The organism is Sandarakinorhabdus sp., assembly GCF_040398665.1.
Taxonomy (GTDB): domain Bacteria; phylum Pseudomonadota; class Alphaproteobacteria; order Sphingomonadales; family Sphingomonadaceae; genus Sandarakinorhabdus.
This window is the reverse complement of sequence record NZ_JBBATQ010000004.1, coordinates 1-57,671: the sequence shown is the minus strand read 5'-3', so window position 1 is coordinate 57,671 and position 57,671 is coordinate 1. Positions and strand designations below refer to the sequence as shown.

The following is a 57,671-nucleotide window of genomic DNA, read 5'->3' as shown; positions in this document are numbered from 1 at the left end:
ACGGGCGCGAATGCGCTGTTTTGCCGGGCCATTTGGGCGTGCAGCATCAACAGCCAGGCCCAGCCATAGGGCCGTTCGAAGCCGCCGGATTCGGCCCGCGTGAGATAGGCGCGTTCGGCCGCCACGTTTTCGGCGGTGAAGGTCGCGGCCGCCAGCGCGCGTGTGTCTGCGGCGCGCGCATGGTCCGGAAACCGCGCCAGCAGCCGCATCAGCAGCCACCAGCCATGCACGCAACTGTGCCAATCAAAGCTGCCGAAGAAGATCGGGTGGAGTTCGCGGGGGCTGCGCGCGTCGGCGTCGCTGGCAAGTACATGATCGAGCTTGTGCGGATATTCGCGAGTCACATGGCCCAGCGCGATACCGGACATGCGGGCAGCCTGATCAGAACTCAGGATCATTTGAACGCAAACCCCCAGATCATGGCGGTATTGAACAGCCACATGGCCACCGCTGTCGGCCACTGTGCCTTTATGACTGCGTATCGATCCGAAAGTTCCAGCAGGGCGGCCGGCACGATGTTGAAATTGGCGGCCATCGGGCTGAGCAAGGTGCCGCAGAACCCGGCCAGCATGCCGACCGCGCCCACCACCACCGGATTGCCGCCCATGGCCGCCACCAGCACCGGCAGGCCGATGCCGCCCATCATCACCGGAAAGGCAGCAAAGGCATTGCCCATCAACATGGTGAATAGCGCCATGCCGCCGGTGAAGGCCAGCACGGCGGCGAGGCGACTGCCTTCGGGAATGGCCAATGGTGCCAGCGCGCCGACAATATCCCCAACACCGGCCACGGCAAACACTGCGCCCAGGCTGGCCAGCAACTGCGGCAGGATCATCGCCCAGCCGACGCCTTCGGCCAGCCGCCGGCCTTCCTGCACGGCGGCGCTGGCCGGCGGGCGGAACCAGATCAGCAGCACCGCAGTGGCGATGACGGCGCCCAACCCCAGGCTGATCAGCGTCACCTGTTTGGGATCAACCAGGCCGCCGAGGCGCGGCAGCAGAAAGGTGCCGCCCAAGGCCACGCCCGGCACGATCAGCGCCGGCAGGAACAGCCGGTTGCCCCAGCGCGCGGTTTGCCGCTGGCGTTCGGGCTCCGTGCTGGTGGCCGGACGCCCCTTGCCAGGCGCGCCGGACAGCGCCAGCGCCACCAAGGCCAGCACAGCCAAGCCATTGCCGAAATCGCCGAACCGGTCGCCGACAAGAAATTCCGCCGCGATTCCGCCCCAGAAGGCTGCCGCCCGCCAGCGCCGCGGATGCTGCCGATCGAGCAGGGTCGCCGCCGCCCAGCCGGCGAACACCAGGCCGGTCAGCGTGTAGAGTTCGGGCAAACCGATCATTTCAGCCGCCACAACCGGAACCCGTGCACCAGGAAGGCCGCGATCGCGGTGGGGATCGCCCATACCGACAATTCCAGCGGCTGCACGATGATGCCAGCGCCTTCCAGAAAGCCCTTGATCAGCAGGATCGATGCGATGGCGAGGAAGATATCCTCGCCGAAGAACAGCCCGACATTGTCGGTGGCCGCGGCCATCGCCTTGATCTTTTCGCGGGATTCCTTGGTGATGGCAGGGTCATCCCGTATGGCGGCGGCTTCGACCATCGGGGCGATCAGCGGCCGTACGGTCTGCGGATGGCCGGCGACATGGGTAAGGCCCAGCGCTGCCGTGATCTGGCGCAGCGCCATGTAAAACAACAGGATGCGCGACGCCGTGGCCGCGCGCGTGCGGGCGATCAGGCTGCGCGCCTGTTCCTGCAGGCCGGCGCGTTCCATCAGGCCGATCACCGGCAGCACCAGCCAGGGCACCGAGACATAGCGGTTCTGGTGAAAGGCCTTGCCGAGCGCGGCGATCACTTCGGAGACGCCGAGGCCGGCGCCGAGCCCGCTGCCGAACGCTGCGGCGACGACCACGGCCAGCGGATTGGCGCGCAAGGCAAATCCGATGACGACGATGGCAATGCCGGCCAGCGGCCAGAAATTGGTCGCGTCCGTCACGCCTTTGGCAGCCGAAAGCCTGCACTGGCCCGCGCCACGGCCACGCCGTCGGCCAGCACCATGGCGTGGGTGACGACGGTGTGGCCGTGAATCGAAACATGATCGGTTTCAAAGGTCAGCCAGGCGCCAAGGGCGGCCTTGCCGAAATAATCGATCGACAGGCTGGTGGTCACCGGGCTGGCCGGTGGGCTGGCGTGCAGCGCGGCCGACAGGCCCATGGCATTATCGGCCAGTGCCGCAATTACGCCGCCGTGCAGCAGCCCGCGCCCGTTGCAATGACATGTGGCCACATGGAGCCCGAGGATGAAGGCCGTGGGCGTGATGCGCGCGAAGATCGGGGCCCAGGCATCGGTGACAGGGCTTGACCGCAAGTGGGGCGAAAAGCCGTCCGGAATATCGGGTTGGTTCATGGGATCGCTCCATATCCACCGCCGAAACCACCACCGCCGGGCGTTTCGATGACGATGCAATCGCCCGGCTGCAGTTCGGCACGGGCGCAGGCGGCAAGCTGCTCGATACGGTCATCGCTGCGTTCCACGTGCGCTGCGCCGGGCAGGGCATCATCGCCACCTGCAAGGCCAAACGGACGCGTCAAGCGGCGGCCGGAGAGCAGGGAGGCGGTCATGGCCTCGCGGAACCTTATGCGGCGCACCACGCCGTCGCCGCCCGGCCAGTGACCGGCTCCGCCCGAACCGGGCCGCACGCTGAAATCTTCGACCAGCACCGGAAAGCGGGTTTCGAGCACTTCCGGGTCGGTCAGGCGGCTGTTGGTCATGTGGGTCTGCACGGCGCTGGTGCCGGCAAACCCGTCTCCGGCGCCGGCGCCGCCGCAAATTGTCTCGTAATATTGGTGGTTTGCATTGCCGAAGGTGAAATTGTTCATGGTGCCCTGGCTGGCCGCCAGCACCCCCAGTGCACCGAACAATGCATCGGTGATGATCTGGCTGGTTTCGACATTGCCCGCCACCACGGCGGCCGGCGCGGTGGGGCGCAGCATGGTGCCTTCCGGCACGATCAGGGTGAGCGGGCGCATGCAGCCATCGTTCATCGGCAGGTCGCTGCCCGCCAGACAGCGGAACACATACAGCACCGCGGCCTGCGCCACCGAGAAGGGCGCATTGAAATTGTCCGGCAATTGCAAGGATGTGCCGGTGAAATCGATGGTGGCGCTGCGGGCGGCGTGATCGATGCGCACCGCCAGATTGATCTGCGCGCCATTGTCCATGGCCACGGTCATCGCGCCGTCGCGCAAGCGCGAAATGGCGTCGCGAACCGCGGCCTCGGCATTGTCCTGCACATGGCCCATGAAGGCGCCGACGGTCGCGCTGCCTTCCAGGCGGCACAACTGGGCCAAGGCTTGTCCACCGCGCGCACAAGCGGCGGCCTGCGCCTTCAGATCGCCAATGCAGCGCGCCGGGTTGCGCGCCGGCCACGGGCCGCTGGCCAGCAGGGCGAGCATCTGGTCCTCAAGGAAATTGCCTTCATCGATCAGCAGGATATTGTCGATCAACACGCCTTCTTCGCTGATCGTGCGGCTGTCGGGCGGCATTGATCCGGGGGTGATGCCGCCGATGTCGGCCTGATGCCCGCGTGCGGCGACCCAGAAGCAGAGCGCCCCGTCAACGAACACTGGCGCAACCACGGTCACATCCGGCAAATGCGTGCCGCCGGCGAACGGGTTGTTCAGCACGAACACATCGCCCGGCCGGATGCCGCGCGTGTGCCCGGCCCATTTCGCCATCACGGTGCGCACACTGTCTCCCATCGAACCCAGATGCACCGGCATGTGCGGGGCGTTGGCGACGAGATGGCCTTGGCCGTCAAAGATGGCGCAGGAAAAATCCAGCCGTTCCTTGATGTTGACCGACCAGGCGGTGGTTTTGAGCGCTTCGCCCATGTCTTCGGCGATGGCCATGAAACGGTTGGCGAAGAGTTCGAGTTTGATGGGGTCTACGGGGGCCGGGGTTGGCGACCCCTCTCCCGGCTCGCCTGGCGGCGGGTCGCCCTCTCCCTGCCCAGAAGCATTGGGGGGAGAGGGGAATTTGGTGAGCACCAGGTTCAGCGCTGCGTCCACTTCGGCCTGCCAGCCCGGTTCGACCAGCGTGGTGCCCGCATCATCGAGGATGCAGGCCGGGCCGGCGATGCGCCAGCCGATCGGCAGGTTGGCGCGCGCGTAAAAGCCTGTGTTGCGCCATTCCCCGCCCAGAAACACCGGCCGCGTGGCGAGGTGCGGGGCGCCCTTGCCGACTGTTGCGGCCATGTTCGGCACCAGCGGCGTTTCGCCCACCGCTTCGGCGATCAGCGCGTCCACCACCAGATCGGCGCCGGCCACCACAAAGCCGAAGCGCCGGGTTTGCGCGGCGGCAAATTCATGCGCCAGCACGTCCGGCGCCGCCAGGGGCAGGGCGATGCCGCTGTCGCTGCCGGCATAGCGGATGCGCGCCCGCACCTGCACATCGGCCACGATTTCGCCCTGTTCGGCCAGCGCGGCGCGCGCCTGCTGCGCCAGCGCCGCCGCCGGGCCAGCAAGATCCAGATCGGGCACCAGTGGCAGATTGAGCGTGCGTTCGCGCACCACCCGGCATTCCGCCAGCCCGATACCGAATGCCGACAGCAGGCCGGCCAGCGGATGGATCAGGATGCGCGTCATCCCCAGTTGATCGGCGATGGCACAGGCATGCTGCCCGCCGGCCCCGCCAAAACACGCCAGCGTGTAGCGCGCCGCATCGTGGCCGCGCGCGATGGAAATCCGCCTGATCGCCTGCGCCATGGTTTCCACCGCGATGGCGCGCGCCCCGGCCGCCAACTGTTCCGCCGGCTGGCAGAGTTCGGCGGCCAGCGCGGCAAAGCCGGCCCGCACCGCATCGGCATCCAGCGGCTGCTGGCCATCATGGCCAAACAGCGCCGGGAACAGATCAGGCTGCAGGATGCCGATCAGCACATTGGCATCGGTGATGGTCAGCGGGCCGCCGCGGCGATAGGCGGCCGGGCCCGGCACCGCACCGGCGCTGTGCGGGCCGACCTTCAAACGGCCTGCTGCATGCGTGATGATCGATCCGCCGCCGGCCGCCACCGTGTCGATCTTCAGCATCGGCACACGCAGCGGCACGCCAGCGATCATCACCTCCTCGGCGCGTTCATACTGGCCATCCCACAGCGACACATCGGTGGAGGTGCCGCCCATATCGAAGCCGATCAGCCGCGTTTCGCCAGCGCTGCGCCCGCTCGCGGCCATGCCGACAATGCCGCCGGCAGGGCCCGACAAGATCGCATCGCGGCCATGGAAATGCCCGGCACGCGCCAGGCCGCCGTTGGATTGCATGAAATCCAGCCTCACCCCCGGCAGCCCGGCAGCGACCCTGTTCACATAATCGCGCAGTGGCGGCGACAGATAGGCATCGACCACGGCGGTGTTGGCGCGCGGCACCAGCCGGATGACCGCGCCGACCTGATGACTGGCGGTAATCTGGGTGAAGCCGATGCTGTGTGCGATGTCCGCCACGCGCGCCTCGTGCGCCGGATGGGCATGGCCATGCAGGCAGGCGATGGCGATGCTGCGATAGCCCGCGTCATAGGCCGTTTGCAGCGCGGTAGTGGTGGCGGCCTCGGCCAATGGCCGCAGCACCGTGCCGTCGGCCGTCATGCGTTCGTCGATCTCGATCACGTCGCTGTACAACGGCTCGGGCTTTTCGATCCGCAGCGCAAAAATCTGCGCACGGGCCTGGTGGCCGATCAGCAGCGCATCGCGGTGGCCGCGGGTGATGGCCAGCACGCATGGCGCGCCCTTGCGTTCGAGCAGGGCGTTGGTCGCCACCGTCGTTCCCATGCGCACGGCGGCAATCGGCGCAACATCAGACCCCCGCAGCCGCGCGATGCCGGCCAGTGCGGCGTCAGCATATTGTTCCGGCGCATGGCTCAGCAGCTTGGCCGTGGCCAAGCCGCCATCGGGTCGCAGCGCCACGATATCGGTGAAGGTGCCGCCGCGATCGATCCAGAATTGCCAGCCTGCCATCGACCCTGTGGTGGCGGGACGGGCAGGGGCGGTCAAGGGGGGCACGCCAGCCCAAGTACAGCTTTCCGCCGCCAATGGCCGGATGGGCCGGCGGAGCGGGCACACAAGTTTTGCTGTCAGGCGACGGAATTCTTTGTCGCTTGCGGCTGTTCGGGCGATGGGGGAGGGTGATGGCGGCAAGGTGGCCGTTGGGGAGACATGGGTTGTTCGAATGGATCGCCAGCTTTGATTGGAATGCGATCCTGCCGTATGTCGGCATCGGCTTTGCGGCGCAGTTGGTCGATGGCGCGCTGGGCATGGCGTTTGGCATCATTTCCTCCACCCTGCTGATCAGCCTGATGGGAGTGCCGCCGGCGCGTGCGTCGGCGGGGGTGCATCTGGTGGAGATTTTCACCACCGGCGCATCGGGGATCAGCCATATCGTGCTGCGCAATGTCGATTGGCGGCTGTTTGCGCGGATCGCGGTGCCGGGGGTGATCGGCGGGGTGGCGGGGGCCTATCTGCTGGCCAGCATCGATGCATCGGCGGCACGTCCGTTCGTGATGACCTATCTGGCGTGCATCGGCGTCTATCTGCTGGTGAAGGCGCTGCGCTATCCGCCGCCGCAGGGCAGCCCGCGCCATGTGGCGCCGCTGGGGCTGATCGGCGGGTTCCTTGATGCTTCGGGTGGCGGCGGCTGGGGGCCGGTGGTCACGTCCAACCTGCTGGTGCAGGGTGCCGAAGTGCGGCGCACGGTCGGCACGGTCAACAGCGCCGAATTTCTGGTGACGCTGGCGATTTCGGCGACCTTCGTTTCCACCATCGGGCTGGAAGCGTTCACCACGGTCACCGCCGGCTTGCTGCTGGGGGGATTGCTGGCGGCACCGCTGGGCGCGCTGGCGGTGCGGGTGATGCCGGTGCGGGGCCTGATGCTGATGGTCGGTGTGGTGTTGACCGCGACGAGTGTGTTCAGCCTGGTGCGCCTGATCAGTTGATGACGTGACCGGAGGTCACGGCGCCATAAATTCCAGGCTGAGCCGGCGGAACAGCGGGGCGTGACGCCGACGAACGCCTGCAACGTGGTGGCAGAATGCGCCTGGTTGGCAAAGCCGCGGCCTGAAGCGATATCGGCCATTGAACGCGCGCAACATGGGCCAAAGCGCGGCTGACTGAATTGCCGATACGATCAGCGTATCAAGGCATTTGCACCGTTTTTGGGTCAGCAAAGGCCTGCAGCGCCGCCAGCAGGTCCAGCGCTTCGCGCGGGGTGATGCTGTCGATATCAATGGCGGCCAGTTGTTCGCGCAAAGGGTCTGCAGCGGCAGCGACAGCGGCGGGGGCGGCGAAGAGGGGGAGGCTGTCCACGCCGGCGGCGATCCCGCCGGTCTGGTCGCGGCGCGCTTCGAGGCGGGACAGCACGGCGCGGGCGCGGGCGAGGACGGGGGCGGGCACACCGGCCAGGCGGGCCACCGACAGGCCATAGCTCTTGTCGGCGCTGCCCGGCACCACCTGGTGCAGGAACACCAGATCGCCGCGCCATTCGCGCACCTTCACTGTCACGCTGGCAAGGCCGGACAGTTTCGCCGTCAGCGGCACCAGTTCATGATAATGGGTGGCAAACAGGCAGCGGCACTGGAGATCATCGTGCACCGATTCCAGCACGGCCCAAGCAATGGCCAGACCATCATAGGTGCTGGTGCCGCGGCCGACTTCGTCCAGGATGACCAGGCTGCGATTGGTCGCCCCCGTCAGGATGGCGGCGGTTTCGACCATCTCGACCATGAAGGTGGAACGGCCTTGCGCCAGATCGTCGGCAGCGCCGACGCGGCTGTAGAGCCGATCGATGATGCCGATATGGGCGGACGCAGCCGGCACATGACTGCCGGCCTGGGCCAGCACGGCGATCAGCGCGTTCTGGCGCAGGAAGGTGGACTTGCCGGCCATGTTGGGGCCGGTCACCAGCCAGACCCGGGCGTCGAACGACAGGTCGCAATCATTGGGCGTGAAGCGCGTGCCCGAGGCGCGCACGGCCAGTTCCACCACCGGGTGACGGCCAGCCTGGATGGCAAAGCCCGTGCTGTGATCGACCGTGGGCCGGCACCAGTTTTCGGACGCCGCCAGTTCGGCCAGGCCTGCGCCGACATCGATGCGCGCGAGCGCGGCCGCGGTTTCCACGATGGCAGACTGCTGGCAGAGGATGGCGTCGCGCAATTCCTCGAGATGCGCGGCTTCGGCGGCCAGTGCATGATCGGCGGCGCTGGCGATGCGGCTGGCCAGATCGCCGAGTTCCGGGCTGCTGAACCTGACCGCGCCCGCCATGGTTTGCCGGTGGATGAAGCCGGAGCTGGGCAGCAGCAGCGGATCGGCACGGGCGGCGGGCACTTCGATATGATAGCCCAGCACATTGTTGTGGCGGATCTTCAACGCCGAGATGCCGGTTTGCGATTTCAGCCGGGTTTCCATGGCGGCCACGGCCGAGCGGCCGTCGCGGGCGGTTTCGCGCAGCGTATCGAGTGCGGCGTCAAAGCCGGGGCGGATGGCACCGGGCAGTTCCAGCGGCGGGTCGTCGGCAAGGGTGCGCGCCAGTTGCTCGACCAGCGCGCCGATCTGGCTGCCCTCTGCCCCGATGCGTGCCAGCGTATCGGCCAGCAGTGCCGGCGGCCCGGCCAGCGATGCGCTGGCGGCGAGCGCGCGCTTCAGCGCCAGGGCGCCGGCAAGGCCTTTGTGCAACTGGCCCAGATCGCGCGGGGACCAGCGGCCGATGGCAATGCGGGCCAGTGCGCGGGCCACGTCGGCCAGGCCCTTCAGCGTGTCGCGGGTGGCGGCGCGGGTGATGGGATCGGCGACGAACCAGCCAAGCAGATCGAGGCGGGCATTGATGGCTGCGGCGTCGGTCAAGGGTGCGGCGATATCCTCGCCCAGTTGCCGCGCGCCGCCTGCGGTGACGGTGCGATCGATGGCGGATTCAAGGCTATGGCGCGCTTGCCCGCGTGCCAGTTCCAGGCTGGCGCGGGTGGCAGCATCGATGGCCATGGTGCTGCCCGGCAATTCGCGGCGTGGCGGCAGGATCAGCGGCGCTGCTTCGCGTGCGGTTTCCTGCACATAGGCCAGCAACGCGCCGGCTGCGGCGAGTTCGGCCTTGGTGAACTGGCCCCAGCCGTCCAGCGTGACGACGCCGAAACGGGATTTCAGCGCGGTTTCGGCGCGGGCGGCGCTGAAATCGGCCGAGGGGCGGGGGGTGCCGATCTGGGCGCTGCCTTCGGGCACCAGGGTTTCGGCGGGGTTCAGGCGCGCAAGTTCGGCCTTCAGATCGGCGAGGCTGCCGGCGCGCATGTGGAAGGCGCCGGTGGAAAGGTCCAGCCAGGCGAGTCCGGCGGATTGGTCTTGGTCATTCCCAGCCCCTCCCGCAAGCGGGAGTGGAGCAGATAGCGCCGCCAGCCAGTTGGCGCGGCGCGGTTCGAGCAGGCCGGCTTCGGTGACGGTGCCCGGCGTGACAATGCGCACGATGGCGCGGGCGACGACGCTCTTGCCGCCGCGCTTCTTGGCCTCGCGCGGGTCTTCGATCTGTTCGGCAATGGCAACACGGTGGCCGGCGCGGATCAGGCGGGCGAGATAATTTTCATGGGCATGGACCGGAACCCCACACATCGGGATCGGCTGGCCAGCGTGCTCGCCGCGTCTGGTCAGCGCGATGTCGAGCGTGGCGGCAGCGGCAGCGGCATCGTCGAAGAACAGTTCATAGAAATCGCCCATGCGGAAAAACAACAGCGCATCGGGCACCTCGGCCTTGATGGCCAGATATTGCGCGATCATCGGGGAGGCTGCGGTCACGGACACAGCGATAGCGCGGGGGGCGGATGCCGTGAAGGGGGCGCTGCGTGCCCGGGCGGCATTTGCGCTTGCCCCTTTGCTGCCACAATCCTATCGCTGGAGTGACGGGGTTTTGAGCAGGCGTGTGCGATGAGCAGCAAGAATGACACAGGCAGCGATCAGGATTTCGGCGACCGCGAGGCGCTGATCTACCACCGCTCTGGCAAGGCCGGGAAGATCGAGATCGTGGCCTGCAAGCCGATGGCGACGCAGCGCGATCTTTCGCTGGCCTATTCGCCCGGGGTTGCCGCCCCGGTGCGCGCCATCGCTGCCGATCCCGATGCCGCCTATGATTATACCATCAAGGGCAATCTGGTCGCGGTGATCTCCAACGGCACCGCCATCCTGGGCCTCGGCAATCTCGGCGCGCTGGCATCGAAGCCGGTGATGGAAGGCAAGGCGGTGCTGTTCAAGCGCTTTGCCGATATCGACAGCATCGATCTGGAAGTCGCCACCGAGGATGTCGACAAGTTCATTGCCTGCGTGGAGCTGCTGGAGCCGTCGTTCGGCGGCATCAACCTTGAGGATATCAAGGCGCCGGAATGCTTCATCATCGAAACCACGCTGAAGGAGCGGATGAATATCCCGGTCTTTCATGATGACCAGCACGGCACCGCCATCGTTGCGGCCGCTGGCCTGATCAACGCCCTGCACCTGACCGGACGCCGGCCGGAAGATGTGAAGATGGTGGTGAACGGCGCCGGGGCGGCGGCGATTGCCTGCACCGAACTCATCAAGCTGTACGGCGTCAAGAATGTGCTGATGTGCGACACGTCGGGCGTGATTTACGTCGGCCGGCAAAAGGGCATGAACCAGTGGAAATCCGCTCATGCCGCCGTCACCGAAGCGCGCAGCCTGGAAGAGGCCATGGTGGGCGCCGACGTGTTTCTGGGCCTGTCGCAAAAAGGCGCAGTGAGCGAAGCGATGGTGGCGGCGATGGCGCCCAACCCGATCATCTTTGCCATGGCCAACCCCGATCCGGAAATCACCCCTGAAGAAGTGCAGAAGGTGCGGCAGGATGCGATCGTGGCAACCGGGCGCAGCGATTATCCCAACCAGGTCAACAATGTATTGTGCTTCCCCTATTTGTTCCGCGGCGCGCTCGATGTGCGGGCGACCGCCATCAACGAGGACATGAAGCTGGCTGCGGCCAACGCCATCGCCAGCCTGGCGCGCATGCCGGTGCCCGATGAAGTGGCGGCGGCCTATGGTGGCAAGGCGCGCACGTTCGGCCCGGAATATATCATCCCGGCGCCATTCGATCCGCGCCTGATCGAACATATCCCCACGGCCGTCGCCAAGGCGGCGATGGCATCGGGCGTCGCCCGCAAGCCGTTCTTTGATGAAGAGGCCTATCGCCAGGAATTGCGCGGGCGGTTGAACCCCACCACGTCGATCCTGCAGGGCGCCATCGAAAACGCGCAAAGCCGGCCAAGGCGCGCGGTGTTTGCCGAAGCCGAACAGGATGTCGTGCTGCGCGCTGCCATCAACTGGCGCAACAGCGGTTACGGCACCCCGGTGCTGGTCGGCCGCGAAGCCCCGGTGCGCGAAGGGCTGGCACGGCTGGGGGTCGAAGATCCCGACAGTTTCGAGATCCACAACAGCGCGATTTCGCCATTGGTGCCAGCGATGGTGGATTATCTGTACGATCGTGTGCAGCGCCGCGGCATGCTGCACCGCGATGTGCAGCGCATGGTCAATCATGAACGCAATGTGTTCGGCGCGCTGCTGGTGGCCATGGGCGAAGCCGATCTGATGCTGACCGGCGTCACCCGCAATTTTGCCACCACCTATCGTCAGGTGCGCCAGGTGATCGATCCGATCCCCGGCCAGCGTCCGTTCGGCATCCACATGCTGGTCGGCAAGCAGCAGACGATCTTCATCGCAGATACCACGGTGACGGAACGGCCGACGGCGCAGACGCTGGCGACCATCGCCATCGAAACTGCGGCCGTCGCGCGCCGGCTGGGCCAGGAACCGCGTGTCGCCTTCCTCAGTTACAGCAATTTCGGCAACCCGCGCGGCGAGTTTGTCGACAATCTGCGCGGCGCCATCGAATTGCTTGACCAGCGCCAGGTCGGCTTCGAATATGAAGGCGAGATGTCGGCAGATGTCGCGCTCAATCCGGCGATGCGGGCGCAATATCCGTTCAGCCGCCTGTCAGGCCCGGCCAATGTGCTGATCATGCCCGGCCTGCACAGCGCCAATATCGCGGCCAAGTTGATCAAGGAAGTCGCGAACCTGCGCGTGGTCGGCCCGATGCTGGTGAACATGTCGAAACCGGTGCAGATCGTGCCGATGAACAGTTCGGCTGGTGATATCGTCACGCTGGGCGTGCTCGCGGCCACCGGCGTGGTGTGTTGAAGCCGCCGATCCTGCTGGTTCACGGCATGTGGTCGACCCCGGCCACATTCTCTCGGCTGCGTCTGGTGCTGGAGGCGGCTGGACACGCCACGCATGCACCGGCGCTGCCCTGGCACGACCGGCCTGCCAGCCTGCCGCCGCCGCCCGATCTGGGCACGCTGTCGATCACCTCTTACGTCGATTATCTCGTCACCGAAGCCGCTGCCTTGGGTCAGCCGCCGGTGATATTGGGCCATTCGATGGGCAGCTTGCTGGCGCAGCTGCTGGCGATGAAGGTGCCGCACGCTGGCCTGGTGCTGCTGTCGCCGGCGGCGGCGGCCAATGCGCAGGCGGCCAGCATCGATCCGCTGCGCACCATGAAGAATGTCGTGACCAAATGGGGCTGGTGGGAAAAGCCGACGCTGTTCGATGACGCCGGCGCGCGATGGGGCTGCTTCAACGGTGTGCCCGAAGCGGTGACGGCGGCGGAAACCGCGGCGCTGGTGTGGGATTCGGGGCGGGTGCTGGCCGAAATCGCGCTGCCACCGCTGTTCGGCAATGTCACGCGGGTGGATTATGCACGGCTGACCCGGCCGGCGCTGGTGGTGGTTGGAGCCAAGGACCGCACCACGCCGCCCGGCATCGCGCGCGCCACGGCGCGGCAATTGCCCGGCCGGGTGGATTATCAGGAAATCGCGCAAGCGCCGCACTGGCTGTTCTGGGGCGAACTGGAGCAACAGGTCGGCGCCATGGTGACGGGGTGGCTGAACACACGCGATTAGCAGCCGCGCTACGCAAGGAAGCGGCGCGGCTGGGCTTTGCCGCGCTGGGCGTGTGCAGCGCTGAAGCAGTGCCGCAGGCCGGGGTGCGGCTGCGCCAATGGCTGGCCGAAGGCTGCCATGGCGAGATGATCTGGATGGAGGGCCGCGCCGACGAACGCGCGTCGCCCAGGGGCCTGTGGCCGGCGGTGGAGCGCGTCATCATGCTCGGCACCAGCTATGCGCCGGCGCTCGATCCGCTGCGGTTGGCGGGGGTGGGCGATACCGGCGTGATCAGCGTCTATGCCTGGAACCGCGATTATCATGATCTGATCAAGAAACGGCTGAAGGCGCTGGCGCGCTGGCTGGTGGCGGAGGCGGGCGGGGACGTGAAGGTCTTCGTCGATACCGCGCCGGTGATGGAGAAACCGCTGGCCGCCGCCGCCGGGCTGGGCTGGCAGGGCAAGCATAGCAATCTTGTGTCGCGCGAACACGGCTCGTGGCTGTTTCTCGGCGCGATCTACACCACGCTCGACCTGCCGGCGGATGCGCCGCATGTTGACCGTTGCGGCAGTTGCACGCGTTGTCAGACAGCGTGCCCGACCGATGCCTTTCCAGCGCCCTATCGGCTCGATGCGCGGCGCTGCCTGGCCTATCTGACCATCGAAAATGCCGGGCCGATCCCGCTGGAATTCCGCGCGCCCATGGCCAACCGCATCTATGGCTGTGACGATTGCCTCAGCGTCTGCCCGTGGAATCGCTTCGCGCAGGCGAGCGAGGAGCCGGCGTTCCTGCCCCGCGCCGAACTGACCGCCCCGAAGCTGGCGGACTTGCTGGCGCTGGATGATGCCGCGTTCCGGGCGCTGTTTTCGGGCAGCGCCATCAAGCGTATCGGCGTGAAGCGCTTCATCCGCAATTGCCTCTATGCGGCAGGTAACAGCGGCGATGTGGCGCTGCTGCCAGCCGTCCATGCGCATCTGGGCAGCGATGATGCGGTTGTGGCAGACGCTGCGGCCTGGGCGACGGCACAATTGGAGGGCACAGCATGAGCATCCCCACAGGCACCGCGCGGCTGGCGGCGCTGCAGATCGGCAGCCGGGCGACCACCGCGGAGACGCTGGACGCGCTGATGGCGCGGCGCAGCGAGCTGATCGACGCCAGGCCCGACGTGCTGGTGCTGCCCGAAGCGCTGCTCGGCGGATACCCTAAGGGCGCGGATTTCGGCGTGCGGCTGGGTTATCGCACGCCGCCGGGGCGTGAGGCCTTCCGAAGCTACTGGGAACAGGCGGTCGAGCTGGATGGCCCGGAGGTGGCGGCGCTGGGGGACCTGGCGGCGCGCATCGGCACGTCCATGGTGGCCGGTGCGATCGTGCGCGAGGGGGCAACGCTGCAATGCACGGCGCTGTATTTCACGCCGGATGGGGCGCTGGCTGGGCATCGCCGCAAACTGATGCCGACGGCCGCCGAACGGCTGATCTGGGGGCAGGGCGGTGCGCAGGATGTGCGCAGCTTCGACAGCCCTGTGGGGCGTATCGGCGCGGTGATCTGCTGGGAAAATTTCATGCCCCGCTTCCGCGCCGCGCTTTATGCGCAGGGCGTGACCTTGTGGGCGGCTCCCACGGTGGATGACCGGCCGCAGTGGGAAGTGGCGATGCGCCATATCGCCCATGAAGGCCGGTGTTTCCTGGTGGGCGCCTGCCAGTGGCTGCCGCCATCGCAAATGGCGCTGGGCGAACCGATCACGCTGATCGACCGGCCGCACGATGCCCCGCTGATTGCCGGCGGCAGCTTGATCGTGTCGCCGATGGGCGAGGTGCTGGCCGGGCCATTGCGCGGTGGCGAGGGGCTGGTCACCGCCGAGGTTGATCTGGCCGATATCGTGCGCGCCCGCTTCGATTTCGACGCGGCCGGCCATTATGCCCGGTCTGATCTGTTTGGGACCGACATGTTCCGGCTGGACGTTTTCGGGCCGGCAGGCTGAAACTGCCGGCAAGAGGAGAAAGCATGACCGATTCCCTGTTCATCGGCCTCTCGGACGAAGACGTGCCACAGGTGCTGGTGCTGAAACGCGCCAACCGTCACGGCTTGATTGCGGGGGCCACCGGCACCGGCAAGACGGTGACACTGCAGGGCCTGGCCGAAGGCTTCAGCCGCGCCGGGGTGCCGGTGTTCCTTGCCGATGTGAAGGGCGATATCGCCGGCATGGCCAAGGCCGGCAGCGAGGCGGCGGGGTGGACCGGCAAGCGCGCGGCCGAGCTGAAGATGAACGATTATGATTATGCCGCCTGCCCGGTGGTGTTCTGGGATTTGTTCGGCAGCCAAGGCCACCCCATCCGCACCACGATTTCCGAAATGGGGCCGCTGCTGCTGGCACGGCTGATGGGGCTGAACGACACGCAGGAAGGCGTGCTGACCATCGCGTTCAAATATGCCGATGAAAACGACATGCTGCTGCTCGATCTGGAGGATCTGCAGGCGATGCTGGCTTGGGTGTCTGACAATGCCAGCGAGCTGTCGAGCAAATACGGCAATGTCACCAAGGCCAGTGTCGGTTCGATCCAGCGCCAGTTGCTGCAACTGGAAACCCAGGGCGGCGCGGCGTTTTTCGGCGAGCCGGCGCTGGAGATCGCCGATTTCATCGCACTGGATGGGCGCGGGCATGGCCGGGTCAACATCCTGGCGGCCGACAAGCTGATGCAGAGCCCACGGCTTTATGCGACATTCCTGCTCTGGTTGCTCTCCGAACTGTTCGAAACACTCCCGGAGATTGGCGACCCCGACAAGCCCAAGCTGGTGTTCTTCTTTGACGAAGCGCATCTGCTGTTCGACGAGGCGCCCGATGCGCTGCTCGACAAGGTGGAGCAGGTGGTGCGGCTGATCCGGTCGAAGGGCGTCGGCGTCTATTTCATCAGCCAGAACCCGATCGATACTCCCGAAAAAGTCGCCGGGCAGTTGGGCAATCGCGTGCAGCATGCGCTGCGGGCGTTCACGCCGCGCGACCAGCGCGCCATCAAATCGGCGAGCGAGACATTCCGGCCCAATCCGCGCCTGGATGTGGCGAGGGTCATCACCGAGATGAAGGTGGGCGAGGCTTTGGTCTCCACCCTGATGCCCGATGGCGCGCCGTCGCCGGTGGAGCGCACCCGGGTCGGCCCGCCACGCAGCCGTGTGGGGCCAATCACGGCCGGCGAGCGCATGGACGTGATCAACGCCTCGCCGTTCGCCGGCAAATATGACGAGGCTGTAGACCGCGAATCCGCCGCCGAACTGCTGGTGATGAAGCGCGAGGACAGCGCGGCGCAGGCGCAAGCCGAAAAGCAGGCAGCGCTGCAAGCCAAGCTGGACGCACAGGCCGAACGGGAAGCGGCGAAGGCCGAGGCGCAGGCGGCCCGGGAAGCCGCGCGGCTGGCCGCGCAGCGCGAGCGGGAAGCGGCTCGACTGGAAACCGCGCGCGCCCGCGCCGCCGCCCGGCCCAGCGCCACCGAAAAGGCCATCGCCGCGGCCACGCGATCAGCCGCCAGCAGCATCGGGCGGCAATTGGCAGGATCGCTGGGCAAGAGCCTGGTGCGCGGGATATTGGGGAGCCTGTTCAAATAGGCGTGTTCCCACCCCCCAACCCCTCTTGGCTGCGGGAGGGGCGCCGTGTGGGCTGGCAGGGCAATTGTGCCCCGATGACCAAACTCCTCCCCTCCCGCTTGCGGGAGGGGCTGGGGATGGGCATGCTGTCGCGACACCTTGGGGAGATTGACATGACCACTACGCGCAAATGGCTGCTGAAATCCCGCCCGCACGGCGCCTTGCAGGACCGTGATTTCGATCTTGTCTCAATGCCCCTGCCCGAAGTTGGCGACGGGCAGTTCCTCGTCAAGCTCAGCCATTTCAGCTTCGATCCCACCCAGCGCGGTTGGTTGGGTGGCGATACCTATCTGCCGGCCGTGCCGATCGGCGGCGTGGTGCGGGCTGGCGGCATCGGCGAGGTGGTCGAAAGCCGCCATCCCAGATTTGCCGTGGGCGATATCGTGCAGGGCACGTTCGGCTGGCAGGAACATGCGCTGAGCGATGGCATGACCGAAACCGGGCCGGTAACGAAATTGCGCGCCGGGATCACGCCGGAACAGGCGCTGGGCGTGTTCGGCGTCACCGGGCTGACCGCCTGGTTCGGCCTGACCGAGATCGGCAAGCCGAATGCCGGTGATACCGTGCTGGTCTCGGGCGCCGCTGGCGCGACCGGCAGCGTGGTGGTGCAGGTGGCCAAAGCGCTGGGCTGCAAGGTGATCGGCATCGCGGGCGGCCCGGAAAAATGCGCCTGGGTGGTGGAACAGGCCGGCGCGGATGCCTGCATCGATTACCGGGCTGGCGGCGTCGGCCGGGCCATCCGCGAACATGCGCCGAAGGGCGTGAACGTGGTTTTCGAAAATGTCGGCGGCGAAATCCTCGATGCCGCGCTGGCCAATCTGGCGCTGAATGCGCGCGTCGTGCTGTGCGGCGGCATTTCCAGTTACAACGATACGGCCGAGGATCGCACGCCGGGCCTGCGCAATTACATGAACCTGACCGTGATGCGCGGGCGCATGGAAGGCTTCATCGTGCTGGATTTCGCCAAACGTTATGGCGAGGGCGTGGCGGCCCTTTCGCAGCTGATGGCCGACGGCAAGCTGAAGACCGCCGAGGATGTGGCCCATGGTTTCGAGAATTGCCCGGCCACGCTGCGGCGTCTGTTCGAAGGCAAGAATTTCGGCAAGCAATTGCTGAAGGTCTAGAAAATCCCCGGCAGCTCGCGCTGTGCCGCGCTTGGCGCGCTGGCCAGCAGCGGCTGCCGGCCCAATGACTGTTCGCGCAAATCGGTGCCGCTGCTGGCGATGGCCGTACAACTGCTGCCGCGCAGCGCGGCGATTGCGGTGCTGATCGACGTTTCAGTCCGGCCGAACGGCTCGTTGAACCGATCGGGCGCAGCGCAGGTGCGGCCCCCGCGGGTTGGCAGCAGCGGCGCCAGGCCGTTGTAATAATCGCCCTGGCGGTTGGCGTTTTCGGTGGCGAAGGCGACGATGCGCAGCCGATCATCGCAGGCGGCGCGATCGACGGCGATCTGGCCGACCGGCTTGCCGGACGTGTTGCCGCCGACCAGGATCAGATTTTCGCGCAGGTAAGGCAGCATGGCATTGGGCACCAGCTCGCTGGCCGAAGCGGAGGCCGATGTGGTGATGAACGCCAACCCGGTCGGCGAAACGGCTTCGGTGGTGAAACGGAACAGGCGGGTGCTGTTGTTCACCGATTTCGATGGCCGGAAGGTGGTGAAGCTGAACACGTCGCTGCCCAGGCGATTGCCGCCGAGCAGATCGCCCATCACTTCGGCGGTGCGCACCAGGCCACCGCTGTTATACCGCACGTCGATCACCACACGGGTGATGCCTTCGGCACGGAAGCGTGCGAACGCGCTGCGCAGCGGGGCCTCGGCGCTGGTGATGAAGGTGCGCAGGTTCACATAGCCGATCTTGTCGCCGCCATCGTCGAACACCAGGCTGCCAAAGCGCGGCGACAGGGGCGGAATATCGAACACGGCGCGGGTGATGGTGACCGTGCGCACGGCGGCATCGCCGCGATTGCGCAATTGCAGCGTGCGGGTGACGCCAGCGGTCGATGGCCCCAGCGCGGTCGAGACAGCAGCGCTGCCGCCGCGCGCGAACAGATCGGTCACCGTTTCCAGCGTGGTGGGGCTGGTGCCGACGGCGATGATCTCGTCGCCGCGGTCGATGCCGGCGGCAAACGCTGGCCCGGTTTCGAAGGCGTCGATGATGTACGTGCGCCGCGCCGCGCTGTCATAGTCCAGGCGGATGCCGAAGGCGGCGGTCTGGCCGGTGGCGTTGAAGGCATTTTCCTCGGCGATGGAGGTGATGTAGGTGAAGCCACGATCCTTGCCGGCCGCGCGCGCTGTGGCGGTGAGCGCATCGATATAGGCCTGCACCGTGCTGAAGGGTGCGGGATCCAGGCTGGCCGGCAGATCGGCCGGGAAGAGATAATTCTCGCGGATCTGCGCTTCGACCCACAATTGCCGTTCGCGCAGGGAACATTGCGATGTTGTGGGGGTGGGTGTGGGTGTTGGCGTTGGCGTTGGCGTTGGGGCGACCGAGCCGCCGCCGCCACAGGCCTGCAGCAACAGGCTGGCAACGATCATGGCCGAAACACCGGACACGCGAGACAGGAATTTCATGGGCCAGTTGTGACGGTGAAGTGGCCGGCTTGTCCAGCGCGCCGCAGAAGAATTTTGCCGCAGCCTGGCGCAGCGGTGGCTAGCGAGGCCTTGACGGGGGCAGGGCGGCCCACCATATCGCCTCCAGCTGCTGGCACTCACTTGAAGAGAGTGCCAGCAGCACCCGGATTTGGGCATCACGCCCGCAAACGAAAAGAGGGAATTATGGCATTTCGTCCGCTCCATGACCGTGTGCTCGTTCGCCGCGTCGAAGCCGAAGCCAAGACCGCTGGCGGCATCATCATCCCCGATAGCGCCAAGGAAAAGCCGCAGGAAGGCGAAGTCGTTTCTGTCGGCACCGGCACCCGCGCCGATGACGGCACCATCACTGCGCTGGAAGTCAAGGCCGGCGACCGCATCCTGTTCGGCAAGTGGTCGGGCACCGAGGTCAAGCTGAATGGCGAAGACCTGCTGATCATGAAGGAAAGCGATATCCTGGGGATCATGGGCTAATCGCCTGACCCGATTTTCGCGACCGAAACCAATTTCAAAGGAAAAAGAACATGGCTGCCAAGGACGTGAAATTTGGCCGTGATGCGCGTGAACGCATCCTGCGCGGCGTTGATATCCTCGCCGATGCGGTGAAGGTGACCCTGGGCCCCAAGGGCCGCAACGTGCTCATCGAAAAGAGCTTCGGCGCACCGCGCATCACCAAGGACGGCGTGACCGTCGCCAAGGAAATCGAACTGAAGGACAAGTTCGAGAACCTCGGCGCCCAGTTGGTGCGTGAAGTCGCCAGCAAGACCAACGACACCGCCGGCGATGGCACCACCACCGCCACCGTGCTGGCCCAGGCCATCGTGCGCGAAGGCCTGAAGTCGGTTGCGGCCGGCATGAACCCGATGGACCTGAAGCGCGGCATCGATCTGGCCGTCGGCAAGGTGGTCGAGGACCTGAAGTCGCGTTCCAAGCCGGTCGCCGGTTCGAGCGAGATTGCCCAGGTCGGCACCATCTCTGCCAATGGCGAAAGCGAAATCGGTGACATGATCGCCAAGGCCATGGAAAAGGTCGGCAAGGAAGGCGTGATCACCGTCGAAGAAGCCAAGGGCATGGACAGCGAGCTGGACGTGGTCGAAGGCATGCAGTTCGACCGTGGCTATCTGAGCCCGTACTTCATCACCAACGCCGAAAAGATGCAGGTGGAACTCGAAAACCCCTACATCCTGATCCACGAAAAGAAGCTTTCCAACCTGCAGGCGCTGCTGCCGGTGCTGGAAGCCGTGGTGCAGTCGGGCCGTCCGCTGCTGATCATTGCTGAAGACGTCGAAGGCGAAGCGCTGGCCACTCTGGTGGTCAACAAGCTGCGTGGCGGCCTGAAGGTCGCTGCCGTCAAGGCGCCGGGCTTCGGTGATCGCCGCAAGGCCATGCTGGAAGACATCGCCACCCTGACCGCCGGTGAGATGATCAGCGAAGACCTGGGCATCAAGCTGGAAAATGTCACGCTGCCGATGCTGGGCAAGGCCAAGCGCGTCACCATCGACAAGGACAACACCACGATCGTCGATGGCGAAGGTTCGGCCGACACCATCAAGGCGCGCGTGGAGCAGATCCGGGCGCAGATCGAAGTCACCACCAGCGATTACGACCGTGAAAAGCTGCAAGAGCGTCTGGCCAAGCTGGCCGGCGGCGTTGCGGTGATCAAGGTCGGTGGCAGCACCGAAGTGGAAGTGAAAGAGCGCAAGGATCGTGTGGACGATGCGCTGCACGCCACCCGCGCGGCCGTCGAAGAAGGCATCGTGCCCGGCGGTGGTACCGCTCTGCTCTATGCCACCAAGGTGCTGGAAGGCCTGAAGGGCGCCAACGACGACCAGACCCGCGGCATCGATATCATCCGCAAGGCGCTCTATGCGCCGGTGCGGCAGATCGCGGCCAACGCTGGCCATGATGGCGCTGTGGTCTCTGGTCGTTTGCTGGATGGCAATGACACCACTATCGGCTTCAACGCCCAGACCGAAGTCTATGAAAACCTGGTTGCGGCCGGCGTGATCGACCCTACCAAGGTCGTGCGCACCGCGCTGCAGGATGCCGCTTCGGTGGCGTCATTGCTGATCACCACGGAAGCGGCGATCAGCGACCTGCCGGCTGACGACAAGCCTTCGCCTGGCGGCGGCGGCATGGGCGGCATGGGCGGCATGGATTTCTGAGATTGAGGCGGCCGTGGATAGTGCGCAGCACTATCCACGGGCTCGCCGAAATCCGGCCAGAACACGAAAAGGGCGGCCCCAACGGGCCGCCCTTTTTGGTTCGTCCTATTGCTGACCCTGTCTAGGCTGGCACTGCGTCGGCGCCGTCCGCTGCCCGCGCCTGCGCAAACCTGCCTTTGTGGACATCGTGAATTTTTGTGAATTATAGGTTAACGAAACGATAAAATTCTTTCGTTACATGTATGGATACGCTAATGCTCTCTTAAGATCAGGAGGGTGATGATGCGCGTGCTGGCTGCTTTGCTGTTGATTGCCGGGGGTTCGGTTCCGGCCGCTGCAATTTCACCGGTGTACAGCCAGTACATGACGGACTGTAACACCGGCAGCAACCAAACCAGCAAGACGGATGGCAAGTTCGGCTGGTCGGTATCCGCCGGTTGCGATTCCTACCAGAATGAAAGCTACGAACGGCCCACCACCCAGTCCTTCGAGGTGATGAACAAGCAGGGCGGCGGCACGTTTTTCGGTGCAAAGGAATATTTCCAGAATCTCGATATCGTCAAAGGCCAGGCCGGCGCAGACAACAATTATCTTTACATCTCCATCAAGCTGAACGGCCTCAACCGTCTTACCGAAAACGGCGTGGCGACCTTCGAATCGCTGGTCTATTGGTATGGCATCATCCTCAGCAAGAATGCCGATGGGGCCAATGGCTGGCTGATGTGGGCCGATCAACCGTCGCTGGCCAATGGCGGCAGCGAAATGTCACCCAATACCAGCTTTACCGCCCTGAAGACCTTTGGCCAGCAGGACACCAATGGCGATGTCGGCGGGTCGGGCATCAACAACGGCCTGTCGATCACCAAGAGCAACAATGCTTCGGCCGCGGTGGGCAATGGCTTTGATCTGGCGCGTATCCAGGATGGCAAGCTGGATGGCGGAACGTCCGTGCTGTTCGCGCGCGTGAACCCGGTTGACCATAGCGAAGTAGAGTTCGCCATCCGATATTCGCTGCTCGGCTTCACGCTGCAGGATGTGCGGGATATCATCAGCGGCGCGTCGGGATATCTCGATATGCGCTCGGCCAAGGGTGGACCGAAAGATCCGCAGAATTTCATGTGGAACGACGAATATACGCTCGCCGAGGCTGGTTCGCCATATCGTTCACAATCGCCCAATGGCACGCAGAACATCTATGAGGTGGACACGCTGCAATTCGCTGACCCGGTGCCGGAGCCGGCGACCTGGCTGAGCATGATCATGGGCTTTGGCGTGGTGGGGGCAGTGGCCCGCCGCCGCCGCGCCATGACGGCCTGACCGATCGGCCTATTTAGCCGCCGCTTCGGCCGCGGCCACATCGGCATTGGCCTTGTCGATCACCGCCTGTTCATTGCCTTGCGGGGTCGCTGCCTCCTTCGAGCAAGCCGCCAGGGTGAGGACGAGGAGAAGCATCAGCGCGCGCATGGGCGCACCCTAACTCAAGCCGGCCGTGCCCGCCACACCGCGGCGGCATTGATCAACCCGAACATCACCATGCCCACCGCCGCCGCCAGATAGACTCGATCGAGCGCCGCGGCCTGGGCGGCAAGCCAGGCCGCGCCGCCGGCGGTGATGCTCAGGCGCACGATGCCGGCCACCAGCGGCCCCTGCATGCGGCCAAAGCCTTGCGCGGCGAAATACAGCATCAGGCCCAGCCCGAAAAAGCCATAGGCGCCGCCGACCATGCGGAACCACAGGCTGCCGGCGGCGTGTACGGCGGGGTCGCTGGTGAACCAGTCCATCCACAGGCCGGGCGCCAGCATCAGGGTGACGCCGATCAGCGCACTGCCGGCAAAGCCGAGGCCGGCCGCCAGCCAGGTTACGCGCCAGGCGCGGCTGTGATGGCCGGCACCCGACGCGGCGCCGACCATGGTGACGACGCCGGTGCCCAGCCCGAACAGCAGCGGCACCAGCAGCGAATCGACGCGCGAAGCCAGGCCATAGCCGGCCAATGGCTGCGCGCCATATTGGCCAACCGATCCGGTGATGGCGACAATGGTCAGGCTGGCCAGCAAGGTGCCGACCGCGGAAACCAGACCAACGCGCAAGATGGCGGCGAACAGGCTGCCATCAATCGGGCGCGGGGCAAGCGCCACCGGGCCGGTGCCGCGCCGCAGCCAGAGCAGCAGCGCGGCCAGTGCGCCGGCATAGAAGATCAGCGTGGCCACCCCGGCACCGGCCACACCCAGTGCCGGCACCGGCCCCCAGCCGAAGATCAGCAGCGGCGACAGCGGCACCAGCACGGCGGCACCCGCGAGATTGATCAGCGCCGGCAATTTGACCTCGCCGGCCCCGCGCAGCGCCGCGCCGATCAGATTGACCAGCCAGACGATGGTGGCACCGCCGAACACCCAGAAGGAAAAATCCAGCGCGTTGGTGAGCGTGGCATCGCGGCCGCCCAGCGCCGCATAGAGCGCCGGCCCGGCCAGTTCAGCGCCGATGGTGAACAGCAGGCCGAAGCCGACCGCGATGAGAATCGCATGCCAGAGCAGCGCATTGGCCTGCGCCTGGTTGCCGGCCCCCTTGGCGCGCGCCACGGCGGCCGCGACGCCGCCGCCGATGCCGCCGTTGCTCATCGTGCCCATCAGCACGAACAGCGGCAGCACCAGCGCAACGCCGGCCACCGCTTCGGTGCCGAGCCGGCTGACCCAATAGGCCTCGAGGATGGACACGAACAGTTGCGCCGCAATCACCAGCAACACCGGCGTGGTGAGCTTGGCCAGCGTCGGCAGGATCGGGCCGTTCAGGATGGCCGCGAACCGCGCATCGGGGCGCGGGGCCGGCGCTGCGGCCGGTTCGGCACTGTCGAGAGATGCGGCATCGGCCATGGCAGGCAACTCCAAGCGTGGGCTTTTGCCAACAGACTATGCCGGCCCCGGTCAACGTAGCGAATGTTGCAACCGGCAAAGCAGCAGCGTGCGTATCGGTCAATGCGGCGCGTTTGGCCGCATGGGTCGTGTCGCCCCCGCTTGGCGCCGCGCGGCTGGCGTGCAACCATTGCGGCATGGGCCTGTATTCCGAAACCATCTTTCCCTGGCTGCTCGATCGCGCGCTGGGCCACCCCAATATCATGGCGCGGCGCCGTGCGCTGGTGGCCGGTGCCAGCGGCGCGGTGCTGGAAATCGGCTTTGGATCGGGCGCGACCCTGGCCTTCTATGATCCAGCGCATGTGGTCAGCCTGACCGTGGTGGAGCCATCGGAGGGCATGAACCGGCGCGCGGCGGCGCATCTCGCCGGCTCGCCGGTGCCGATCACATCGGTGCCGGGTACGGGCGAGCGGTTGCCCTTTGCAGACGCCAGCTTCGACACGGTGGTCTGCTGTCTCACGCTTTGTTCGGTCAGCGATGTCGGCCAGGTGCTGGCCGAGGTGCGGCGTGTGCTGAAACCCGGCGGGCGATTCCTGTTTCTGGAACATGTGCTGTCAGACGATCCGGACCGGCAACGCTGGCAGCATCGGCTGAACCCGATCCAGAAGGTGGTTGGCGTGGGCTGCAACCTCAATCGCCCTTCAGCGCAACTGGTTCGTGATGCGGGCTTCACGCTTGATCCGATGCCGGTGCAGGAAGAGGAACATGGCTTCGGCGCGCTGAAAAAGCTGACCCCGCTGGTGATGGCGGCGGCGATCAGAGCTTAGGCGGCTCGGCAGGCGGCGGGGCGGGCGGTTCGGCCGGCGGTTCAGGCGCCGGCTCGGGTGGCGCGTCGGTATCGGCGAACGGATCTTCATCGGCGGGCAACTGGCCGTCGAACAATTGCAGTCGCCGCCGCTGCAGGAAGGCCGAACGTGCCAGCGCATAATCATCGAGGCTGTCGGCCAACAACTTGTCCACGCCCGTATCGGTCAACGTATTGCGGAAATTGATCACCCGCCCGGCGGCCATGCCGATGCGCACGCTCCATGCCGGGCTCAACGCGGCGTTGCGGGCGAAATCGGCGGGATCGACGAAGAAATCCACCGGCGTGGCGATACCATCGCGCAAGGTGGACGGGCCGAACAGCGGCAGCACCATATACGGCCCGGATTTCACGCCCCAGCGCGCCAGCGTCTGGCCGAAATCCTCGGGCTCGCGCGGGCGACCGAGATCGGTGGCGACATCGGCGATGCCCGCCAGACCCAGCGTGCTGTTGAGGATGAAGCGATCCAGCGTGCGGAACGCCTGCGCCAGCTTGCCTTGCAGCACGGCATTGGCGAAATTGGCGGGCTCGCCATAATTGCCATAGGCATTGGTGACGGCCGTGCGCACCGGCGGTGGCACCATGGCGCGATAGACCTTGGTGGTCGGTCGCAGGACGAAGCGATCGAGGCCCTTGTTGAAATTGTGCACGCGGCGGTTGCTGCGTTCCCAGGGATCGGCTTCGGCGCGCGTCAGATCAGTGCTGCCTGTGCTGGCACAACCGGTCAAAGCCAGGTAAAGCGCAAGAAGGATCGCGCGCGACATCGAAATCGTTTCGCACGAAGCAGCCGCGGCGGCAATCTGCTTGACGGATATAAAGATTGCTTTATGTCCCGTTTTGATGGAACAACTGCTCATCATTCTGCGTGCCATGGGCGACCCCAGCCGGCTGCGCATCCTGCTGCTGGTGCAGGGGATGGAACTGGCCGTCGGCGAAATCGCCCAGGTGTTGCAGCAGAGCCAGCCGCGCGTATCGCGCCATTTGCGCATCCTCGCCGAAGCCGGCTTGATCGATCGGGTGCGCGAGGGCGCGTGGGTGTTCGTGCGGCTGAGCGCGACGGCGACGGCCGCTTCGGTGCTGGCGCTGATCCACACGCTGGCGACGCAAGCCGATGGCAGCGAGGATTTGGGGGCGGCGGATCGCGCCCGATTGGGGCAGGTGCGGGCCGACCGGGCGGCGGCGGTGGATGCATGGTTTGCGGCGCATGCCGGCGAATGGGAACAGGAACGATCGCTGCACACGCGCGAAGCCGGGGTGGAACAGGCGATTCTGGCGGCGCTTGCCGGCGAGCTGGGCGATCTGGTGGATGTCGGCACCGGCACGGGACGCATGATCGAGTTGCTGGGTCGCCAGGCCCGCACGGCGCTGGGACTGGATCGCAATCCCGAAATGCTGCGGCTGGCCCGCAACCGCATCGATGCCAGTGGCCTGGCGTCGGCGCGGGTGCAGGCCGGGGACATGTATGCGCTGCCGCTGCCGGCGGGCGCGTGTGATTCGCTGCTGCTTCACCAGGTGCTGCATTATGCCGACAATCCCGGTGCGGTGATCGCGGAGGCCGCGCGCGTGCTGCGCCCCGGCGGCCGGCTGCTGGTGGTCGATCTGCTGCCGCACGCCCGCGAGGAATTGCGTCAGGAACGCCGGCATGTGCGGCTGGGCTTTGCCGACGATGCGGTCCTGGGCTGGATGCGGGAAGCCGGGTTGACGGGCGAAGTGGCAGCCCGGCTGCCGGGCGAAGACGTCGATCAGCTTGGTGTGGCGTTGTGGTTGGGTGAAAAGGCGAACGCATGAACCTCAGTCGCAATCAGATGGCGGAAGCCTCGCGGGCGCTGAGCGGCCCATTGTTTGCCGGTCTGCCGGGCGATCTGGCGGTCAGCTTTGAATTTTTCCCGCCGAAAACGCCGGCAATGCACGAAGCGCTGTGGCAGGCGGTGGAAACTTTGGTGCCGCTGGGCCCGCGGTTCTTCTCGGTCACCTATGGCGCTGGCGGCACGACGCGGACACGCACCCATGCCACGGTGGCGCGGATTGCCGCCGAGACGCCGGTGCCGGCCGCGGCGCACCTGACCTGCGTGAACGCCACCGCGGCCGAACTCGATGGGATCGCCGACGAATATTGGCATGCCGGTGTGCGCCACATCGTGGCCCTGCGCGGCGATCCGCCCGGCGGCGAAGCCCGCTTCTCGCCTGTGCCCGGCGGTTATGCCAGCGCCGCCGAATTGGTGAAGGCCCTGCGCCGGCGCCACCCGTTTGAAATCTCGGTAAGCTGCTATCCCGAAATGCACCCGGAGGCACCTAGCCCGAGTGCCGATCTGGAGGCGCTGAAGGCCAAGCATGATGCTGGCGCCAGTCGCGCCATCAGCCAGTTCTTCTTTGAACCCGATACCTTCTTCCGGTTCCGCGACCAGGTGGCCGCAGCGGGCCTGGATGTCGAGCTGGTGCCGGGTATCCTGCCGGTGACCAACTTTGCCAATCTGAAGCGCATGGCGGCCAGCTGCAACACCGATGTGCCGGACTGGATGGCGCATCTGTTCGAGGCGTTGGACGACAAGCCGGCGGCGCGGCAGCTGGTGGCGGCGACTGTGGCGGCAGAGCTGGCGCGGCGCCTGTACGCTGGTGGGGTGCGGCATTTCCATTTCTACACGCTCAATCGTGCCGAGCTGAGCTACGCCATCTGTCACATGCTGGGCGTGCGCCCGGCCCGGGAGCTTGTCGCATGAATGCTGCCGAAGCCCTGCGCGCCGCCGCCGCAACCCGCATCCTGATCAAGGATGGCCCCTATGGCACCGCCATCCAAGCGCTTGGCCTCGACGCCGGCGATTATGCCGGCAGCATGGCAAGCAACCATGATCAGAAGGGCAACAACGATCTGCTGAACCTGACCCGGCCCGACGATATCGCCGGCATCTGCAACCAGTATATCGCCGCCGGGGCCGATTTGCTGGCCACCAACAGCTTCAATGCCAACCGCATCAGCCAGGCCGATTATGGGCTGGAGGACCGGGTGCGCGCGCTGAATCTGGCCGCCGCCAAGGTGATCCGCAACTGCGTCGATGCTGCCATCGCCGCCGATGGCAAGCCGCGCTGGGTGGCCGGCAGCCTGGGGCCGACCAACAAGACGCTGTCGCTGTCGCCGCGCGTCTCCGATCCCGGCTATCGAGAGGTGGATTTCGATGGTGTGAAATCCGTGTACCGCGAACAGATTGATGCGTTGATCGAAGGCGGGGTGGATTTCATCCTCATCGAAACCGTGTTCGACACGCTGAATGCCAAGGCCGCCGCCTTTGCCGCTGCGGAGGCCGCCGACGATCTGGGCCGCGACGTGCCGGTGATGCTGTCGATGACGCTGACCGATCTCGCTGGGCGCAACCTGTCCGGGCAGACGGTGGAGGCCTTCTGGCACTCCATCCGCCATGTGAGGCCGGTGGCGGTCGGGCTGAACTGCTCGTTCGGGGCGACCGAATTGCGCGCCCATGTGCAGGCGCTGGCCAAGGTGGCAAACACGCTGATCCTCACCTACCCCAATGCCGGCCTGCCCAACGACATGGGCGCCTATGACGAACAGCCGGAAACGACCGCCGGGCTGATCCGGGGCTGGGCCGACGAGGGTCTGGTGAATATTGTCGGCGGCTGCTGTGGCAACACGCCAGCGCACATCGCCGCCATGGCGCGCGCCGTGGCGGCACTGCCAGCGCGGGTGGTGCCAGTCGAGCGCCCGGCGCTGCGGCTGTCAGGATTGGAGTCGCATGTCTATGCAGCCTGAATCGAACAACGATTCTCCGCCAACAGGAGAGGTCGCGATGTTCATCAACATCGGTGAGCGCACCAATGTCACCGGATCGGCGGCGTTCAAGAAGCTGATCCTGAACGGCGATTACACCGCCGCCGTGGAAGTCGCCCGCCAGCAGGTGGAAAACGGCGCGCAGATCATCGACATCAACATGGACGAAGGCCTGCTCGACAGCCAGGCGGCGATGGTCACCTTCCTCAACCTGATCGCCGCCGAGCCGGACATCGCGCGGGTGCCGGTGATGGTCGACAGCTCGAAATGGAGCGTGATCGAAGCCGGGCTGAAATGCCTCGCCGGCAAGGGCATCGTCAATTCGATCAGCATGAAGGAAGGCGAAGCGCAATTCCTCGAACAGGCGCGGCTGTGCCTGCGCTATGGCGCCGCCGTGGTGGTGATGGCGTTCGATGAACAAGGCCAGGCCGATACGGCTGCGCGCAAGGTGGAAATCTGCGAGCGGGCCTATAAACTGCTGACCGGCATCGGTTTTCCGCCTGAGGACATCATCTTCGATCCCAACATCTTCGCGGTCGCCACCGGCATCGAGGAGCATAATAATTACGGCGTCGATTTCATCGAGGCCTGCACCGCTATCCGCCAGCGCTGCCCGCACGCCCATATTTCCGGCGGCGTGTCCAACCTGTCGTTCAGCTTCCGCGGCAACGAACCGGTGCGCCGGGCCATGCACAGTGTGTTCCTGTATCACGCCATCCAGGCCGGCATGGACATGGGCATCGTCAACGCCGGGCAGCTCGACGTCTATGACGCGATCGATCCGGAATTGCGCGAATTGTGCGAGGATGTGGTGCTCAACCGCCGCGCCGATTCCACCGATCGGCTGCTGGCCGTGGCCGACAAGTTCAAGGGCGGCCCGGCCAGGGCTGCCGATCCGGCCGCGGAATTGTGGCGGCAATGGCCGGTGGAAAAGCGCCTCGAACATGCGCTGGTGAAGGGCATCGATGCCTTTGTGGAGGCCGACACTGAAGAGGCCCGCTTGGTGGCGGCGCGCCCGATCGATGTGATCGAAGGGCCGTTGATGGCCGGCATGAACGTGGTGGGCGATCTGTTCGGCGCCGGCAAGATGTTCCTGCCGCAGGTGGTGAAATCGGCCCGCGTCATGAAGAAGGCGGTTGCCATCCTGCTGCCCTATATCGAGGCGGAAAAGCAGGTCGGCACATCATCGAAGGGCCGCATCATCATGGCCACGGTGAAGGGCGATGTGCACGACATCGGCAAGAATATCGTCGGCGTCGTTCTGCAGTGCAACAATTTCGAGGTGATCGATCTGGGCGTCATGGTGCCCGCGCAGACCATCCTGGCTGCGGCGCGTGAGCATCAGGCCGACATGATCGGGCTTTCGGGGCTGATCACGCCGAGCCTTGACGAGATGGTGCATGTCGCGTCCGAAATGCAGCGTGCCGGCATGACCATGCCGTTGTTGATCGGCGGCGCCACCACCAGCCGCGTGCACACCGCGCTGCGCATCGCGCCGGCGTACACCGGCCCGGTGGTGCATGTGCTCGATGCCAGCCGCGCGGTCGGCGTGGCGGGGACGCTGGTTTCGGATACGCTGAAGGACGGCTTCGTCGACGAGACGGCTGCCGAGTATGAAAGGATCCGCGTCCAGCGCGCTGGCTCCGGCCAATCGGCGCTGGTGCCGCTGGAACAGGCGCGTGCCAATGGTTTTGCCACCGATTTCGACGCGCATCCGCCAGTCAAACCGAACTTCACCGGCGTGACCACCATCGACGATGTCACCGTCGAGATGCTGATCCCCTATATCGACTGGACGCCCTTCTTCCGCGCCTGGGAACTGCACGGCAATTATCCGGCGATCCTCACTGACGCGGTGGTCGGCGAAAGTGCCACCAGCCTGTTCGCCGATGCGCAGGCGATGCTGGCGAAGATCGCTGGCGAGAAATGGCTGCGCCCCAAGGGCGTGGTCGCCATCTGGCCGGCGCGGCGCGACGGCGACGATGTGCTGCTGTTCGGCGATGAGCGCCGCGGCGACGTGCTCGCCCGCCTGCCGTTCCTCCGTCAGCAGATCGCCAAGCGGGATGGCCGCGCCAACATGTGCCTCGCGGATTTCATCCATCCGGAGGCCGACTGGCTCGGCTGTTTCGCGGTGCAAGCCGGCGAAGGCATCGATGTGCAACTGGCCCGCTTCCAGAGCGGCCATGATGATTACAACGATATCCTGCTGAAGGCGTTGGCCGATCGGCTGGCCGAAGCCTTCGCCGAATATCTGCACGAGCGCGTGCGCCGCGAGCTCTGGGGCCATGAACTCGGCAACCGGATGTCGAGCGAGGATCTGATCCGCGAACGCTATGCCGGCATCCGCCCGGCGCCCGGCTATCCGGCCTGCCCGGAACACAGCCTGAAACACCATCTCTTCGATCTGATGGATGTGGAGGCCCGCGCCGGCATCACGCTGACCGACAGTTTCGCCATGCTGCCGACCGCGGCCGTATCCGGCTTCTATTTTGCGCATCCGCAAAGCGCCTATTTCGGCGTGGCGCGGATCGGGCCGGACCAGTTGGCGGATTATGCCCAGCGGCTGGGCGTGAGCCAGGAACGCGCCGAACAGTTGCTGCGGCCAAATCTCGACTAGCCGGCGGGGGTTGGCCCGGCCTATGGGGGCCTTTCCCCGCCCCCATGCTGTTGCCGGATTGATCGCACCCACCGCCTCCTTCCTCGCGCCCGAAACCGGCCTGCTGCCGCAGCGTCGGCGCGTGCCTGTGCTCGCCGTGGTCATCGCGCTGCACGTGCTGCTGATCCTGCTGCTCATGCTGCTCGCGCCGCCGCAGCCCAAGGGCAAGCCCGGCGTGTCGAGCATGGTGGCGGTGAACATCGCCGCGCCCAGCCCGCAGCGCGCAAAGCCGACACCGCGGCAAAGGCAAGTGCGGCCGCCGTCCCCGCGCTCAGCGCCGCAGCCCAAACCGATGGTGACCGCGCCCGATGCCGCGCCGGCGAAATGGAGCTTCGGCGATCCCGAATTGCGCGGCTTTGACATTTCCAAGGTGCCGCAAGCGGAATCCGCGCCGCAGATGGCCGCTGGCGGCCCGCCCGACAGTGCCGTGGTTGGCATCGCGCCGGATGGCAGCAAGCTTTATGCCGCCGAATGGCAACGCGAGCCGACCGATGCCGAACTGGCGTTTTACATCCGCGGCAAAGGCCGCCCCGGCGCCTGGGGCCTGATTGCCTGCCGCACCGCCCCGCGTTTCAAGGTGGAGGATTGCAAGGCCGTCGGCGAGAGTCCCGGTTCCGGCTTGGGCTATGCCATTCAGGAAGCCGCCTGGCAGTTCCGCGTGAAGCCACCGCGCGTTGATGGCGAATATCAGGTGGGGACGTGGGTACAGATCAGGATCGATATCACGCCGGGAAACTGAGGATATTGACCTACGATGACATTCTGGTAACCAAAGTACGGGCCTGCGGTGGTCCTTGCTGGGGAGATGTCATGATACGGAATTTGCTTGTTGCGGCGCTTCTCGCTGGCAGCGCCACGGTTGCGGACGCGGCGCAGTGGAATTTTTCCTATGTGGCTTCGGTCGGCACGATCAGCGGCCAGATCGATGGCACGCTTCAGGGTGATGCAAACACCATCTTCGTGTCCAGCCTGAGCGGACTGCAGTTCAACGGCACGCCGGGCCCTGCCCTGCCTTTTTTGGCCTCAGCGTCGTCAGTTGTTGGCGGCATTCCCGGTCCCCCAGCATTGTCGCTCGATGGGTCAGCCAACAATATCCTCGCTTGCTCGACTGACACGGTAAGCTCTGGTTGCACCAGTGACGGCTTTGCGTTCGTTCCGGCGGGATTTTTTGCTCCGCCCCCTGTTTTTTTTTCAGGGCCTGCTTATGGTGGTGCCTTTTTCGAGTCCTATAACGCTGCCAATTGGTCGATCACCCCGGCCGCCATTCCCGAGCCGTCGAGCTGGACAATGCTGATCGCCGGTTTTGGCCTGGTGGGCGCCGTGGTCCGCCGCCGGCAAGTGGTCACCCGCGCCGCCTGAGTATATTGGCGATTGCAGTTCGGCGGTATCGGCCAGTACCATGGTCGGTGCCGCCGTTTCATTGCCCCCTCACACCATCTTCGCCGCCACCTTCGCCGCATCGATCAGGCTGATCGTGCTTGATGCCTTGGCCAGCACCTTGCCATCGAGCGTGGTCAGCCGGCCTTCGGCAAAGACGGTGCGGCCGCCGGCCTTTTCGATCCAGGCTTCGGCCAGCACGCGGCCGGGATTGGCCGGCGCGAAGTAGCTGACCTTCAATTCCAGGCTGATCGGCACACGTTCAAAGCCATATTTGGCCATCACGGCATGGGCCATGGCGGCATCGATCCAGCCGGCGACAAAGCCGCCCTGGGCGACGCCGCCGGAATGGCAGATCGCCGGCAGCACTTCATATTCGATCACCGCATGGCCGGGATCGAAGCGCACGATGCGGCGTTGGGCCAGGCTGTGGCCCAACGTGCCTTCGGGGTGCGTGTCGGGCGGTTGGCGGAACCCCTCTCCCGGGCCGGCTGCGCCGTCTCTCGACCTCTCCCCTGTGGGGAGAGGTGATGTTTCGCCGCTCATGCGGTCTTGCCGATCTTGTCTTGCGTCTTCGTATCGAAATCGGATGCGTCGTGGCGCTCGAGCAACTGGCTGGATGGTTCGCCATAGGGGCGGTTGACCATGCGGCCGCGCTTCACGGCGGGTCGCTCGCCGATCTGCTTCGTCCAGCGGATGACATTGGTATAGCCGGCCACTTCAAGGAATTCGCCGGCCTCATACAACAGGCCCAGGCTCATCGCGCCATACCAGGGCCAGATCGCCATGTCGGCAATGCTGTAATCGCTGCCGGCCATATATTCATTGGCCGCCAGATGCCGGTCGAGCACGTCCATCTGCCGCTTCACCTCCATGGCAAAGCGGTTGATCGGATATTCCTGCTTGGTGGGGGCATAGGCATAGAAATGTCCGAAGCCGCCGCCCAACATCGGTGCGGACCCCATCTGCCAGAACAGCCAGCACAGTGCCTCGGTACGGGCGTGATGCTCGGTGGGCAGGAACGCCCCGAATTTTTCCGCCAGATACAGCAGCATGGCGCCGCTTTCGAACAATCGTGTGGGCGTTTCGGTCGAATGATCGACCAGCGCCGGTATCTTGCTATTGGGGTTCACCTCGACAAAGCCGCTGCCGAACTGATCGCCCGTGCCGATGTTGATCAGCCAGGCATCATATTCCGCGCCGCTGTGGCCGGCGGCGAGCAGCTCCTCCAGCATCACCGTCACCTTCACCCCGTTCGGCGTGCCGAGCGAATAAAGCTGGAACGGGTGTTTGCCGACCGGCAGCACCTTGTCTTGCGTCGGACCGGCGATCGGCCGGTTGATATTGGCGAAACGCCCGCCAAAGCCCTTGTCCCAGGTCCAGACCTTGGGTGGCACATAGTCGGTCATGGTCGTGTCTCCTGATCGTCCCGCCCTGATGTGGCGCATCGGGAGGTGGTTTGCCAAGCTGTCAGACCGGCGAGAAATTGTTGGCCACCGGCAAGGCGGGCAGTGTCACCAGTTTTGCCAGTTTTGACCAATGCGGCGGGATTCAGCATTGTTTTTGTGAGGATATTCCATTTTTTGTGATTCATTTCCGCTGTGGTGCCGCTACGCCCCAGCTATCGCCAGCCACAATGACAGGCTTTGGCCGTGTAGGACAGGGAAGGGCCTCCGGCGGCAAGGGTCGCAGACCCTTGACCCGTCAGTTTTCAGGCGGCCCCATCGGCAGATCGATCAGCTGCATGATGCGGTGGGTTTCATCCAATATCTTGATGATGCGCTGGTAATGGCGCACGTCATCCCAACTCAGCGCGCGGCCCTTGCGGTCTTTCAGCCATTTCTGCGCCGGCTGGTATCCGCCGATATGGAAATTCCAGGCGGTGGCGGAAACGCCGGCAAAGCCCTGTTGCTGGTTGATCCACACCTTGCCCTGTTCATGGCGCGGCCCCACCACCACGCTGTTGCCATCGCCTTCAAACGGGAATGGCGTGTCGCCGATCGCCCCGGGCTCCATCAGGTGCAGGCGGCGCAAAGCCTCCCCCTGTTCGCTGATGGCGCGGAACACTTCGGGCGACGGCGGGAACGGCACGCGCGGGAAATCGATTTTCAGGAATTCGGCATAGGTTTCGCGATAGGCCGGGCTGTGCAGCACGCCATAGATATAATCGAAAACCTGCACTTCATCGGGGCGGGCATCACCTGTCGCGCGGCGGAAGGCGTCGGTGCCGTCGGGTGGTAGAGTTGGCCCAGACAACCCAGCCGCGTCGCGGATGCGGGCAAAAAGCTTGGGCTCAAAATTCGCGCGGATGGATTGGTCTAGATCCCTTTCGTTGGGATAGAAATAGATGGGCAAACAGTAGCCTCGCTCTCGCGAAAGGTTCGATACGCAACTGTCATCAATCACGTGATTGAACGCCATTACGTGATGCCAGTGCGGCTGAATGGTCTGCCTGCAAACCATGATGGCCAGGTTTTCCCGGTCGGCAAGATTTTGCATCACCTCGCGGCGCGGAAAGCAGAGAAACCCGCGTGAGTTCCCAGTGTAGTAGGTCAAACGTGTGTCAAAGGGCCGATAAGCAATCGGCACGATGTGCTTCTGGCCAAAATTGGCGGTTACATCGGCCTTGGCAAAAGCTACCGTCCAATCTCGAACATCCTTGCCCAGTGCATATTTGGCACGCAGCGTTTCAGCATCCAGCTTTGGGAAATCCTGAACCCGGTTCCAAAGTGCCTCCCGGTCCATATCGATTGTAAGTTCGTCGCGCGCCGTGACGATGCCCACCGAATTGACCGGCATCAGTTCGGCAATCGAAAAGCCTTGCGAATAAACAGCCTCCACCGCGTAATCGCGCGGCACGAACGGATAGGCGGGCGGCTTGTGCCGCAAGGAGGCTGGAGCAAGGCCGGTGGGGCTGCCTGCCCAAAGCGCCCCATATTTGCCGCCCCGATTGCCCCACAGATCGCCGTGGAACACCTCGGCCAGAGGCTTGACCGTGTGGCTGTCAGCCTTGCGCTTCACGGCGATGATGATCGCCACGCCCTGCATGATATCGAACACGTTGGTATCTGCGCTGCCGTCTGGCGACACTTCCTTTTTCTTGGCGTTGCCGTGCAGATCGATGACGTGGATGCGGTCAAAGCTGTTCATCAGGTGCCAGCGCATCCCGCGAAAGGTGGGATTATCCAGATATCCATGGTTGGTGATGAAGCCCAGCACGCCCTCGCCATTCTTAGTAATCATGTGTTCGGCAAAGCGGATGAACTTCACATAGTCATCGTTGATCCACTTGGGGTTGCGTTCCTGAAGTTTCTGCTTGCCGCCCGGCTCCTGCTTGTAGGCTTCCATCAAGCCCATGATCCAATCGCCCTTGTTGGCGCTCTCGCCGGAATACGGCGGGTTGCCGATCACGCACATGATCGGGTGTTGCCGCTTGATATCGCTGGCCGCCTTTGCCTCATTGGCCATGGCCAATGAGAGCCCGAACAGATTTTGTTCCACCCGTTCGCCTTCCTCCAGGCTATTGGTGAGATAGACGCCCAGCCGGGGCGGGTTGCCGGATGGGCGATAGCCCAGTTCGGTCAGGATCATGTCCAGCTTCATGTGGCACATGGCATAGCTGGCCATCAGCAATTCAAAGCCGTGCAGGCGCGGGATCAGATCATTTTCGACATAGTTCGACCATTGCCCCGGCGCGATGCCCTGTACCCGGCCTGCCACCAGCTTGATGACTTCGGCCAGAAACGTGCCGGTGCCGGTGGCCGGATCGAGAATCTGCACCCGGTGCACATCCTTGCGGATGGTGACCGGCTGGCCGTTCTTGGGGTTGGTTTGCCCGGTATCCCAATCGATGGTGACGCGGCTGGTATCGGCCAGGCCATCGGCCAGGCCGAATTCGGTTTTCAGCACATCATCCACCGCCCGCACGATGAAGTTCACCACCGGCTCCGGCGTGTACCAGACGCCGCGCGCCTTGCGCTTGGCCGGGTTATATTCGGCCAGGAAGGTTTCGTAGAAATGCAGGAACGGATCGTTGCGGGCGGTGAATTTGCCGAAATCCTTCAGGATGCTGTGCAGATCGGCGGCGCGGAACACCTCGCACAAATCATCGATCACCCAGCGGATACGGTCATCCAGATCATATCCGGCGATATAGCCAAACAGCGACCGCAGGAACGGGTTCGATTTGGGCAGCAGTTCCAGCGCCTCCATGCGGCTGAACGTATCCAGTGAGGTATCATGCAGGCGTGCCGCAAACAGGCCATAGGCAATGGTTTCCGCATAGATATCAGCAAAATCCGCCACCGAAATATCGTGGATCAGATTGGCCTTGAACGCCTGATATTGCCCGGTCAGTTCGGTCAGTCGTCCAGCCGCCATATCCGCTGCCAACGCCCGACCCATGATATCCTTGATGATGACCGCCTTGCCGGCCATCATTTCGGCAAGCTGTTTGGCGGTGCCGATGCTGATCGGCGTGGCGGCCACGAAATCCCTGAGCAGGCTTTCCAGCAAGGGAAAGCTTTCCGGGCGCGCCGGCATCGTGGGGATCAGATCGGCGATGGTGACAAAGGCGCGGCTCTCGCCCTTGTGGATGAATTCAAAATCCAGCCCGTTGGTGTAGATCAGGTTGGGCAGGCCCTTGGCGTAACGGGCCTTTTGTTCCTTGCTGTAATCATTGGCGGCGAACTTGCGGACGTCCTTGCCGATATCCTTGGCTTCAACCCAGCCGATGGAAATGCCGTTCCGGTTGAACACGAAATCCGGCGCGCCAACATCTGTCAGCCGCTTGGGTTCGTTGATGACAGCAATATCTTTGTCGATGCCGGCAAACAGGCGCGACAATGCTGGGCGGAAGCTGTGTTCGGTGCTCTGCCCGCTGGCGTGAAGCCTGCGGATTTCGGACAGATAGGCTTGGATTTCCATTGCTGTGCTGCCCCGCGCGTTCACGTTCATGCATAGTGGCTTGCAGGGGCTGCCGACAAGTCCGGGGTGACGGGTGAGCCTGGGCGGCAGGCGCGCCTAAAAACGAAAGTGGGTGCAGGGCCTCAGGCCCTGCCCGCCGGAGGCAATTTTCTCTCTGTCGAGACGAGCGCCCTACAGGCTCCGAGGTCAGCAGCGATCCGCTACGCGATGGGCGGTCAGCATGTGCTCCCGGTTCCCGCGTGTCGCCCCCTCAATCGTCCAGCGCGGCATAGACCATGGTGCGCATCTGTTTGCGCACCGGCCAGGTCGACGACGGGATCAATTGCGTCATGAAGATGCCGATCAGATCTTCCTCCGGGTCCACCCAGAAGAAGGTGCTGGCGGCGCCGCCCCAGAAATAATCGCGGTTGCTGCCGGGCATCAGTGTCTTGTGGGCCGACAATGTGGTGGCAAAACCGAGGCCGAAACCGACGCCATCATAGGCGGCTTCGGAAAACAGGCTGCGGCTCATGGCGGAAATGGCGGCATCGCCGGGCAGGTGGTTGGCGGTCATCAGATCGAGCGTCTTGCGGCTGATCAGGCGATGGCCGTTCAGCGTGCCGCCGTTCAGCAGCATCCGGCAGAATTGCAGATAATCCTGCGCCGTCGAGACCAGCCCGCCGCCGCCGGAAACAAACGAGGGCGGCTTGAGAAAGGCGGAGGTGGTCGGATCATCCTGCAGCTCGATGGTGCCGTCACGCTTGGGCTGATAGCAGGCGGCGAAGCGGTGCTGCTGCCCGTCGCGGACATGGAAACCGGTATCGACCATGCCCAGCGGTGCAAAAATCTCCTCGTCCAGAAATTGCTCGAACGGGCGGCCGGACACCACCTGCACCAGCCAGCCCAGCACATCGGTGGCCACCGAATAATTCCAGGCCTCACCGGGCGAGAATTCCAGCGGCAATTTCGCCAGCGCCTGGATCATGCCTTCCAGTGTGCCGGCCTTTTCGATCTCGCCGATCTTTTCGGCGCGGTAGGCGGCATCGACATTGGTGCGCAACTGAAAGCCATAGGTGAGGCCGGCGGTGTGGCGGAACAGATCGACCACCTGCATCGGCCGCGCCGGGCTGCGCGTCTGGAAGCCGGTGCGGTGCGTGCCGGCGACATACACGCCGAGGTTTTTCCAATCCGGGATATATTTGTGCACCGGATCATCCAGCGCGATGAGGCCACGTTCGACCAGCATCATCAGCGCGACCGAGGTGATCGGCTTGGTCATCGAATAGATGCGGAAGATCGTGTCTTCACGCGCCGGAATCCCGCGCTCCACATCGGCCAGGCCCTGCACGCCGATATGGGCAATCTCGCCATGGCGGGCAACCATCGTGAGCGTGCACGGCAGCCGGCGGGTTTCGAGATATTGCGCGGCGAGCAAGGCATCAAGCCGCGCCAGGCGTTCGGGGGACAGGCCCAATTCTGCGGCATTATCGGTCATGGCATGGTCCCCGGTTGCCGCAATCAGAAGGTCGGTTGATCGAATTTGCGCGGCGCGATTTCGGTGTACAGCGCGACGATCGCATCCGAACCAGCGGTTTTGTAGAGCCCGGGCACCAGCCCGTGCACGAAGCATTTGAAGCTGGCGACCAGCAGGCGCCCGCCAACACCGCAGGCAGCACCCATATGTTCGGTGTAGGTCTCGTTCACGCAGCGCGGGTGTTCGAGGAAAAGCCGGGAAAACATGCGGCACACCTTCCTTGATGTTGATGGCGCGACTTTGGCAGCGGCGGCGCGGGCGTGCAACCTTGCATCGCTTCTGGCGCGGCGCTAGGCGAAGGCGCGGCGGGCGGTTAGCTCAGCGGTAGAGCGTCTCCTTTACACGGAGAGGGTCGGGGGTTCGAAACCCTCACCGCCCACCATGCAGCCGGGGGCATAAACAGCGCAGCGCTTTGCCGGCTCCGGCACGTGCGGCGGGCAACCCGTGTTGCGCCCGGCTTGCCCGCCCGGTCGCGCGGTGTTGCTGCATCGCAACACCCGGCGCCCATCTGCCGGCAACAGCCGCACGTCATGAACAGTCCATGAACCTGTAACATAAACGTCACAAATGGCCGGCATTGGCATGTCATCGATGGGCAGTCGATTCTGGCTGCCCGTGCCGTCTTCACGTCTCACCAGCCCCAGGGGGTCCTTCCCATGCGTCATCTTCGTCTTGGTGTTGCGCTTGTCGCGCTTGCCGTTCCGGCCCTTGTTTCGGCCCAGGAAACCACCTCGGCCATCCGCGGGGCGATCGTCAATGAACAGGGCGCGGCGGTTGCCGGTGCCAAGATCACCATCATCCACACCCCCTCGGGCACGCGCATGGTGCAGGAATCGGGTGCGAACGGTGAATTCAACGCCACCGGCCTGCGTCTGGGCGGCCCCTATGCCATCACCGTTGAAGCGGCTGGCTTCGATCCGGTCACCGACACGCTGACCGGCCTCACCGCCGGCACGCCGCAGCGCGTGGAAGTGATGCTGGCCGCGGCCGGCAAGACCATCACCGTCACCGCAGCGCGCAACCGCAGCGCCATCACCATCGCGTCGGGCGCGGCCACCGTGCTGAGCGCGCGCGACATTGCTGGCGTCTCCAACGTCAACCGCGACATCCGCAACCTCGCGGCGCGCGATCCGCTGGTGAACCTCGATCCGACCAACGGCGGTGCCATCTCGATCGCCGGCCAGAACAACCGCTTCAACCGCTTCACCGTGGACGGCGTGGCCTTCGGCGACCCGTTCGGCCTGGAAGCCGGCGGCCTGGTCTCCACCCGCGGCCCGGTGCCGCTGGATGCCATCGGCGAATTCTCGGTGGAAGTCGCGCCGGTCGATATCCGCCAGGGCTTCTTCCAGGGCGGCGCCATCAACACCCAGTTGAAGTCGGGCAGCAACAATTTCAGCTTCCTGGGCGGCGCCTATTACCAGGACGACAGCATGCGCGGCACCAACGCCCGCGGCGTGATCCGTACCGGCGCGTTTGAATCGCAGATCTACACGGCGCAAGCCACCGGCCCGATCATCAAGGATCGCCTGTTCTTCGCGGTGACCTATGAGCGCCTGCGTGACACCGTGCCGTCGGCGATTGCGCCCTCGGCGCTGGGCATCACCGATGCGCAGATCAGCCAGATCGGCACGATCGCCCAGAGCGTCTACAGCTTCGACACGCAGGGCGTCGCCACCGCGGTGCCGGAAAGCGATGACAAGCTGGTCGCGAAGTTCGATCTGAACATCGCCGATGGCCACCGCGCGGCCTTCACCTACATCTACAACAAGGGCAATGTGATCGCCGGCCAGACCGGTATTGGCCAGGTGACCGCCACCAACCCGAACTTCCAGCTGTTTTCGAACAACTACAACCAGGGTGCCATCAACCACTTCGGCATCTTTGAACTGAACGATCAGTGGAGCGAGAATTTCTCGACCCAGGTGCGTGCCTCCTACGCTGATTACGTCCGCCTGCAGCAGCCGTTCGGGGCCGCCAACTTCGGCGAATTCCGCGTCTGCCTTGATGCCGTGTCCAGCACGCCGCCGCTGACCTGCCCGTCGGGTGTGCGTCAGTTGACGTTCGGTCCGGATATCAGCCGCCAGGCCAACGAACTGGAATCGACCCAGTTCAACGTGGAATTCAACGCCACGCTGAAGATGAACAACCACACGGTGAAGGCCATTGTCGAGCGCCGCACCCAGAACATCCGCAACCTGTTTGCCCAGCGCGTGTCGGGCGGCTGGTATTTCGACTCGATCGCCGATCTGCAGGCGCGCCGCGCCAGCGAAGTCGATCTCGCCGTGCCGCTGCGCGGCGGCATCGATACGGTGACCGCGCTCTTCGAAAACAACAGCTGGACCTTCGGTTTGCAGGACACGGTCGATCTGGGTGACAAGCTCACCGTGATTGCCGGCTTCCGCTATGATCTGTTCGACACGCCGGATGCGCCGTTCCTGAACAATGATTTCATCACCCGCTTCGGCTATGCCAACAACGGCACGCTGAATGGCCGTTCGCTGTTCCAGCCGCGCGTCGGCTTGAACTGGAAGGTGTCGGATCGTCTGCAGGTGCGCGGTTCGGCGGGCCTGTTCGGCGGCGGCAGCCCGAACGTGTGGATTTCGAACAATTATTCCAACCCGGGCCCGACGCTGGGCCGCGTCCAGGTGCGGCGTGTGCCGGGCGTCGCCGGCGCTGCCGACACGTTCACCATCTCGACCATTCCGGGCCTGTCGGCCGCCGATCAGAACACGATCGGCGCTGCCACGCTCAACAATGTGTCGGGTGGCACCGGCGTGCCCACCACGCTGCTCAATGCGATCCGTTCCACCGGTACGGCCACGGCGCCGACCAACGCGCTCGATCCCGATTTCAAGGTGCCGTCGACATGGCGCGTCTCCGGCTCGCTCGAGTATGTCGCCAACCTCGGCTTCCTGGGCGATGATTGGCAGCTCGGTGCCGACGTGGTGTGGAGCCGCACCAAGGATGCGCTGACCTGGATCGATCTGCGTTCGGTGCCCAACGGCACGCTGCCCGATGGCCGTCTGCGCTATCAGGTGCTGCCCGGCCAGGGCACCACCACCAACACCGACATCCTGCTGACCAACGCCGATCAGGGTTACAGCTGGAACGTGGTGGGCCGCTTTGCCAAGCGCTGGACCAACGGCCTGTATCTGCGCGGTGCCTATACCCTCCAGCGCGCCAAGGAAGTCAGCTCGGGCACCTCTTCGGTGGCCTTCTCCAACTACACCAACGCCGCCGCGGGCATCGATCCCAACAACGCCGCCTATGGCACCGGCAATTATCAGCGCGACAACACCTATCGCCTGACCGCCGGCTATGACGCCAACATCTTCGGCGACAACAACACCCGCATCGAACTGTTCTTCAGCTCGCAGTCCGGCCAGCGCTTCAGCTACACCATGGCTGACCAGGCGTCGGGCAGCAATCGCTCGGCGGTGTTCGGTGTGACCGGCACCAACAACCGTTACCTGATGTATGTCCCGAACGTGTCGTCGGCCACCGCCGATCCGCGCGTCAGCTATGCACCGGGCTTCGATTTCGCCGGCTTCCAGAACCTGGTTCAGGGCAGCGAACTGAGCAAGTATCAGGGCCAGATCGCGCCGAAGAACATCGGCAAGACCCCGCGCTACAACAAGCTCGACCTGTCGTTCCGCCAGGAAGTGCCGTTCGTGTTCGGTGGCAAGATCGAGCTGCTGGCGGACGTGGAAAACGTGCTCAACCTGATCAACAAGGATTGGGGCACGATCCGCCAGGTCGGCTTCCCTTACTATGGCCGACTGGTGAACGTGACCTGCCTGCAGACGCCGGGCGGTGCCACGGCGACGAACGCCCAGGCTTGCCAGCAGTTCCAGTTCAACAACCTCGCTGGCACCCCCGCGACCGAACGCCCGATCACGGCACCGGCCGAAGCGGTGCAGCTCAACGGCTCGCTGTGGGGTGTCCGCTTCGGCGTCCGCCTGAAGTTCTGATCACAGCCACCAACAAGGCAAGCAGGAGGGGCGGCCGCAAGGTCGCCCCTTTTGCTTTGGGCCAGTCGCCACGCTGCATCGGCCGGGCCTGTTGATGAAACTGTGGACAAGTTGTGACTGCCACGCCCGTGCAACCAATCCGACACGCGATTGTCATGTCCCGGGCCTAGGGCCTCCGGGCAAGGGCAGGGGCCTGAGATGATATGCTGGGGTTGAAACGGGGGCTTCAATGGCTTCATTGCCGCTTGCTGCTGGTGCGTTGATGTTCCGCGAAGCGGACATTCGCGGCCGCGCGCCATCGCCACCGGCAGCGCCGCCGGCCTGGCTGTTCGACGAGGATGATCGTTCGGATGAGCGCACGCCATCTGGCAAGCTCAAGCTGCGCACCGTGTGGATTTCCGACATTCACCTGGGCACGCAGGGCTGCAACGCCGATCTGCTGCTGGATTTCCTGAAATCGGTGCAGCCGGAAACCCTGTATCTGGTGGGCGACATCATCGATGGCTGGAAGCTGAAGCGCGGCTGGTATTGGCCGCCGCGCCACAATGATGTGGTGCGCCGCGTGCTCAAGATGGCGGCCAAGGGCTGCCGCGTGGTCTATATCCCCGGCAACCATGATGAAATGCTGCGGCCCTATGCCGGGCTGGGCTTTGGCGGCGTGGAGATCGCGCTGGAAGCGATCCACACCACGGTCGATGGCCGGCGCCTGCTGGTTTGCCATGGCGATGAATTTGATGGCGTGGTGCTTTATCACCGCTGGCTCGCCTGGGCGGGCGACATTGGCTATTCGCTGCTGCTGCGCCTGAACGTCCATTACAACGCGGTTCGGCGCCAACTGGGCCTGCCCTATTGGTCGATATCGGCGCATATCAAGAAAAAGGTGAAGAACGCCGTCGCCTTCATCGGCAAGTTTGAAGAAACGGTCGCCGATGCCGCCCGGATGCGCGGCGTGGATGGCGTGGTGTGCGGCCATATCCATTCGGCGGAGATCCGCGATTTCGCCGGCATCACCTACATGAACGATGGCGATTGGGTGGAAAGCTGCACCGCGCTGGTCGAACATGGCGATGGCCGCATCGAAATCCTCGATTGGGCCGCGCGCACGGCCGCCCTGGGGCAAGCCCGGGTCGCCGCGGCAACGCCCGTGCCGGCGATGGCGTAAGGGACGATGATGAAGCTGACCCTCGTCACCGATGCCTGGGAACCGCAGGTCAACGGTGTGGTGCGCACGCTGGCGACGACGGTGCGCCTGCTGGCCGAACGTGGTGTGCGCGTGCAGGTGATTTCGCCGGATCAATTCTGGTCGCTGCCGATGCCGTCCTACCCGGAAATCCGGCTGGCGATGACCTCGCGGCGCCGGGTGGCGCGCATGATCCGCGAATTCCGCCCCGATGCCCTGCACATCGCCACCGAAGGCCCGCTGGGCTGGCTGGCGCGCGGCTGGGCGATGGCCAATAATTTCAAGTTCACCACCAGCTTCCACACGCGTTTTCCGGATTATGTCGCGGCGCGCATCGGCATCAATCCCGATCGCGTCTGGCGGGTGCTGCGCCGTTTCCACGGCCAGGCCAGCGCCGTGATGGTGGCCACGCCGCGGCTGGCCACCGAACTTGCCAGCCATGGCCTCACCCACACCATGCCATGGTCGCGCGGCGTCGATACCGAATTGTTCCGGCCCGATGCCGCGCCGCATCCGGCCGCGGCCGGCTTGAAGCGCCCGCTGGCCCTGCATGTGGGGCGCGTTGCGGTGGAAAAGAATATCGAGGCGTTTCTGAGCGCGCCGTGGCCGGGTGACAAATTGGTGGTGGGCGATGGCCCGGCGCTGGACAGTCTGCAGAAACGCTATCCGAGCGCGCATTTCCTCGGCGCGCTGCATGGTCCGGCATTGGCGAGCGCTTATGCCGCTGCCGATGTGCTGGCCTTCCCCAGCCGCACCGACACGTTCGGGCTGGTGATGATCGAGGCGCTGGCCTGCGGCACCCCGGTCGCCGGCTATCCGGTGCCAGGCCCGCTCGACATCATCGGCCAGGATGGCTTTGGCGCCGATGGCCGTGCGTCTGGGCGGATCGGCGCGGTGTCGCATGATCTGTCGGTGGCGATGAACCAGGCGGCCCGCGCCCGCCGATCGGATTGCGTGGCCGCCGGCCGGCGCTATGGCTGGGATGCCTGCGTCGATCAGTTTCTGGCGGCGCTGGTGATGGGCGACGGCGCGCCGGTGCCGATGCTGCCGGCCCTGCGCGCCCCCCTTGTGGCCTGAACTGGCGGGCGGAACATCTGTTGGCGGCTGCCCTTGCGGCGGCTGATGCGCGGCCCTATCCCTGCACCAACAGGGGAGAGCGAACAGATGCGGACAGTGATGATGATGGCGGTGCTGCTGGCCGGCGCCGCACCGGTGGCGGCCGAAACCGTGGCGATCAGTGCCGCGCGCATGCTGGATGTGGACAGCGGCCGTATCAGCGAACGCCCGCTGGTGATCGCCGTCGATGGCCGTATCACGGCGGTGGGCGTGCAGGGCGCGCTTGCCGTGCCCGCGGGCGCGCGCCGCATCGATCTGGGCAATCACACCATCCTGCCCGGCCTGATCGACATGCACGTGCATCTGACCAGCGATCCCACCCTGTCGGGGATGCAGGCGCTGCGTTACCCGAACAGTTTCTGGACGGCGATTGGTGTTGGCATGGCCAAACGCACCATCGAAGCCGGGTTTACCACGGTGCGCAATGTCGGATCGGCGGAGTTTGCCGATATCGGCCTGAAGCTGGCGATCGAGCGCGGCACCATCCCCGGCCCGCGCATCGTGCCCGCCACTTATTCGATCGGTGCCACCGGCGGCCACTGCGACAGCAACGAGTTGCCGGCCAATTATATCTTCGATCGCCCCGGCATTGCCGATGGCCCTGAAGGCGTGCGCCAGAAGGTGCGTGAACTGCACCGGCGCGGCGCCGAAGTGATCAAATATTGCGCCACTGGCGGGGTCTTCTCGATCGGCACCAGCGTCGGCGCGCAGCAATATAGCCAAGCCGAAATGAACGCGCTGGTCGAAGAAGCGCATATGCTGGGCCTGAAGGTGGCAGCGCATGCGCACGGCAATGATGGCATCAAGGCCGCGATCCGCGCCGGGGTCGATACGGTCGAGCATGTAAGCTTCGCCGATGCCGAAGCCATGGAGATGGCGAAAAAGGCCGGCACCTGGTTTTCCATGGATATCTACAACGATGATTATATCCTGGCCGAGGGCGCGGCCAACGGCGTGCCGGAAGAAAGCCTGGCCAAGGAGCGCGAAGTCGGCCTGAAACAGCGCCAGACCTTTCAGGCGGCATGGAAGGCCGGCGTGAAAATGGCCTTTGGCACCGATGCCGGCGTCTATCCGCACGGTGACAATGCCCGCCAGTTCGCCAAGATGGTGGAATGGGGCATGACGCCGATCGATGCCATCCGCGCCGCCACCATCCGCGCCGCCGAAGCGCTGGGCCGCAGCGATGTCGGCCAGATCGCACCGGGCCGCCATGCCGACATCATTGCGGTCGCCGGCGATCCGACCCGGGATGTCACCCTGCTGCGCGATGTGAAGGCGGTGGTGAAGGGCGGCGTGGTCGTCAAGGACGCCATGGGCAAGGTTGGGCGCTGACATGCCGCGCTGGTTCACCGCCCTGTTCTGGACCAGCATCGCCGTGGCGGCGCTGGTGGTCGGCCTGGCCAGTTGGGACGCGCTGATCGCCAGCCCGCCCGAGCCCGATCCGGTGCTGAAGCGCAACGTGCGCATTGATCGCGATCAATGGGGTGTGCCGCACATCCACGGCCACACCGATGCCGATGTCGCCTATGGCATCGCGGTTGCCCATGCCGAGGATGATTTCCGCAATCTGGAAGAAGTGCTGGCCGCCGTGCGCGGCCGGGCCGGGGCCATATTGGGTGAAGACGGCGCCAAGCTCGATTATGTCGGCCATCTGATTGATGCGCGCGCCGTGGCGGATGCCGGCTATGGGGGCTTGTCGCCGGCCACGCGCGCGCTGGTGGAGGCCTATGCCCAGGGGCTGAATGATTATGCCCGCCGCCACCCCGGCGAAATTCGCCTGCAAGGCCTGTTCCCGGTTACCGGGCGCGATGTGGTGGCCGGCTTTGCGCTGCGCTCGCCGTTTTTCTTCGGCATGGATCGGGTGCTGGGCGCGCTGGCCGAAGGCAGGCTGCCGCCGCGCGACAGCGGCCCGCCCGATGAGCGTGGCAGCAACGGCTTTGCGGTCGCCGCCGCCCGGTCGGACGACGCGACGACGCGGCTGATCATCAACAGCCACCAGCCGTGGGAAGGCGGGGTCAGTTGGTGGGAACTGGTGGTGCATTCGGATGAAGGCTGGGATTTCGCCGGCGCCAACTTCCCGGGCGCGCCGTTTCCGCTGCTGGGGCATAATCGCCATCTCGGTTGGGCCAACACGGTCAACCGCCCCGATCTCATCGATGTCTACAAATTGGTGCTGAATGCCGATCGCACCCAGTATCGTTTCGATGGCAAATGGCTGCCGCTGGAGGCCAAGCGCATCTGGCTGCGCGTGCGGCTGGGGCCGCTGATCCTGCCGATCCCGCGCATGGTTTATCGCAGCCGCCACGGCGCGGTGATCCTGAATGATCTGGGTGGCTTTGCCATTCGCCACGCCGGCATCGGCGATGTGCGGCAGGTGGAACAATATTACCGGCTGAACAAGGCGCGCAATTTCGCCGAGTGGAAGGCCGTGATGGCGATGCAGGCGGTGCCGGCCACCAACTTCGTCTATGCCGACGAGGCCGGCCATATCGGCATGTTCTACAACGCGCTGTTCCCCGATCGCCGGCCGGGCTTTGATTGGAAGGGCGTGCTGCCGGGCGACACCTCGGCGACGCTGTGGAACGGCTACAAGCCATGGGCGGCGATTCCGATGGTGGTCGATCCGCGCGCCGGCTGGGTGGCCAATTCGAACAACATGCCCACGGTGGCAACCGCGCCGGATGAAAATCTGAAGGCCACGGATTTCGCGCCCGAACTGGGCCTGGAGACCTACACCACCAATCGCATGCACCGCTTTGTCGAGCTGTTCGGCGGCGTGAACGGCCCGATCAGCCGCGATGCACTGCTGCGCATCAAGTTCGACAAGGGCTACAGCCGCGCTTCGGTGGCCGGGCAGTGGATGGCGGCGGTGCTGGCGGTGGACAGCACCGGCCAGGCCGATCTGGCGGCGGCCCAGCGCCTGCTGGCCAGATGGGACTGGACTGCGGACGGCCGCGGCGAAGCCGACAGCCTGGCCGTGGCGGTGATGGCCAGCGTTGGCCGCGAGGTCTATGCCGGGGAAGCTCTGCCGCCGGCCGCGCCGAAGCTGCGCGAAGTCGTGAAGGCCCTGCTGGCCAGTTTCGGCCGGCTCGATGTGCCGTTGGCCGATTATCAGCGCTTGCGCCACGGCGGTGCCGATCTGCCGGTGTTCGGCGGGCCAGACACGCTGCGCGCCATCTATGCCAAGGTTGCGCCCGATGGCCGGCGCGTGGCCAACAACGGCGATGGCTTCATCATGCTGGTGGAATGGCCGAAGGATGGGGCGGTGACGTCCCGGTCGATCCACCAGTTCGGTGCCGCCACCATCCGCCGCAGCAGCCCGCATTATGCGGATCAGGCGCCGCTGTTTGTGCGTGAGGAATGGAAGACGGTGGATTTTTGAAACCTTGTGCCTTGTGACCGCTTGCACGTGGTTGCAGCCATGATATCCACACCACATGACATCGCGCGTTTCCCGGAAACTTGCCGAACGATATGAACATCTTACCGTTTCGGAGCGGATGATCGCCGGCTGGCTGACCGACAATATCGATCAACTGCCGTTCGAAACCGCTGCCTCCATCGGCGCGCGGGTCGGCGTGTCGGCGATGACCGTGGCGCGGTTGGTCAAGCAGTTGGGCTATGCCAATCTCGCCGCGTTGAAGGATGATCTGCGCGGCGATGCCCGCGATGCGCCATGGCTGCTCACCCGGCCGGCGCCGTCGGCCGATGTGCGGTTGCAGGCCGAAACCGCGGCGATTGCCGGCGTTTATGCACAGGCTGAAACCGCCGAATGGGCCGCCGTGGTCGACCTGCTTGCGCACGCCCCGCATGTCCATGTCGCCGGTTTTCAGACCGAGGCCGGGCTCGCGACCGGCTTTGCCCGCCACTTGTCGTACGTGCGCCCGCATGTCGGCACCGTCGACAGTGCCGCCGGCATCCATGACGTCGTGCTTGATTCCGGGGCCAGCGATGTGTTCGTGGCGCTGGATGTGCGGCGCTATTCGCGGCAGTTTCGGGTGCTCGCCGAAAAGGTCGCGGCGACCGGCCGGCCGCTGGTGGTGATCACCGATCCTTATTGCCCCTGGGCCCGCGACCTGACGCCCCATATCCTCACCGCCGAAGTGGCGCTGGGGCATTTCTGGGACATGAACACCGCGCTGGCTTCGTTGCTCAATCTGCTGGTGGATGGAGTCGTGCAGCGCATCGGGCCTGATCTGGTTCACGAACGGCTGGCGCTTCTGGCGGAAAACTACAGCGATTTCATCGGCTTTCAGGGTCGGGCGCTGCAAGTTCGAGGCCAGGGACGGACATTGGGGGCCAATCCTGGGGTGGCCAATCCTGGGGCAGCGGCGCCAGACAGCGAATGATCGTGCCGTCGGGCAGCGGGATCGCCAGCGCACGGGCATGCAGCCGCATCGGGCCATTCCCGTCGCCATAAACCGGATCGCCGATGATGGCCGCGCCGATATGTGCCGCATGCACCCTGATCTGGTGGGTGCGGCCGGTTTCGGGGCGGAATTCCACCAGGCGCGTCGCGGCATCCAGCACCTGCCAGTGTGTGCGCGCCGGCTTGCCATCGCCGCGCACCACCATCCGCCACCCGGCTTCGGCGCTGGAAATCTTGGCCAGCGGCGCATCCACCAGCCCGGCCGGTTCGGGGGGCAGGGCATTCAGCACCGCCCAATAGATTTTCTCCACGCCGCCGCTGGCAAAGGCCGCCGCCAGCGCCTTCACCCCGCGCCGCGACAGCGCCACCGCCAGGCAGCCTGACGTGTCGCGATCCAGCCGGTGCGCCGCCACCGGGCGAAAGCGGCGCACTGCCAACAGGGGCAGATGATCCTCCAGGCTGGCCGGCGTGCGTGGCCCCGGATGCACGGCCAGCCCGGCCGGCTTGTTGATCACCGCCACGTCGGCATCGCGGTGCAGGATCGGGAAGGGAAACGCCAACGCGTTCATTTGTCTGCCTTTTCAAATCATGTTTAAGCCATCTTCACCGCGTGCCGTTTCCTTGGCTGCGCCCCGCATCTCTTGCGGCGGCGGGAAGCGGGAGTATCCTAGATGACCGTGATCAACACCAACATCAACGCGCTGACCGCCCAGAATGCGCAGCGCACTGCCAACACTGCCATGGGCACCGCCATGCAACGTCTGTCGACGGGCATGCGCATCAACAGCGCCAAAGACGACGCCGCCGGCCTCGCCATCAGCCAGAAGATGACGGCCGATGTCCGCGGCCTTGCGGTCGCCATGCGCAACGCCAACGATGGCATCAGCATGGCGCAAACCGCGGAAAGCGCCATGGGCGAAGTCACCAACATGCTGCAGCGGATGCGTGAACTTTCGGTGCAATCGGCCAACGGTACGCTCACCGGCACCGATCGCACCGCGTTGCAGGCCGAAGTCAAGCAGCTCGTCGGCGAAATCGACAATATCGGCGTGCGCACCAACTTCAATGGGCAGAATCTGCTCGACGGCTCGGCGCGTTCGGTGAAGCTGCAAACCGGCAGCCGCGCCGGCGAAACCGTGTCGTTCAGCCTGGGTTCGTCCCGGGCGCGCGATCTCGGCCTGGGCGCCAGCCCGGCGCTCACCGCCACTGGCGCTTTCGAAGGCACCGCGGCCAACCTGGCCACCAACCATGCCCTGCAGGGTGGCGATCTGGTGATCAACGGCGTGCAGATCGGATCTTCGTCGGCGGATGACGACAATGTGTCGTCCACCAACAAATCGGCATCGGCGCTGGCCAAGGCCGCCGCCATCAATGCCGCCACCGCGCAGACCGGCGTGCGCGCCGTTGTCGGCCAGACGGTGATGACCGGCACGGCGATGACCGCCGGCGCCGCCACCGGCACGGTGACGGTCAACGGCATCACCACCGCCTCGATCACCACGACCGCCAACGCATCCGACAGCCGCCGCATCGTCCGCGATGCCATCAACGCCATTTCCGGCCAGACCGGTGTGCGCGCAGTGGACACCGGCGACAACAATGCCGGCCTGCGCCTGGAAGGTGACGATGGCCGCAACATCGAAGTCTCGCTCGATACGCTGACCGCAGCGCAGACCGGCCTGAAAGCCGGCGCCCAGTCCGGTTCGTTCAGCCTGGAAAGCCTGAATGGCCAGAAGATCACCATCGGCAGCAACAACAGCACCACTGCGCGTCTCACCCGGTCGGGGCTGGCGGCCGGCAGCTTCGATCGCGGCGTTTCGACCGTTTCGTCGGATGTCCGTGCCGTGGCCACCGGTGCGGCCAACGCCCGCACGCTGAACAGCGGTGATCTGTCGATCAACGGCGTCGCCATCCGCGCCGCCAATGGCGATGATGACACCTACAGCTCGACCGCGGCGCCATCGTCGGTGAAGGCCGGCAGCGCCATCGCAATCGCCAATGCCATCAACGCGGCCAGTGACCAGACCGGCGTGACGGCCAAGGCCAACAGCCAGACCATCCAGTCCACCACCACCACGGTGATCGGCACGACGGCCACAGCCACGCTGGGCATCAATGGCACCTTGCTGGACATCACGCTGGACCAGAACCACACTGCCCAGCAAACCCGGGACAATGTCGCCAGGGAAATCAACAAATACACCGGCCTGACCGGGGTGATGGCCAAGGACAACGGCCTGGGCGGTCTTGACCTCACCGCCGAGGACGGCCGCAATGTGACGGTCTATTTCGACAGCGATGAAGGCGCGGCCGTCAACTTCGGTTTGGGCGGCGCCACCATCAAGGGCACCGGCACGGCCTTTACCGTGGTGGGCGTCACCGATCCGACCGACCTGTCGGCATCGGCCGTGCAGACGGCGTACAGCACGGTGCGGCTGGAATCGGCCAGGACCATCGATGTCCGCGCCGGCAGCCTGGCCTTTGGCAGCACCTCCAATTTCGGCAACCTCGGCTTTGAAGAAAATGCCTATGGCACCAACAAGGGCGGCCTGCGCATTTCCGAAGTCGATGTGTCGAGCGTGGAAGGGGCGACCGCAGCGCTGGATGCGATCGACGAGGCGCTGGGCAGCGTCAACCTCGATCGCGCCAACATCGGTGCCGTGCAGAATCGGCTGGAAGCGGCGGTGAACAATCTTTCGTCGAACAGCACCAACCTGCAAGCGGCGCGCAGCCGGATCCAGGACACGGATTTTGCGCAGGAATCGACGAACCTGTCCAAGAACCAGGTGCTGGGCCAGGCCGCGCAGGCGATGCTGGCACGGGCCAACCAGTCTGCCAGCCAGGTCACCCAGCTGCTGCAGTAAGACGAGGGAGGGCCAATCCCCGTGGCCGCGCAAGCGGGCAAGGGGCCTCGTCTGGGGGCGGTGCCGCAAGGCGCCGCCCCTTTTGCCATGCGCGCCCCCCTTTTGCTTGTGCAGCCCCCCTACACTTGCTATCGCCGCCCCCTGCCAGGTGCGGAGCGGTGGCCGAGTGGTCGAAGGCGCACGCCTGGAAAGTGTGTATGGGTCAAAAGCTCATCGAGGGTTCGAATCCCTCCCGCTCCGCCACATCTTCAATAATTTCAATGTCCTAGATTCAATTGCGTTCAGCTTGAAGCGCCTGACTCCCTCCCCCTTGCGGGGAGGGCGACTCGCACCCCTTGGCGCGAGCGGCGTGGGGGTCCCCCCTTTGGTCACAGCAGGCGGGACAGCCACGGGCCGCCTGCGGCGTCTCTCTTCCTCCCCTCAAGCGGAAGGGAGCCGATGTGCTTCAATCAAACTGCAAGTGTGTCTAGAAGAAGGGTGAGGGTAATACGCGCCTTTCGACGCACCTTTGAAACCGGCCTATGGGGGCGTGTGGAGCGACAAGGACACGCTGCCATTCAAATCCTTGCTCGGTCAGACCCTACCCCAGGGGCGCCCCCCGTTTCACAGAAATGGCACCCGAGCCTCCTTCCTACATACTGTTTTGGACGCACAGTAGGCAGGTCTGTGAAGCTCCAAATTCTAACTTGCGTTTCTTACAAATTTTGAACATGCAGCAGTACCTGAGCATCGAGCTGAGGCGCGTCAGAACCGCAGCAAGGCTGCCAAGGGGGGGATACACGTGCACCAAACAATCAAAACTCTTGTAGTCGTCATTTTGGCGACCGCTCAATTTGAAGCCATTGCGCAAACGAATTCTTCGCCAGCATCTGAAGAGACAAAACAGAAAGAGGTATATGTTCCCGCTGGAACTCCTTTGGTTGTAAGCAACAATACAAGAATAACAACAAAAAATCATCAGGCTGAACTGGGGGATCGCTTCTATCTTACTACTGTTTATGACGTTACAGTTGAAGGTGTTGTTACAATTCCAAGAGGTTCGGCTGTGATGGCTCAGATTACATGGAGAACGGGTAAGGGGGTTTTTGGAAAATCAGGGAAGTTTGATTTTGAAATGCGTCACGTTGACGTAAGGGGGCAGTTGATTCCTCTCGCGGGCAAGTTTCGTCAGAGTGGCTCTGGCAGTACTGCCGCTACAGGGGGTGTGGCGATTGCTGGCATGGCAACTGGCGTAGGGATTTTAGGTGGTTTTTTCATCACAGGAAAAAGTGCTGAAATTTTGCCGGGCCAGCAATTCGAGACAATCACAGCATCTGGTGCAGCGATTAAGATATACAAGTAGCTAAGTGAATAGCTGGAGCCAAAGTTGGTTGGTCTTCCGTCCGCTCCGCCAAATTGTCTTTGGGGGCCTCCATGGGCCTCGAATTTGCCCACGGAAAGCTGTGCGCTCCCTCTGTAGGCCCTGATATTCCCGTCCCTGCAGCCAGCCTCTGCGTGGGGCGGGCGATCATCGTTTGGGGCGCGGCAACAGTTCCGTCTTGCCGCGCGCAACGGGCACGAGACCCCTGCCACGCTCAGCACCATGCCGGCGTTCCGATGGCCTGTTTTGTCAGCGCAGCATCCTACGCCGGAGCAGCACAAAAGCATGCCCCGGCGCAGTACCTCATGACTGGCTTACTTGGTGCAAGTAGCCGAGACCTGAATTGTGCAGTTTGCACCTCTAAGCTTATTTACGAGATCCGGATCCACAGCAGCAGCACCAGCGCCAAGTAAAACGGTTCCGTTAAGAGTAACACGTGACACTGACACACTCCGCGCTCCCCCCGGAGTATTTACATTGATTACCACAGTTGTAATAACACTAGCGCTTGTGACAGTGCCGGTAGTGGTCGCTGGGATCGCTTGAGCAAGGGCCGGCGAGAATGAAGCACTCGTACAAAGCGCCACGGCAATAGCAATTTTCTTCATGTTAAAACTTCCTTCCTTGGACGCAATCAACCAACATTGGACGGAGCCACCAACCTGCGGTGCGAAACGTCGTTGCGGGCCCCCGAGCCAGTAAGATTGGCACAGAAGTATAGAAGGCTGTCTATAGCCCTTCGGACTACATGAATTTGCGCGCGCCTACGTCGGCCGCTCCGCAATCGGGCGTTTCCGGCCCAGCCGGCAAACTCCCGTCAGCGCCTCCAGAAATGGACGGGCAACCGCAAGAAAGCCCAGCGCCCCTCCACCGGGGAAGGACTGAGAGTGCGCAGGCGCGCCGATCATATTAATCGAAATGCGCTTCGCAATTAGAATCAGTGATCGACTTTGTCGATAATCTAGTGAACGACGATGAAGCTGCACACAGCCCTTGGGCACGAACCCCTGCCACGCTCAGCACCATGCCGGCGTTCCAATGGCCTGTTTTGTCAGCGCAACATACACCGCGCCGGAGCAGCACAAAGGTCTGCCCCGGCGCGGTGCCGCATGACTGGTTACTTGGTGCAATTAGCCACGAGGTAATCACTAGGGCCAGAAATTGTGCAGGTTGCGCCGGTAAGCAGATTAGCGGCGTTCGTATTAAGCCCCGTCGGCCCAAATAGAAATGTTCCGTTAAGCGCAATCCTCCTCACTTCCATACTACGCGTGCTCCCCGAAACATTTACGGTCATTTGCAGTTTATCAACAGGACTATTATATCTCACGAAAGTGCCGGTAGTGGACGTTGTGGGCGCTGGAATTTGAGCAAGGGCCGGCGAGAATGAAGCACTCGCGCAAAGCGCCACTGCGATAGCAATTTTCTTCATGTTAAAACTTCCTTCCTTGGACGCAATCCACCATTGGACCGAGCCACCACCCTGCGGTGCGAAACGTCGTTGCGAGCCCCCGATCCAGTAAGATTGTCACAGGAGTATAGAAGGCTGTCTATAGCCCTTCGGACTACATGAATTTGCGCGCGCCTATGTCGGCCGCTCCGCAATCGGGCGTTTCCGGCCCAGCCGGCAAACTCCCGTCAGCGCCTCCAGAAATGGACGGGCAACCGCAAGAAAGCCCAGCGCCCCTCCACCGGGGAAGGACTGAGAGTGCGCAGGCGCGCCGATCGTATTAATCAAAATGCGCTTCGCAATTAGCATCAGTGATCGATTATGTCGATAATCTAGTGAGCGACGATGAAGCTGCACACAGCCCTTGGGCACGAGACCCCTGCCACGCTCAGCACCATGCCGGCGTTCCGATGGCCTGTTTTGTCAGCGCAGCATCCTACGCCGGAGCAGCACAAAAGCATGCCCCGGCGCAGTACCTCATGACTGGCTTACTTGGTGCAAATAGCTGTAGAACCCTCAAGGTACGCTTTACTGGTTGCGCCCCCCCTTGTAGCATACAGCTGCAACATCAGGGGTCACTTCACATGTTGCGTCCTTGAGTGCAATTATGGTCCAACGTGCCATCGGGTCTGCATCTTGTCCGTTATGGCGAAATTTACGCACATAATAAGTCTGCATTTTTCCCCCCTCAATAATTAGACTTATTGTATAAGGTGGAACCATCGTACTTGTAGAAGAAGGTGGAACCTTCGCATGGCTAAAGTAAGTACCGACAATGTTTCCAGTTCGAACTCGAATTTGAGCAAGGGTCGGCGAGAATGAAGCACTCGCACAAAGCGCCACGGCAATAGCAATTTTCTTCATGATAAAACTTCCTTCCTTGGACGCAATCGACAACCATTGGACCAACCCACCACCCTGCGGTGCGAAACGTCGTTGCGGGCCCCCGAGTCAGTAAGATTGTCACAGGAGGATAGAAGGCTGTCTATAGCCCTTCGGACTACATGAATTTGCGCGCGCCTACGTCGGCCGCTCCGCAATCGGGCGTTTCCGGCCCAGCCGGCAAACTCCCGTCAGCGCCTCCAGAAATGGACGGGCAACCGCAAGAAAGCCCAGCGCCCCTCCACCGGGGAAGGACTGACAGTGCGCAGGCGCGCCGGGCACGCTGGCCTGCATGCAAAGCGCTCCGCTAAACCTGCCGCCGCGCCCATGCGCAACGGCTTGACGTTCCGTCGGGACCCTTTTTCGTTCGGCGGCACCCTTCGTTAATCAGGTTTTCTCGCCTGATCGATCAGCTGTTGCACGGTATAGGGAACCCCGTTGCTGATGACCGTTCGCACATTGAAGGTGTTGGCGATGTTGGCCCGTGGATCACCCTGGATGAGCACGATGTCGGCGAGTTTACCGGCTTCCAGCGTGCCGGCGTCGAGGTTCAGATCCTGAGCCGATACGACCGTGGCGGCTTGCAGGGCCTGAAAGGGTGTAAGCCCTGCGTCGACGTACGACGCTATTTCGGCGTGAAGATTGATGGCGATGGTGGTGTCGGTGCCGGCGGTGACCTTGGTGCCGGCATCATGCATGGCCTTCAGCGACTTGAGGCTGCCGGCGAAGGTCGCGGCGCGCAGACCGGCGAGCGCCGAATTCTGCTCCTTGACCGATTTTTGCGCCCAGCCCGGATAAAGGCTCAGCCGGGGATCGTCCCTGAAGCTCGGGTTCTTCTCGAAAAGCCCAAGGAGCGCACCGAAATTGGTGGGGGTGAGGACGCGCTGGCTCTTGCCGAAGAGCTGGATGACATCCTCATAGGCGCGGCCCTGCGGGGCCTGCTTGGGCGAGTAGCCGCGGCGGCTGGTGGCACCAAGATGCTCCGTTGCATCGACACCGGTGTAGGCTGCGGGGTAGATTTCGTGGCCGGTGACCGGAACGCCCATCTGGTGGGCGGCTTCAACGATACGACGCTGGTAAATGTCCGGCATGCGGACATAGCTCTTCACCATGTCGTACTTGAGCAGACGCGCGCGATCGAGTTCACGTTCGAGATGGGCCGGGCCTGCGACGGCG

43 protein-coding genes and 2 tRNA genes (1 of these 45 running past the window's edge) are annotated in these 57,671 nt (G+C 64.4%); 27 read left to right on the top strand and 18 right to left on the bottom strand.

What is annotated here, in order from left to right; translation table 11 throughout:
* The 5 genes in view from ABWP22_RS06760 to ABWP22_RS06740 are tightly spaced (each overlapping or abutting the next) and all read right to left on the bottom strand, a layout consistent with a single transcriptional unit that may run on beyond the window.
* Positions 1–398, bottom strand: the start of a protein-coding gene (locus ABWP22_RS06760) for a DUF2891 domain-containing protein (protein ID WP_353199198.1). 592 nt of this gene lie to the left of the window's left edge; only the first 398 of its 990 coding nucleotides appear in the window; the start codon lies at positions 396–398; the stop codon falls past the left edge of the window.
* Complete coding sequence (locus ABWP22_RS06755) at positions 395–1,336, bottom strand: DUF979 domain-containing protein (protein ID WP_353199197.1); 942 nt, start codon at positions 1,334–1,336, stop codon at positions 395–397. The genes ABWP22_RS06760 and ABWP22_RS06755 overlap by 4 nt, the downstream gene beginning before the upstream one ends.
* Entirely contained in the window at positions 1,333–1,992 is a 660-nt protein-coding gene (locus ABWP22_RS06750; protein ID WP_353199196.1) for a DUF969 domain-containing protein, read from the bottom strand. The genes ABWP22_RS06755 and ABWP22_RS06750 overlap by 4 nt, the downstream gene beginning before the upstream one ends.
* Complete coding sequence (locus ABWP22_RS06745; RefSeq protein WP_353199195.1) at positions 1,989–2,402, bottom strand: PaaI family thioesterase; 414 nt, start codon at positions 2,400–2,402, stop codon at positions 1,989–1,991. The genes ABWP22_RS06750 and ABWP22_RS06745 overlap by 4 nt, the downstream gene beginning before the upstream one ends.
* Positions 2,399–6,004 carry a hydantoinase B/oxoprolinase family protein gene (locus ABWP22_RS06740; RefSeq protein ID WP_353199194.1) on the bottom strand — a complete coding sequence of 1,202 codons (3,606 nt, stop codon included), beginning with the start codon at positions 6,002–6,004 and terminating at the stop codon, positions 2,399–2,401. The genes ABWP22_RS06745 and ABWP22_RS06740 overlap by 4 nt, the downstream gene beginning before the upstream one ends.
* 203 nt (positions 6,005–6,207) lie before the next feature.
* On the opposite strand from ABWP22_RS06740, the gene ABWP22_RS06735 reads away from it, so the two are divergent.
* Entirely contained in the window at positions 6,208–6,978 is a 771-nt protein-coding gene (locus ABWP22_RS06735; RefSeq protein WP_353199193.1) for a sulfite exporter TauE/SafE family protein, read from the top strand.
* 199 nt (positions 6,979–7,177) lie between these two features.
* On the opposite strand, the gene mutS is transcribed toward ABWP22_RS06735, so the two are convergent.
* Positions 7,178–9,796, bottom strand: coding sequence for a DNA mismatch repair protein MutS (gene mutS, locus ABWP22_RS06730; RefSeq protein WP_353199453.1), 2,619 nt, complete (start codon positions 9,794–9,796; stop codon positions 7,178–7,180).
* Positions 9,797–9,943: 147 nt separating this feature from the next.
* Here mutS and ABWP22_RS06725 point away from each other — a divergent pair, with 147 nt between their 5' ends.
* The 6 genes from ABWP22_RS06725 to ABWP22_RS06700 all read left to right on the top strand — a co-directional run bounded on the left by ABWP22_RS06725 (position 9,944) and on the right by ABWP22_RS06700 (position 17,714).
* A complete protein-coding gene (locus ABWP22_RS06725; RefSeq protein WP_353199192.1) occupies positions 9,944–12,217 on the top strand; it encodes an NADP-dependent malic enzyme in 2,274 nt (757 codons plus the stop codon).
* Positions 12,214–12,978: an alpha/beta hydrolase gene (locus ABWP22_RS06720; protein WP_353199191.1), complete on the top strand. Its 765-nt coding sequence runs from the start codon at positions 12,214–12,216 to the stop codon at positions 12,976–12,978. The genes ABWP22_RS06725 and ABWP22_RS06720 overlap by 4 nt, the downstream gene beginning before the upstream one ends.
* Positions 12,957–14,003 (top strand): tRNA epoxyqueuosine(34) reductase QueG, encoded by a 1,047-nt coding sequence (gene queG, locus ABWP22_RS06715; RefSeq protein ID WP_353199190.1) that lies wholly within the window; start codon positions 12,957–12,959, stop codon positions 14,001–14,003. The genes ABWP22_RS06720 and queG overlap by 22 nt, the downstream gene beginning before the upstream one ends.
* Positions 14,000–14,935, top strand: coding sequence for a carbon-nitrogen hydrolase family protein (locus ABWP22_RS06710; RefSeq protein WP_353199189.1), 936 nt, complete (start codon positions 14,000–14,002; stop codon positions 14,933–14,935). Before queG ends, ABWP22_RS06710 begins: the two co-directional genes overlap by 4 nt.
* A gap of 23 nt (positions 14,936–14,958) precedes the next feature.
* Positions 14,959–16,551, top strand: coding sequence for a helicase HerA-like domain-containing protein (locus ABWP22_RS06705; RefSeq protein WP_353199188.1), 1,593 nt, complete (start codon positions 14,959–14,961; stop codon positions 16,549–16,551).
* A 152-nt stretch (positions 16,552–16,703) separates the two neighbouring features.
* Entirely contained in the window at positions 16,704–17,714 is a 1,011-nt protein-coding gene (locus ABWP22_RS06700) for an NADP-dependent oxidoreductase (RefSeq protein WP_353199187.1), read from the top strand.
* Here ABWP22_RS06700 and ABWP22_RS06695 read toward each other — a convergent pair.
* Entirely contained in the window at positions 17,711–19,162 is a 1,452-nt protein-coding gene (locus ABWP22_RS06695) for a S41 family peptidase (protein ID WP_353199186.1), read from the bottom strand. The genes ABWP22_RS06700 and ABWP22_RS06695 overlap by 4 nt on opposite strands.
* 204 nt (positions 19,163–19,366) lie before the next feature.
* Between ABWP22_RS06695 and groES the strand changes: the two genes are divergently transcribed.
* From groES to ABWP22_RS06680, 3 genes are all read left to right on the top strand, one after another.
* On the top strand, positions 19,367–19,654 hold the full coding sequence (groES, locus tag ABWP22_RS06690; RefSeq protein ID WP_353199185.1) for a co-chaperone GroES: 288 nt from the start codon (positions 19,367–19,369) through the stop codon (positions 19,652–19,654).
* A gap of 50 nt (positions 19,655–19,704) precedes the next feature.
* Complete coding sequence (gene groL / locus ABWP22_RS06685) at positions 19,705–21,345, top strand: chaperonin GroEL (protein WP_353199184.1); 1,641 nt, start codon at positions 19,705–19,707, stop codon at positions 21,343–21,345.
* Between the two features lie 279 nt (positions 21,346–21,624).
* Positions 21,625–22,662, top strand: a complete 1,038-nt coding sequence (locus tag ABWP22_RS06680; RefSeq protein WP_353199183.1) for a PEPxxWA-CTERM sorting domain-containing protein — start codon at positions 21,625–21,627, stop codon at positions 22,660–22,662.
* A gap of 9 nt (positions 22,663–22,671) precedes the next feature.
* Here the strand turns inward: ABWP22_RS06680 and ABWP22_RS06675 are convergent, their stop codons facing one another.
* The gene (locus ABWP22_RS06675; protein ID WP_353199182.1) at positions 22,672–22,809 is read right to left on the bottom strand and encodes a hypothetical protein; all 138 of its coding nucleotides are present in this window, start codon (positions 22,807–22,809) and stop codon (positions 22,672–22,674) included.
* 14 nt (positions 22,810–22,823) lie between these two features.
* Positions 22,824–24,212, bottom strand: coding sequence for an MATE family efflux transporter (locus ABWP22_RS06670; protein ID WP_353199181.1), 1,389 nt, complete (start codon positions 24,210–24,212; stop codon positions 22,824–22,826).
* Positions 24,213–24,388: 176 nt separating this feature from the next.
* Here ABWP22_RS06670 and ABWP22_RS06665 point away from each other — a divergent pair, with 176 nt between their 5' ends.
* Positions 24,389–25,018 carry a class I SAM-dependent methyltransferase gene (locus tag ABWP22_RS06665; protein ID WP_353199180.1) on the top strand — a complete coding sequence of 210 codons (630 nt, stop codon included), beginning with the start codon at positions 24,389–24,391 and terminating at the stop codon, positions 25,016–25,018.
* Here ABWP22_RS06665 and ABWP22_RS06660 read toward each other — a convergent pair.
* A complete protein-coding gene (locus tag ABWP22_RS06660; protein WP_353199179.1) occupies positions 25,008–25,820 on the bottom strand; it encodes an MlaA family lipoprotein in 813 nt (270 codons plus the stop codon). The genes ABWP22_RS06665 and ABWP22_RS06660 overlap by 11 nt on opposite strands.
* Before the next feature lie 76 nt (positions 25,821–25,896).
* Here ABWP22_RS06660 and ABWP22_RS06655 point away from each other — a divergent pair, with 76 nt between their 5' ends.
* From ABWP22_RS06655 to ABWP22_RS06630, 6 genes are all read left to right on the top strand, one after another.
* Positions 25,897–26,844, top strand: a complete 948-nt coding sequence (locus tag ABWP22_RS06655) for an ArsR/SmtB family transcription factor (protein WP_353199178.1) — start codon at positions 25,897–25,899, stop codon at positions 26,842–26,844.
* A complete protein-coding gene (gene metF / locus ABWP22_RS06650) occupies positions 26,841–27,773 on the top strand; it encodes a methylenetetrahydrofolate reductase [NAD(P)H] (protein ID WP_353199177.1) in 933 nt (310 codons plus the stop codon). Before ABWP22_RS06655 ends, metF begins: the two co-directional genes overlap by 4 nt.
* Positions 27,770–28,816, top strand: a complete 1,047-nt coding sequence (locus ABWP22_RS06645) for a homocysteine S-methyltransferase family protein (protein WP_353199176.1) — start codon at positions 27,770–27,772, stop codon at positions 28,814–28,816. Before metF ends, ABWP22_RS06645 begins: the two co-directional genes overlap by 4 nt.
* 37 nt (positions 28,817–28,853) lie before the next feature.
* The gene (gene metH / locus ABWP22_RS06640; RefSeq protein ID WP_502951095.1) at positions 28,854–31,451 is read left to right on the top strand and encodes a methionine synthase; all 2,598 of its coding nucleotides are present in this window, start codon (positions 28,854–28,856) and stop codon (positions 31,449–31,451) included.
* Positions 31,452–31,509: 58 nt separating this feature from the next.
* Positions 31,510–32,229 carry a hypothetical protein gene (locus ABWP22_RS06635; protein WP_353199175.1) on the top strand — a complete coding sequence of 240 codons (720 nt, stop codon included), beginning with the start codon at positions 31,510–31,512 and terminating at the stop codon, positions 32,227–32,229.
* Positions 32,230–32,300: 71 nt separating this feature from the next.
* A complete protein-coding gene (locus ABWP22_RS06630) occupies positions 32,301–32,849 on the top strand; it encodes a PEPxxWA-CTERM sorting domain-containing protein (RefSeq protein ID WP_353199174.1) in 549 nt (182 codons plus the stop codon).
* Between the two features lie 69 nt (positions 32,850–32,918).
* Here the strand turns inward: ABWP22_RS06630 and ABWP22_RS06625 are convergent, their stop codons facing one another.
* From ABWP22_RS06625 to ABWP22_RS06605, 5 genes are all read right to left on the bottom strand, one after another.
* Positions 32,919–33,305, bottom strand: a complete 387-nt coding sequence (locus tag ABWP22_RS06625; RefSeq protein ID WP_353199173.1) for a PaaI family thioesterase — start codon at positions 33,303–33,305, stop codon at positions 32,919–32,921.
* A 104-nt stretch (positions 33,306–33,409) separates the two neighbouring features.
* Complete coding sequence (gene yghU / locus ABWP22_RS06620; protein ID WP_353199172.1) at positions 33,410–34,276, bottom strand: glutathione-dependent disulfide-bond oxidoreductase; 867 nt, start codon at positions 34,274–34,276, stop codon at positions 33,410–33,412.
* Positions 34,277–34,571: 295 nt separating this feature from the next.
* Positions 34,572–37,793, bottom strand: coding sequence for a type ISP restriction/modification enzyme (locus ABWP22_RS06615; RefSeq protein ID WP_353199171.1), 3,222 nt, complete (start codon positions 37,791–37,793; stop codon positions 34,572–34,574).
* Between the two features lie 250 nt (positions 37,794–38,043).
* Entirely contained in the window at positions 38,044–39,267 is a 1,224-nt protein-coding gene (locus ABWP22_RS06610; protein ID WP_353199170.1) for a serine hydrolase domain-containing protein, read from the bottom strand.
* A gap of 23 nt (positions 39,268–39,290) precedes the next feature.
* A complete protein-coding gene (locus ABWP22_RS06605; protein WP_353199169.1) occupies positions 39,291–39,512 on the bottom strand; it encodes a DUF6356 family protein in 222 nt (73 codons plus the stop codon).
* Between the two features lie 101 nt (positions 39,513–39,613).
* On the opposite strand from ABWP22_RS06605, the gene ABWP22_RS06600 reads away from it, so the two are divergent.
* The 7 genes from ABWP22_RS06600 to ABWP22_RS06570 all read left to right on the top strand — a co-directional run bounded on the left by ABWP22_RS06600 (position 39,614) and on the right by ABWP22_RS06570 (position 49,922).
* Positions 39,614–39,688: transfer RNA gene (locus tag ABWP22_RS06600), tRNA-Val, on the top strand.
* 274 nt (positions 39,689–39,962) lie between these two features.
* Entirely contained in the window at positions 39,963–43,277 is a 3,315-nt protein-coding gene (locus tag ABWP22_RS06595; protein ID WP_353199168.1) for a TonB-dependent receptor, read from the top strand.
* A gap of 262 nt (positions 43,278–43,539) precedes the next feature.
* The gene (locus ABWP22_RS06590; protein WP_502951101.1) at positions 43,540–44,439 is read left to right on the top strand and encodes a UDP-2,3-diacylglucosamine diphosphatase; all 900 of its coding nucleotides are present in this window, start codon (positions 43,540–43,542) and stop codon (positions 44,437–44,439) included.
* 9 nt (positions 44,440–44,448) lie between these two features.
* Positions 44,449–45,534, top strand: coding sequence for a glycosyltransferase family 4 protein (locus ABWP22_RS06585; RefSeq protein WP_353199166.1), 1,086 nt, complete (start codon positions 44,449–44,451; stop codon positions 45,532–45,534).
* An 87-nt stretch (positions 45,535–45,621) separates the two neighbouring features.
* Positions 45,622–46,905 (top strand): Xaa-Pro dipeptidase, encoded by a 1,284-nt coding sequence (locus tag ABWP22_RS06580; protein ID WP_353199165.1) that lies wholly within the window; start codon positions 45,622–45,624, stop codon positions 46,903–46,905.
* 1 nt (position 46,906) lies between these two features.
* Positions 46,907–48,955 (top strand): penicillin acylase family protein, encoded by a 2,049-nt coding sequence (locus ABWP22_RS06575; protein ID WP_353199164.1) that lies wholly within the window; start codon positions 46,907–46,909, stop codon positions 48,953–48,955.
* Between the two features lie 55 nt (positions 48,956–49,010).
* Positions 49,011–49,922, top strand: a complete 912-nt coding sequence (locus ABWP22_RS06570; protein ID WP_353199163.1) for a MurR/RpiR family transcriptional regulator — start codon at positions 49,011–49,013, stop codon at positions 49,920–49,922.
* On the opposite strand, the gene ABWP22_RS06565 is transcribed toward ABWP22_RS06570, so the two are convergent.
* Positions 49,816–50,511 carry an RluA family pseudouridine synthase gene (locus ABWP22_RS06565; protein WP_353199162.1) on the bottom strand — a complete coding sequence of 232 codons (696 nt, stop codon included), beginning with the start codon at positions 50,509–50,511 and terminating at the stop codon, positions 49,816–49,818. The genes ABWP22_RS06570 and ABWP22_RS06565 overlap by 107 nt on opposite strands.
* A 102-nt stretch (positions 50,512–50,613) precedes the next feature.
* Here ABWP22_RS06565 and ABWP22_RS06560 point away from each other — a divergent pair, with 102 nt between their 5' ends.
* The 3 genes from ABWP22_RS06560 to ABWP22_RS06550 all read left to right on the top strand — a co-directional run bounded on the left by ABWP22_RS06560 (position 50,614) and on the right by ABWP22_RS06550 (position 54,148).
* On the top strand, positions 50,614–52,806 hold the full coding sequence (locus ABWP22_RS06560) for a flagellin N-terminal helical domain-containing protein (protein ID WP_353199161.1): 2,193 nt from the start codon (positions 50,614–50,616) through the stop codon (positions 52,804–52,806).
* 152 nt (positions 52,807–52,958) lie between these two features.
* A tRNA-Ser gene (locus tag ABWP22_RS06555) sits at positions 52,959–53,049 on the top strand.
* Between the two features lie 538 nt (positions 53,050–53,587).
* Positions 53,588–54,148 (top strand): hypothetical protein, encoded by a 561-nt coding sequence (locus ABWP22_RS06550; protein WP_353199160.1) that lies wholly within the window; start codon positions 53,588–53,590, stop codon positions 54,146–54,148.
* 1,993 nt (positions 54,149–56,141) lie between these two features.
* Here the strand turns inward: ABWP22_RS06550 and ABWP22_RS06545 are convergent.
* Both ABWP22_RS06545 and ABWP22_RS06540 read right to left on the bottom strand, forming a co-directional pair.
* Positions 56,142–56,477 carry a hypothetical protein gene (locus tag ABWP22_RS06545; protein WP_353199159.1) on the bottom strand — a complete coding sequence of 112 codons (336 nt, stop codon included), beginning with the start codon at positions 56,475–56,477 and terminating at the stop codon, positions 56,142–56,144.
* A 401-nt stretch (positions 56,478–56,878) separates the two neighbouring features.
* The coding region (locus tag ABWP22_RS06540) for an amidohydrolase family protein (RefSeq protein ID WP_353199158.1) at positions 56,879–57,671 on the bottom strand (793 nt) is incomplete at its 5' end.

Coding starts and splice junctions, on each gene's coding strand:
- groES (WP_353199185.1), top strand. CDS start 19,367: ATGGCATTTCGTCCGCTCCATGACCGTGTGCTCGTTCGCCGCGTCGAA.
- ABWP22_RS06680 (WP_353199183.1), top strand. CDS start 21,625: ATGATGCGCGTGCTGGCTGCTTTGCTGTTGATTGCCGGGGGTTCGGTT.
- ABWP22_RS06570 (WP_353199163.1), top strand. CDS start 49,011: ATGACATCGCGCGTTTCCCGGAAACTTGCCGAACGATATGAACATCTT.
- ABWP22_RS06655 (WP_353199178.1), top strand. CDS start 25,897: ATGGAACAACTGCTCATCATTCTGCGTGCCATGGGCGACCCCAGCCGG.
- ABWP22_RS06605 (WP_353199169.1), bottom strand. CDS start 39,512: ATGTTTTCCCGGCTTTTCCTCGAACACCCGCGCTGCGTGAACGAGACC.
- ABWP22_RS06585 (WP_353199166.1), top strand. CDS start 44,449: ATGAAGCTGACCCTCGTCACCGATGCCTGGGAACCGCAGGTCAACGGT.
- ABWP22_RS06590 (WP_502951101.1), top strand. CDS start 43,540: ATGTTCCGCGAAGCGGACATTCGCGGCCGCGCGCCATCGCCACCGGCA.
- ABWP22_RS06545 (WP_353199159.1), bottom strand. CDS start 56,477: ATGAAGAAAATTGCTATTGCCGTGGCGCTTTGTGCGAGTGCTTCATTC.
- ABWP22_RS06580 (WP_353199165.1), top strand. CDS start 45,622: ATGCGGACAGTGATGATGATGGCGGTGCTGCTGGCCGGCGCCGCACCG.
- ABWP22_RS06565 (WP_353199162.1), bottom strand. CDS start 50,511: ATGAACGCGTTGGCGTTTCCCTTCCCGATCCTGCACCGCGATGCCGAC.
- ABWP22_RS06615 (WP_353199171.1), bottom strand. CDS start 37,793: ATGGAAATCCAAGCCTATCTGTCCGAAATCCGCAGGCTTCACGCCAGC.
- ABWP22_RS06710 (WP_353199189.1), top strand. CDS start 14,000: ATGAGCATCCCCACAGGCACCGCGCGGCTGGCGGCGCTGCAGATCGGC.
- metF (WP_353199177.1), top strand. CDS start 26,841: ATGAACCTCAGTCGCAATCAGATGGCGGAAGCCTCGCGGGCGCTGAGC.
- ABWP22_RS06705 (WP_353199188.1), top strand. CDS start 14,959: ATGACCGATTCCCTGTTCATCGGCCTCTCGGACGAAGACGTGCCACAG.
- metH (WP_502951095.1), top strand. CDS start 28,854: ATGTTCATCAACATCGGTGAGCGCACCAATGTCACCGGATCGGCGGCG.
- ABWP22_RS06630 (WP_353199174.1), top strand. CDS start 32,301: ATGATACGGAATTTGCTTGTTGCGGCGCTTCTCGCTGGCAGCGCCACG.
- ABWP22_RS06665 (WP_353199180.1), top strand. CDS start 24,389: ATGGGCCTGTATTCCGAAACCATCTTTCCCTGGCTGCTCGATCGCGCG.
- ABWP22_RS06740 (WP_353199194.1), bottom strand. CDS start 6,004: ATGGCAGGCTGGCAATTCTGGATCGATCGCGGCGGCACCTTCACCGAT.
- ABWP22_RS06745 (WP_353199195.1), bottom strand. CDS start 2,402: ATGAACCAACCCGATATTCCGGACGGCTTTTCGCCCCACTTGCGGTCA.
- ABWP22_RS06560 (WP_353199161.1), top strand. CDS start 50,614: ATGACCGTGATCAACACCAACATCAACGCGCTGACCGCCCAGAATGCG.
- ABWP22_RS06755 (WP_353199197.1), bottom strand. CDS start 1,336: ATGATCGGTTTGCCCGAACTCTACACGCTGACCGGCCTGGTGTTCGCC.
- ABWP22_RS06660 (WP_353199179.1), bottom strand. CDS start 25,820: ATGTCGCGCGCGATCCTTCTTGCGCTTTACCTGGCTTTGACCGGTTGT.
- ABWP22_RS06725 (WP_353199192.1), top strand. CDS start 9,944: ATGAGCAGCAAGAATGACACAGGCAGCGATCAGGATTTCGGCGACCGC.
- ABWP22_RS06675 (WP_353199182.1), bottom strand. CDS start 22,809: ATGCGCGCGCTGATGCTTCTCCTCGTCCTCACCCTGGCGGCTTGCTCG.
- ABWP22_RS06610 (WP_353199170.1), bottom strand. CDS start 39,267: ATGACCGATAATGCCGCAGAATTGGGCCTGTCCCCCGAACGCCTGGCG.
- mutS (WP_353199453.1), bottom strand. CDS start 9,796: ATGATCGCGCAATATCTGGCCATCAAGGCCGAGGTGCCCGATGCGCTG.
- ABWP22_RS06645 (WP_353199176.1), top strand. CDS start 27,770: ATGAATGCTGCCGAAGCCCTGCGCGCCGCCGCCGCAACCCGCATCCTG.
- yghU (WP_353199172.1), bottom strand. CDS start 34,276: ATGACCGACTATGTGCCACCCAAGGTCTGGACCTGGGACAAGGGCTTT.
- ABWP22_RS06695 (WP_353199186.1), bottom strand. CDS start 19,162: ATGAAATTCCTGTCTCGCGTGTCCGGTGTTTCGGCCATGATCGTTGCC.
- groL (WP_353199184.1), top strand. CDS start 19,705: ATGGCTGCCAAGGACGTGAAATTTGGCCGTGATGCGCGTGAACGCATC.
- ABWP22_RS06575 (WP_353199164.1), top strand. CDS start 46,907: ATGCCGCGCTGGTTCACCGCCCTGTTCTGGACCAGCATCGCCGTGGCG.
- ABWP22_RS06670 (WP_353199181.1), bottom strand. CDS start 24,212: ATGGCCGATGCCGCATCTCTCGACAGTGCCGAACCGGCCGCAGCGCCG.
- ABWP22_RS06595 (WP_353199168.1), top strand. CDS start 39,963: ATGCGTCATCTTCGTCTTGGTGTTGCGCTTGTCGCGCTTGCCGTTCCG.
- ABWP22_RS06700 (WP_353199187.1), top strand. CDS start 16,704: ATGACCACTACGCGCAAATGGCTGCTGAAATCCCGCCCGCACGGCGCC.